Source organism: Glutamicibacter sp. NPDC087831, assembly GCF_044742845.1.
Lineage (GTDB): Bacteria > Actinomycetota > Actinomycetes > Actinomycetales > Micrococcaceae > Glutamicibacter.
On record NZ_JBIUVH010000002.1, the window covers coordinates 453,657 to 510,231 of the forward strand.

Sequence of the window (56,575 nt, forward strand, 5' to 3'; positions counted from 1 at the left end):
CTGCTTGGCGCGTTGGCTGGATTGCGTCAGCAGTCCCGGCACTTCCAAGCAGCGGAAGAAGCATTTGATGGTTCGAACGCTGCCAAACCAGGACCGAAAAGAAAAACACCATTGCAAAGCGTGGGGGACTGACCCACTGATCAATGGCGCATAGTCCGAGCGAGCTTTGAGGCTCTCGTTGCGGCGAAATATCTTCACGATACTTCGCTGCAACGGGAGTCTTTTTGCGCGCATGGCTACGCGCATCAGGCATAGCAAAAACGGTGTTCCGGCCTGAGCCATGTGTTGCTGCCACGCACTGAAAGCCCCCTGGGGAAGTATGCAATCCAAAGAGCTGGTTTGCGTTTCCTCAGGGGGCTTATGAACCCTCGTGCTGCAGTGCGCTGGCTGTTAGGCGGAGACGCGTCCGCGCATGAATTCTTCATCCGGTGAGTCGGTGACCGGAAGGCCGGAAGCTTCCAGGCTTGCGCGTAGCTGCTTCATGAAGCGGTCAGGAAGCTTGGCTGCAGGTGGACGCAGTGCACCGCCATTGAAGCCCGAAAGCCATTCCTGGTACTTCCACTGGGTGCGGTTGATCATATTGGTACCCGGGGTGGAGGTCGCGGAAACTGCGCCGTTTGCCGCGCGAGCTGGCTGGACCTTCCAGTACAGTTCCATGGCTTCTTCCCACTTGCCGGTCCGGGCCAGCTCGAACGCGTGTGGGTAGTAGTCACCCATCCAGTTGGTATTCGCAGTACCGGAGAACTGCATGTCCAAGACGGACATCAGCGGAATGATTTCGGCTTCGATGGGGCAGGAGATGACGACCTCGTCACGGAAGTGGTGGTACATCTCCATGACTCCAGGAATGCCTGGGTAACCCTGTTCTGCCTTGATCGCCACGATGCTTGGCATCGCGTCCAGTATGCGGCGTACAAACTCAACGCTCATGCCAGCCGGGTGGATGCGTTCAAATCCCCATGCTGGCAGTGGGAAGAGCATGGCTGCCATGTTCGTTTCATCGGTGAACTTCTTGGTGTAGTCGAACACCTGATCATAATTTGTTGGCCAGAAGGACGCTGGGTAGGCAAGCAGCGTGCGGTCTGCGCCCGCGGCTTCGGCCAGATTTGCGGCGTGAATGTTCTCTTCCAAGGTGCCGAAGATCGCGTGGAAGAACAACGCGAAGTCCGGACCGGCCGCTTCGCGGGCAATCGCGGTGATCCGTGCGTTTTCTTCTGGAGTCACATTCGCTTCGGCCACAATCAGCGAACCGGCGTAACCGCGTTCCTTGAGCAGCAGGATGTCATGGCGAATTGCGTTTTCATTGATTGCAGAAAAATCTGGCGTGAAAGAAGGATGGGTTACCGCGACGGTGCCGGTGAAATTCTCGCGGGCCCAGGAACGAGCTTCGGACTTGGTGTAATCCACCATGAGGTACTCCTTATTTGTGGGTTGGTGTGTTAAAAGTTAGTTATTTACGGCTTGTGACGATGCCGACGGGCATGACCGTTCCTACACCCTCTGCGCGTGCTCGGTTCAACAGCATCTCAGCGACAACAATGTCCTGCAGGCCAGAGCCCGTGGACTTGTAAATCCTGATCCCCGTCTCGGTGTCGATCTGGTTCTCAGCACTCAGCGCAGCTTGCAATGGCAGCACTACGGCGTCTACATCGATTCCGGCCGCGCGCGCGGCGATCATGTCGCCGCTGTCATGGACTACCTCTTCATAGGTGTCCACGACGATGGTGCTTGCCCGGCCAATCAGTTCGACTGGTAGTTCACGTTGGGCCGGGGTAGTAGAGCCTATGGAGACAACCGAAGCGTTGGCGCCAACCCAGTCGGCTTGCACGGTGGGCGATTCATCGCGCGAGCGTGCGGCGCAGAGGATCAGGTCCGCGCCTTCGACAGCCTCGCGAGCCGAGTTGACAGCGTGTGCCGGAGCGTCAAAAACACCGTCGAAATCCTTCGCGAAAGCTTCGCGGTTGGCCACAGTGGGGCTGAACACGCGGATATCTGCGAACTTCATCAGGTGGGAGAAGGCGGTGAGGTGGGAGCGGGCCTCGAATCCCGAGCCGATAATGCCTACGCGCAATGCGCACTGCGGCACGATAGTGGAAACTCCAACAGCGGTGGTTGAGGCGGTGCGCAAACCGGTTACCCGGTTGCCGTCTATCAGTGCCACCAAGTCTGCGGTGTTCTTATCGAACAAGGAGATCAGGTAGCTGACGGTGAGCCCATCGGTGAAAGATCCGGCGATGGACTTAGCTCCAAAAACCTTGCCGCTGGCAGGGGCCGAAGGCATGATGCGCAACCACTCTTGCGGGGACTGCGCAAAAATTCGTCCCGGGGTTCGCAGCTCGTCATTGTCGGTGCTGTAGGCCTCGCGAATTGCCTCAATAGCACTGGGCCAATCCGAGAGGTGAGCGACATCAGCGTCGGTCAAAAACAGCGGAAGGTCCTGCGGCAGATTTCCTTCTGCACTCACGGGCGTTCACTCCTTTGAAAGTCTGGAACACGACGAAGCATGCTCAATCGTGTGCACCACATCACATGGCGCTAGGGTAGATACTATCCGATACGAATCGTATCTCATATACTCGGAGCAACAGGTTTTCGAAAATGACGAAAACTTACCCCAGCAAAGGAATTGAAAACCATGGCAATCTCAACAGTGAATCCAACCACCGGCGTCACCGAACAAGTCTTTGAAGCCCACTCCACCGAAGAAGTGGAGCGCCGCATCGCCAATGTCGACGAAGCAGCCAAAATCCTGCGTGGAACCAGCTACGCGCAGCGGGCCGAATGGATGAAAGCAACCGCCCGGCTCCTGGAAGCTGAAGCCGAAGAGCTGGGAAGGCTGATCACTCTGGAGATGGGCAAGCCCATCGCGCAATCGCTCGCCGAAGTGCGCAAGTCCGCGGCGTCCATGCATTTTTATGCCGAGAATGCCGAAAAATTCTTGGCTGATGCTCCTTTGGAAGACCCGTCGGTTGTTGGCGCTTCAAAAGCGTGGACTACTTATCAGCCGTTAGGCGCCGTGCTTGCTGTGATGCCGTGGAACTACCCCATTTGGCAGGTCATACGCTTCGCGGCTCCTGCGCTGATGGCGGGCAATACTGGTCTGCTCAAGCATGCCTCGAATGTGCCACAGTCGGCAATCTACCTGGACACTCTCTTTGAACGAGGGGGCTTCCCTGCGGGGTCATTCCGCACACTGCTCATCGGTGGCGGCGCGGTCGCCCCGGTTATCGCGGATCCGCGGGTTAAGGCCGTGACCCTGACCGGTTCCGAACCTGCAGGGCGTTCGGTGGCTTCGATTGCTGCGGATCATGTGAAGAAGTCTTTGCTCGAACTGGGTGGCTCGGATCCGTTTGTTGTCATGGATTCGGCCAACGTTCCTGCTGCGGCGGCTACTGCAGTGAGGGCGCGGATTAGCAATAACGGCCAATCCTGCATCGCAGGGAAGCGTTTTATTGTGCATACCGATGTTTATGACGAATTTGCTGCCGAATTTGCCCGGCTGATGGGCCAGCTCGTGGTGGGCGACCCAATGGATCCGGCGACGCAAGTTGGGCCACTGGCCACCGCCGATGGACGCGATGAATTGGCAGGTCTCGTGGATGATGCGGTGGCCTTGGGTGCGCAGGTGCTGGTCGGGGGCTCTGCCCCGCAGGGTGAAGGATATTTCTACCTGCCTACGGTAATTGCCGGGCTGACTGACGACATGCGGCTGGTCCAGGAGGAAGCCTTTGGTCCGGTTGCCTCGCTATACCGGGTCCGGGATCGGGAAGAGGCACTGCAGGTTGCCAACCAGACCGCCTTTGGCCTCTCGAGTGCGCTGTGGACCAATGATGCCGCCGAAGAGCAGTGGTTCCTGGAGCGGCTCGAGGCAGGAGCGGTGTTCATCAACGGGATGACGGTCTCAAATCAAGAGCTGCCATTCGGTGGCATTAAGCGCTCGGGCTTTGGCCGCGAGCTCGCCGCCGAAGGAATTCGCGAATTCTGCAACCTCAAAACGGTATGGAAGGCCTAGATAGGAGCTTCGTGGCGTCCTGCCGGCCTAGCCACTTGTGTGCGGTCGTGACCGGTGTTACATTTATTCGAAACGATACGTACTGAACTTGAAGGAGCAGGATGGCAAAGATCGTTGAAGTTGACGTGGTGGTGGTTGGCGGTGGACCGGTGGGCGTTACTGCCCTGGCCTTGCTGGGCCGCGCCGGCCTTAGTGCCGTCGGAGTAGAGCGCGAGATTCAGGCGTGGCCGACGGCACGCGCCGTGCACTTTGATGGAGAGATCTTCCGTACTCTTCAATCCTTGGGAGTGGCAGAGCGCTTCGCCAAGGCCACATTGCCGATGGCCTCGATGCATATCGAGAACGAGGCGGGCGAAGTTCTGATTGCCGTGCCAACCGGCCAGCTCGGGGCGCAGGGATGGCACGACGATTTGACCTTCCACCAGCCTGAGATCGAATGCTTGTTGCATGAGGTCGTAGAGGAGCTGCCAAGCGTTGAGCTGCGCCGCGGCATGACGGTGCTTTCAGTGCGCAATGTTGGCGAAGGCGTCGAAGTTGCGGTGCAGAACGCGGACGGCGAAGAATCCTTGATCCGGGCCCGTTGGGCCATCGCAGCTGATGGGGCCCGCTCGCAGAGCCGCAAAGCGCTGAACATCGAAACCGAAAAAATCGGCGAAGATGCGCAGTGGCTGGTCGCCGATGGGATCCTTGAAGACAGCCCCGGATTGTCCTCGGACATGATCTTCTTGGGCCACCATAGCCGCCCTGCGCTGTGGATACGGCTCCCCGGCAAACGTGTGCGCATGGAGTTCATGCTCATGCCGGGGGATGACCCCGAGGAAATTACTACTCCGGCGGGCCTCGAGCGCCTCAGCCGCGGCGTGCTGCCGGCAGGTAAATTCACTGCAGACCGCCTGGCGACCTACACATTCCGCGGACGCATTTCCCAGCGGTGGCGTGCCGGCAACATTTTCCTGGCCGGCGACGCAGCCCACCAGGCTCCGCCGCTCTTCGGGCAGGGCCTGTGTGCCGGAATGCGCGACGTCGCCAATCTGGTCTGGAAGCTGGACGCAGTCAAGCGCGGCGCTGCCGATGACAGCCTGCTTGACACCTACGAGTCAGAACGCTTGCCGCACGCACGGTTCTGGGTGGAGCAGGCTGCCAATGCCGCGGGCTTCCTGCAGACCACCGATGCCGAAGTCGCCAAGCAGCGCGATGCCTTCATCCGCGCAAATCCCGCGGCCTCGGCACCCGTCGCACCCCCGCTGGGACCGGGCCTGCACGAGGGGGAAATCGACAGCCGCGCCGGACATCTGGCCACGCAGCCGATCCTCGCCGACGGGGTGCGCCTGGATGACATGGTCGGTTCCCGCTTCCTGGTGGCAACAACCCCAGAGATCTACTCCGCCGTGCCGGCTGTGCTGCGCAGCCAGCTCGAGGACAACGATTTTGTTGTCGTCTTGTTCGATTCTGCCAAGGTCGGCCGGATTCTTGAGGCCGCCAGCGCCGAGGTCGTGGTGGTCCGTCCGGACCGCTACATCCTGGGCCTCGGGGATACCCCCGAAGCACTCGAACGCATCGCTGCCAGCATCCCGAAGGTCGGCCACGACGTGCCGGCGAACCTCTAGCCCAAAAATTCTCAAGACACACCTCCGCCCAGGCGGAAAGAATTACAGGAGAACATCATGGCCTTCAGTCCAATCACACACCTGCGCCACTTCGATATCGCGGTGCCCGATTACAAAAAACAGGTTGACTTCTACAAGAACCACTGGGGATTGACCGAGATGCAGGACGACGGCGGAGTCACGTACTTTGCCGCCGAGGGGTCCCCGGAACAATACTCGGTCCGCGTGCGCGAGGCCGAAGAAAAGCGTCTTGACATGGTCGCGTTCGGCGCTGCGGACAATGCCGCGGTGGACCAGCTTGCCTCTGACCTCATTGCCAAAGGGGTCAAGCTCATCGGCGAACCCGATGACCTCAAAACGCTTGGCGGGGGATACGGCTTCCGCTTCTTCGACCTGGAAGGACGAACCATCGAGGTCTCCTCGGATGTCGAGGTGCGCAAGCACCGCAAGATCGAGGAACGCGAAGCCATCCCGGTGCGCCTATCCCACGTGGTGCTCAACTCGCCGGAACCGGAGAAGATGCTCGCTTGGTATGAGCAGCACTTGGGCTTCCGGCTCTCGGACACGCTGAACCACCCGCACATGGGGGATCTGTTCTACTTCTTGCGATGCAACTCGCAGCACCACTCCATTGCCATTGCCCGCGGCCCGCACGCCTCGCTGCAGCACGCGTCCTTCGAACTGCGCGGGATCGACGAGTACATGCGCGGTAGCGGCAAGCTGCTGCGTTCGGGATTCAAGAAGATCTGGGGTCCGGGACGGCACAGCGCCGGGGACAACACCTTCACCTACTTCCATGATCCCAACGGCAACACCATGGAATTCACCACCGAACTTGATTCGATCGATGAGGACACCTGGCACCCGAGCATTTACGACACTTCTGATCCGATGACCTCGGACCAGTGGGGCACCGGCGGGGACATGGATGAATTCATTGCCAAGGAAATGTTCAACGACAAGGACAAGGGTCTTTTCGTCCCGCCACCGGTATAGGCAAGAACATCATGGAACATGGGGGACTCATGAGGGAAACTCGCATCAGCGGATTTAAGCTGGGCACCTTCGAAGATGGCACGGAGCAATTTCCCGGGGCCGTCTTTGGGGACCGGGTCGTGGACCTGCGCAGCGTGCTGCCGGGCATCACCCGGATCGGGGATCTTTTCGCCCAGTGGGATTCCCACCTGGATGCGCTCGAGCAGCTTGACACGGCCGCCGCCGGCGGCCGTGCGCTCAAGGGCCTGAAGGTGCACCCACCGGTGCAGCCGGTGGGCACCATTATCGCCGCCGGGGCCAACTATCGTGAGCACGTCATTCAGATGAGCGTTGCCCACAAGCTGGGGAAAGAAGGTGCCGACGAGAATCAATTGGCGGCCGACGCCGCGGCCGAAATCGATGAACGCGGCCGTACAGGTGATCCATATGTCTGGACCGGGATACCCTCGGCTGTCTGCGGCGCCTATGACGACGTGCAATTGCCCGATGTCGGCGGCAACGTCGACTGGGAGCTGGAGCTAGGTGTGGTCATCGGCCGCAAGACGCACCGGGTTGCGGCAGCAGATGCCATGGATTACGTCGCCGGGTACACCATCGTCAACGATGTCACCTCGCGCGCTCTCGTGCCGCGCACCGACATCGCGATGATGGGTACCGACTGGTTCCGGTCGAAGAACCGGCCGACATTCTTCCCCACTGGTCCCTATGTGGTGCCGAAGCGGTATGTGCCGGACCCGGCAAAGCTGCGAATCCAGTTGAGCCTCAATGGCACGCTGATGCAAGATGCCCTGGCCGATGACCTGCTCTTCGACATCCCGAGCCTGATCGCCTACGCATCCTCGGTTGCAGTACTGCAGCCCGGGGATGTGCTGATCACCGGTTCGCCTGCGGGCAACGGATCGCACTGGGGCCGATTCCTGCGCGATGGAGATGTGATGGAAGCGGAGATCACCAGTCTCGGCACCCAGCGCTCGACGGTCCGCGGCCCTTCCGGGCAGCTGCCTCCCTGGTACGCAGACCGTCCGGCCGCGGTTGCCGCAGCCGGTGGGGCCGCCTGGTGATACTGCGCCAAAGCCACTTCGTACCGCCGGTACCCTATCTGCTGGCGGCCGAGCTGGGATTCCTGGAAAAGATTGAGGTGCAGTCCACCCGGACCATCTCCAGCGCGGAGCAGCTCGCCGGGCTGCTGGACGGCACCATCGATGTGGCCATCACCGCCATGGACAACTTGTTCGAATGGGACCGGGCCGGTGCCGACGTGCGTCTCATTGCTCAAGTCGAGGCGACCACCCCGCTGGGCATCTATGCGCGTGACGAGATGGCAACTATGGCGGATCTGGCTGGATGCAGGTTCGCCGTGGACGCCCCGGATAACGGTTTTGCCCTGCTTGCACGGCATCTGCTGGGCGGCGCAGGAATCGACGTGGATTATGTGGTGATCGGCGGGGTACGCGAACGATTTGAAGCACTGCTGGCTAAAGAAATCGACGCGAGTCTGCTCGGTCCGCCATTCGACAAGCTTGCTGAGCAAGCCGGTATGAGTTGTGTGTCGGAGGTGAACGAACTTCTGCCGCAGCTGCCGGGCCAAGGTCTGGTGGTGCGTACTGAGTTATTGGGATCCGAGGAGCTCACCGGATACTTGGGTGCGCTGGCACGCGGTGCCGCGGCCGGTGAATCGATGGACGCGCAAGCCGGCGTAGCGCTCCTTGAGCGTCATGGCTATCAGGCCGCCGCGGCAACTGCATGGGCTGCGCGGGCGAGGAGATTAACGGTGGATCCCATAGGCCGGGAGCTGCTTACGCAGATTCGCCGTGGACTGGGAATGCTCTCAGGCCGCAAGCCGCTGGCGGAATTGTGCGAAACCGGGCCGCTGCTGCGGGCCAGCTGATCCATGAGTTTTTGAAGCATTGCATTTCCCTAAGCACAATGCGATACTGTACGTATCGAATCTATTACTAATCAGGAGAAACCATGAAATTTGGACGCATTGCAGTAGACACCCCCGATGGCGAACAGATTCGCCTGGTTGCCGCCGAGCCGGACTCAGGCCGAGTTATCGACCTGGCAAGGGCCTATGCACTGACCTTGCAGCGCAAAGGTGCCGAACCAGAGCGCGCCCGAGCACTTGCTCTGGCGGTGCTTTCCGGAAGCCTGGCCGCGGGAATCGGGGGAGGTTCCATCTTCCTTGACGCAGCACACGACGCCTTGGCTGCAGCCGATGATGCTTCTTTTGCCATTGATGAAGTCTCTTGGCGCGCGGCCGTTGACTCCCCGGTCATCCGTGACGGGCTGACCTTTGAGAAGCACATCCAGAACTTCCACCGGATTGTTGCCAAGTCGCAGCCGGCACGCTCGATCTATGACCGCCCGGGCTTCTTCAAGGGCACCACTGCAATGTCCTACGGACATAACCAGGAACTGCCCTACCCGGATTTCACCGAACAGTTGGACTGGGAACTGGAGATTGGCTATGTCGTGGGAAAGTCCGGCAGCAACCTGACGCCGGATAACGCGATGGACCATCTCTTCGGCATCACCGTCTTCAACGACTTCAGCGCCCGCGACATCCAGGGCGCGGAAATGCCCATCGGCATGGGCCCGCAGAAGTGCAAGGACTTCGGCTACGGCATCGGTCCATGGGTCACCACAATGGACGAAATCAAATCCATTGAAGGCCTCAAAGGCCAGGTCCGGGTCAACGGCAAGGTACTTTCCGAGACCAAGGTGGAGGACTTCGTCTACACCCCAGCAGAACTTCTTGCTTATGTTTCAATCTCGGACCGCCTGCAGCCAGGGGACCTCATCGGTTCCGGCACCATGGGATTCGGCGCGGGCGTTGAAATCGGCACGTTCCTGCAGCCGGGCGACGTCATTGAGCTCGAGCTAGAGGGCGTTGGCACGCTGCGAACCCCAATCTCGGCCGAACGCGAAAAGGCCCCTTGGTGGCCAGAACCACGCCAGTACCCGCACGAAAACTGGGTCGCGTAATGTCCCGCCCACCAGTTCGCCGGGTAGTTACCGGACACAATGACCAAGGTCTCGCCGTCATCCTGTCGGACGCAGACGCACCGCACCATTTCTCCTCGGACACGATTCCAGGCTTTGGAGCCACTGTTCCGTGGATGACCAAGGCCGGTATCATCGACCACGTCAGCGACACTGACATGGCCGGTGCCGACACCGAGATTCCAAGTTTCCCGGCTCCGGGAGAGACGATTATGCGGATCGCAGATTTTCCGCCAGATTCTGTGTACCCCAAGGATGCCAACTCGGCGATTTTTGACGAGCTGGATGGTCACGAAGAAGCCGATGCGGGTGCCGAACGCAGCGGGGGAAAGCACTTCTGGTTCCACCGCACCGAATCCTTGGATTACGCGGTAGTTCTGGAAGGAGAAATCACTCTCCTGGTTGACGAGGGGGAGGCCACGATGCGGGCCGGAGACGTCGCAATCCAGCGCGCTACCAGCCACGCCTGGTCCAACCGCACGCAGCAAACGGCCCGGGTCCTTTTTGTCCTCATCGGAACCGAACCGCAATCCGCTGCGCAGATCGCCGAGCAGCGACAGGCTGCCGCCCGATCCATGGAGAGCGCATGATCACCGACGCCCGTGCCGCAGACGGCGAAGTGATCTGGCAACCGGCGCCTGAAGACGCTGTGCAGACCGCAGTGGGCCGCTTCGCGGCCTTCGTCGGCGAGCAAGGTATCAACACCGGTACCAGCTACGACGAACTGTGGGCGTGGTCGGTGGATGAGCCCGAACGGTTCTGGGAACTTTTCGCCCAGTTTGCCGGTGTCGAGTTCGGCGGAGTTGCAGGGCCTGTGCGCACTAGCGATCCGATGCCGCACACGCGCTGGTTCCCTGGACGCACGCTGAACTTCGCCCGGCACCTGCTGGAACGCCACGAGGGCCTCGCGCTGATTGGCATCAGCGAAGACGGAACCCGGCAGGAGGTCACCTTCGAGCAGTTGCGGCACGAGGTAGCCGCGCTGGCCGCGCACCTTCGCTCCCGCGGCGTGGGCCGCGGGGACCGGGTCGTGGCAATCCTGCCGAACGTCACGGAGGCCGTGACCGGACTGCTCGCTGCTGCCTCGCTCGGTGCCGTGTGGTCTGTCTGCGCACCGGAATTCGGGCCAGGCGCGATCGTTTCCCGGTTCGCCCAGCTTGATCCCAAGGTCCTCATCGCGGCGCCGGGCTACATGCTCGGCGGCAAGGATCGGGATCGCCGCGCGGAACTGGAGGAAATCCTTGCCCAGCTGCCCACCGTAGAGCACGTGATCTGGGTGGACCGCCATACCTCTGTGCCGACCGTTCCCACTCAGGCCCCCGCCGTGCACTGGGCGCAGGCGGTGTCAACGCCGGCGGAACTTGTTTTCGAAGACGTCGAGTTCAGCCACCCGCTGTGGGTCCTGTTCTCCTCCGGGACCACAGGCATCCCCAAGGGTATCCTGCACGGGCACGGAGGGGCGCTGCTTGAGGAAATGAAGATGCTCCTCATCCACTCGGACCTGCGTCCCGGGGACCGCTATTTGAACGTGGCCTCGACCAGCTGGGTGCTGTGGAATGCCATCGTCTCCGCTCTGGGTGTCGGGGCAACGGCGGTGCTGGTCGACGGAAACCCGACTTTCCCGTCGCTCGATCGGGTGTGGCAGATCACCGCCTCCGAACGGGTTGCCGTGCTCGGCGTAGGCGCAGGATTCGTCCACTCCTGCGCGAAGACCGAGCTGGTGCCGATGCGCGAGCACGACCTGCGCGCGCTGAAATCCCTGCAGGTTACCGGTTCACCGCTCTCGGCCGACGGGTATCGCTGGGTCTACTCTCATGTGGGTGATATCTGGCTGGCCTCCATGAGCGGAGGCACCGACATCGCCTCCATCTTTGTTGGAGGATCCCCGACACTTCCGGTGCACGTTGGCTACATCCAGGCTCCGGCTCTCGGGGTGCGTGTGGAGTCCTGGGACGAAGCGGGCAACCCGACCACAGGTAAGGGCGAGCTGGTAGTGACCGCGCCAATGCCTTCGATGCCGCTGAGCTTCTGGGGTGATGACGGCAGCCGCTACCATGAGAGCTACTTCGGGATTTATCCAGGAATGTGGCGCCATGGGGACTTCATCGAATTCACCAAACGCGGGATCCTGATCCACGGACGTTCGGACTCGACGTTGAACCGCAATGGGCTGCGTCTCGGTTCGGCGGACATCTACGCGGTGGTTGAAGCTCTGCCAGAAGTCGCCGAGGCCTTGGTGGTTGGAGCCGAGTTGGGCACCGATTACTACATGCCATTGTTCGTCCAGCTGGCCGAGGGGACCACACCGGAGGCCGGCCACGAGGCGATTACCAAATCTATCCGCGAGCATCTTTCAGTGCGCTACCTGCCCGACGAGATTGTCTTCATGCCGGGAATTCCGCATACGCGCACCGGGAAGAAGCTCGAGGTGCCGGTCAAGCGGCTTGTGCAAGGAGCACATCTGGAAATGGTTGCGGATCTCGGCGCAGTGGACGATCCTGAGTTGTTGCGGCAATACGCCCGCTTTGCTCAGGAGAGACAGGCGGCCATGTCCTAGCCTGTGCCAGAGCATGACGCCGACACCGCTGAGTACAACCAAGGCGCAAGTTGCTGGTGAACCACGTTTTGGTTCACCAGCAACTTGCGCCTTTTCGTGTCAACTTCAAGGGTTTCCTGATGGCAGGAGCATCCGAGGGCTGCGGACTCCGAAGTGATGCCACGCGAACGATTGCACCAATGGTCTCCACACATCGTGTCGGCTGCGGGGAGACCATTGCGCGCCCGGTACAGCCTGTGGATCGTGGAACTTTAAATGCGGGATACGGCGCTCGCCGCAGGCCTGGACCGAGTGACTTTTTCGGAAGTGCGTGCCAGCTCCGTTAGAAGGTATGTACACCAATGTTGAACTTCCTTGGGAAGCATGACCATGCCAAGACTTTGCATGATTCACTGGAGCAAACTATTAATGCGGGATCAGCACGACGATTGGAGCTGAATGAAATGCTCGTCATTGACTTAGCGATGCTCAAAACGCGGCAATACGAGGCCTGACCCAGAGAGAAATCTCGGCATTGCTGGAAGCCGGCCACCTGCATGACCTGTCTCGGACCATCAACCGGACTCTTCCGTCCCTAGCTGTGTTTGAACCGCTCCCTGCCTCGGCAATGCCGGCGATCCTGAGCATCCACAGCGACGCTGGTATGACGCTGACAGCCTTGGCAGCACAATTGGGTATGCGCCAAAGCAACACCAGCGCTGTGGTGGGTGGCCTGGTGGAACGTGGACTGGTTCGGGGGTGCCCCTATGTTCTGAGTCAAGCAATTTTCAGCTCCGGAATGTCATAGAGCGACCCGTCCCGGATCATGGCAAACAAGACCGTGAGGCGTCGGTGCGCCAACGTGATCAACGCTTGGTTGCGGCATTTTCCCTGGGCTCGTTTCCGGTCATAGTATTCTCGGCTTATCGGATCAAAGCGGATGGAGGCGAACGCCGAGAGGAAGAGCACTCGCTTGAGCCGCTTGTTACCTGAATGGCTGACGCGCTCGGACTTGATTGAAGTTCCCGACTGCCTCGTGGTTGGCGCTAGTCCAGCGTAGGAGGCCAGTGCCGCGGTGCTGGCGAAGTTTTTGCCGGAGGTCTCGGCGATGATAATCGCGGCGGTCCTGACAACGACCCCTGGCATAGATGTCAGGACAGGGTAAAGAGGGCGGGCCCACATCAAGCTGTTCTCCCCATGGCGTTTCAACATTGATGCCGCCGCCCGCCGGCTGCTGGAAACCCCAAGTGAAGGATACGCCGCAGCCGGTGAGCCTGGGATTACCCACCGGAATACTGCACGGCAACAGCGAAATGGCCGTCCACTAGGCCAGCTTGGCGATGGGGCGATAGTCCCGGAAAATTCTATGGAGCCTGGGGCAGCGCGGAATATGAACTGCTCCCCAAAAGTTGGACTGTAAAAGTCAACAACCTTTGTACCTGTCCGGCCCACTGCGGTAGCTTCATTAGAAGATTGTCCACCCTCGCGGGTGTGACCCCTCACAGTTCTGTTCCGTCGTGATTCCTACCCGGACTGGCACCGGCCAATGACGGCCACCAATCATGTCCATCACAAAAGGAAAAGCACGGTGACCGCTTTGTCTATCGTCTCTCATTGCCACCCATTTGTCGTAGGTGTCGACACCCACGCACGAAACCACGTCTACGCAATCCTTGATTCCAGCATCGGCGCATTGCTGGATACGCAATCGTTCCCCACCACCGCAACCGGCATCAACCGCGCCATCAAATGGGTTGCCCGTCGAACCAACGCCGATGCCGACACTCTCTGGGTTATCGAGGGCGCAGCGACCTACGGGGCGATCCTCACAGGCATCGTGGCTGCTCATGGATTCTCCATCGCAGAGGCACCGCGCATGGATGCGAAGAAGAATCGCGGCGTCGGAAGATCAGACGCCTTGGACTCCCACCGGATGGCCATGGCCGTGCTGCCGTTGACGGTGGAAAATTTGCGCCGTCCCCGCCTGAATGAAGGGATCCGCCAGGGTCTACGGATTCTAGTGACCGCTCGCGAATCCATGTCCAAGGGCCGCACCCGTTCGATCAACGCTTTGAATGCCTTGGCGCGAAGCAACGACCTCGGAATCGATGCACGCAGGAAGCTCACTGCGGTGCAGATCGAGGAGATCTCCCGGTGGCGTGAGCGCGAGGAAGAACTGGCGTTGAATATCGCCCGGTCCGAAGCGGCCCGTCTGGCCAAGCATATTCAGGATCTGGATGGGCAACTGAAGTCCAACAAACAGAAGCTTGACGAGTTGGTCAAGGTCAGCGAGACCGCACCCTTGCTCAAGGAAAAGGGATTCCGGGCAGTGGCTGCGGCGAAATGCCTCGTGGCATGGTCACACGGAGGACGGGTCCATAGCGACGCTGACTTCGCCTGCTTGGCCAGTGTAAACCCCATCCACGCATCATCAGGGAACACTGTGCGGCATCGGCTAAACCGAGGCGGCGATAGGAGGCTCAACAGCACCCTGCACATGGCTGCGATGACCAGAATGACCTATGACTCAGAGACCTGCGACTACGTCGAGAAACGTCGGCCCGAGGGCAAAACCGACAAGGAGATCCGACGGTGCGTCAAGCGTTATCTGGCCCGCAGAGTGTTCAGAATCCTGACGGTCTCGGCTTAGGAAAGAAGGGTTCAAGAAACGGCTTGACAAGATATAGAAGAGTCACGAATCGACGTCAGGAACGACTGAAGGGCATGGCGCCGATGGAATATCGATGCCATACCCTTGCAGCCTGAAGCAGGCCTATTATTTAGCTAGTCCAACTTTCGGAACTCAGTTCAATATCCCGCGTTGCCCCAGGCTCCATTTCTTCTCTTCAAGGCCGGGTTAGGCCCGCTTTCAGCTCACCGGCACCGGAGTGTTCCCGGCCGCCGAATCCTGCTGCGCTGCCGCGCCTCGGGTGCCGGTACGCTGCGGCGCCGGGATTCCGGCGAGCGCCACCGCGCACACGGAAGTGAGCACCAGCGCGGTGGCCGGGGCGATGGCAGTCCACGGAGCCCGCTCGACATAGCCGATGCCTTCGGCCAGCAGCAGGCCCCACTCCGGGGTGGGCGGCTGCGCGCCGAGCCCGAGGAAGCCGAGGGCGGCCAAGGCCAGTGCCACCCCGGGCAGCCGCAGCATCCCGTGCCTCAGCAGGGCCGGAAGCACCGCGGGCAGCAGATGCTGGACCCAGATCCGGCCGCGCGGCACCCCGGAGAGCGGAAGCCAGCGGATATGCGGCATGGCCCGGGCTTCGTCCAGCAGCGAGGCAGCATGCGTGGCCAGCGGAGGCCAGCTGACCCAGAGCACGGCCAGCGCCGCACCGCCCACCGACGGGCCCAGCAGGGCCGCGATGACCACCCCGGCCAGAATCGGCGGAGTCGCGTTGGCAATTACCGCCGGCCCGCGCGAGATCTCGCCTGCTGCCGCTAGCAGCAGGCCGATCAGGATTGCGCAGGCCACGATCACCAGCGCCGGGCCTACCGTGCCCAAGGTTCCGTGGGCCACGCGGGCCAGCAGATCCCGTCCGCTGGAATCGGCGCCGAATGGCAAACCGGCCCCCGGGGCTTGCAGCCTCTGGAAGGCAAGGGTGTAGGGGTCGCGCGGCAGTCCGAAAGCCAGGATGGCCAGCAGCGCGGTGCAGGTGATCGCCGCAGTCCAGCGCTGGATCCTGCCGTTGCCGCGCGCCTCGGGCGGGGCTGGCAGCGATCCTGCGGGCAGGGCGCCGCCGCGCAGCGCGCGCCGGGCCGCTGCGGTGAGCATTCCGATCAGCAGCGCCGATCCCGCCATCAGCAGCAGCCCGGCCTGCAAGGCGGGAATATCCTGCGCATTGGCCGCCCCGAGCAGATAGCGGCCAAGTCCGGGCACCGCGAAGACCTGCTCTACGGCCACGGCGCCGCCGAGCAAGCCGATGAACACCAGGCCGAGCTGGTCGATGACTGCCGCGGCGGCCCGGCGCAGCACCCCGGAGAGGATGGCCGGCGCCGGAGCTCCGGCCAGGTGCCAGATCCCGGCCCAGCGTTCGGCGGCCACCGAGGCGATGGCGTCGGCCAGCAGCCGGCCGAGTAATCCGCCGGCCGGGATGCCCAGGGCCAGCGCGGGCAGGATCGCGGTGTCCAGCCCGGTCCACCCGTAGGGCGGAAGCCATTGCAGCTGCACCGCCACCAGTACCAGCAGCAAGCTGGCCAGCAGGAATTCGGGCAAGGCGGTCAGCGCCACGCCCAGCGGCCCGGAACCTAAATGCTGCCGGTTGCGCAGCACGCGCAGCGCGGCGGGCAGCACCAGGGCGAAGGCCACGGCGAGCGCGATGATGGTGGCGAAGGCGGTGAGCGTGGCGGAGACCGACAGGGCCCGCCAGGCGCCGGGAGCGATTTCTGCCCCGCTGACCCAGGAGCTGCCCAGATCCCCGTGCAGCACCCCGGACCACCAGTGCAGGCTGGTGGCCAGCGGGCCCTGGTCCAGGCCCAGCTGCGCGCGCACGGAGGCCAACGCCTGCTCGGTGGGTTCCAGTTCGGCATAGCGTGCGCGCAGCACCGCGGCGGCCGGGTCCGTGCGCGAAAGCCAGGGCAGCGCGCCGGCTACCAGCAGCAGGGCCAGCGCGCTGAGCAGGCAGGATGCGAAGGACGGCCAGGAGAGGCGCCGCGCCTTCAGGGCGAACCAGTTCATCAGCGTTGCGGCTCCTGCTCGCTGTCCAGGCGGGTCTGCGCAGTGATCAGCTCGCGTTCGCGCGGATCCTGCGCGGCATCGCGCACGGCGGGGCCCTCGCCTTGGATCACGCGTTCGTGCAGCAGCGCGATGGCCGCGTCGGTGCCCAGGATCCGGGCTTCGGCCAGCATGATCTGCTGCTGGCGCTGTTCCCCGGCTTCGGTTTCCGAGGCCCGGGCGATGGCCTGGTCCACGTCCTTGTCGCAGAGCTGGGCGATGGCGAAGCCGCCTTCGCAGGTGAAGTCGGAGGCGAAGTACGCGACCGGGTCCCCGGAATCCAGCACGGTGGCGCGCGAGAGGATGAAGGCATCGAAGGCGCCGTCCAGTGCGTCGGCCTCGATGTACTGGTATTCGCGCACATCCTGCTTCACGATGAATCCGGCCGCTTCCAGCTGCTGCTCCAGGATCACCGCGACTTCTGGCAGTTCGGCGCGGTCGGTGAAGGTGCCCAGGGTGATTTCCACGTCCTTGACCTTGGCTGGTTCGGCACGCTGGGCCAGCAGCTGCCGGTATTCTCCAGAATCGCGCAGCCCGGCGGCGTAGGGCAGGGCCGGGCCGAGCAGGCCCTCGGCTATATCGGCGCGGTTCTCGTACACCGACTCCACGATGGCCGCCCGGTCGATGGCTTCGCGGGCCGCGGCGCGCACCGCCGGGTCGGCGAACGGGCCCTTCTCGGTGTTCAGGTACAGCGTGTTGGTGCGCGGCATCGGCACTTCGGTGAGCAGCTCCTGGTCCACCGTGGCGGCCTGCCCGGCGGGGATGGCCTCGATGACATCTGCTTCCGAGGTGCGCAGCGCGGCGGCGCGGGCGGTGCCATCGGGCACGAACTTCACGTCGATGCCCGAGGCTGCGGCCTTTTCGCCCCAGTAGCCCTCGTACCGGTCCAGGGTGGCCCCGGAAATCCCGTCTACGTCCACGATCTGGAAGGGGCCGGTGCCGTGGCCGGCCGGATCCACCCCGTTGGCGGTGTAGGCTTCGGCGGCGAAGATGGCCAGCTGCGGGCTGGAGAGCCGCTGGGGCAGCAGCGGGTCGGGGTCCGCGGTGGTGATCCGCAGTCCGTGCTCCCCGCGCACCGCGACCTTCAATGCGGTTCCGTTCAGGATGCGCGGCACCGGGGTCGAGTCGATGGCCCGCTGCAAGGAGTTCGCCACCGTTTGGGCGGTCAGCGGCTGGCCGTTGTGGAAGCTGACGCCTTCGCGGATCTCGAAGTCCCAGGCTAGCTCGCCGCTGCGTTCCCAGCTGGTAGCCAATGCCGGCTGGGCGTCCCCGGACGCGTCGAGATTGACCAGGGTTTCGGCGGTGGACCAGCGCGAGAGCTTGAACGCGTCGTCGCTGAGCGGGCTGAGCCCGGAGCGGGGCGGCTGCATGTGGGCTACGGAGATGCGGTCGGTGCTTCCGGCCTGCTCGGCGGCCGCGGAGAAGCAGCCGCTGAGGGCAAGTGCCCCGGCCAGCGGGATGGTGAGCAAAGCCAGGGTCTTGGGGCGGGGTCGATTCATGGGTGCGAGGTCCTTGGGGATGGGTGATCGGTGATGGGTGATCAGCTGGTGGGCGGGTTATCGGGACGGTGGGCGGATGGCGATGGAGCGCGAGCATTGCGCGGCCAGCTGCGGGTCATGGGTGATCAGCAGCAAGGCAATGCCCGAGTTGGCGGCGGTGGAGAGCAGCTGGCCGGCGACTGCCTGGGCGGTGTCCGGATCCAGGGCGCTGGTCGGCTCGTCCGCCACCAGCACCGAGGGGTTCACTGCCACGGCGCGGGCCAGCGCGGCCCGCTGCAACTGTCCTCCGGAGAGCTGGTGCGGGCGCCGATCCAGCAGTGCCGTGTCGAATTGCGCCAGCTCGGCAGCCCGGTCGATGCCCGTTCCGGGGCCGGCTGGGGGAGCCAGCCGGTGGATGGCCTGCTGCAGCGAGGTGCGGATGCTCCAGCGCGGCACGAAGGCGGCGGCAGGATCCTGGGGCACGCCCTGGACCAGCCGGCGGCGTGCTGGCGCGTGGCTGCGCTTCGGTGCGCTCCAGTGCTGGCCCAGCACGCGGATTTCTCCGGAGTCCGGCAGTTCCAGGCCCAGCACGATGTCGGCAAGGGTGGATTTTCCGGCGCCGGATGGCCCGGTGACGGCCACCGATTCGCCCGGGGCCAGCGTGAAGCCAAGGGGCTCCAGGACCAGGCGGCGGGCTGCGCCGTGCCCGCGCAGTGCGCTGAGCGCGGATACTTCCAAGGCGGGGATGCTCAAGCCGGTACCCGTTCCAGCCGGGGCGCGCTGGTGCTGGCGATCTTCCCGGAGTCCAGGACCAGGTGCCGGGTGGCCAGCGCCTGGGCAACTGCCGCGTCGTGGGTGACCAGCACCAGGGCCTGCTGCTGGCCCAGCAGGGTGCCCAGCAGTTCCAGGATGAGGTCCCGGGCGGTGTGGTCCAGGGCGCTGGTCGGTTCATCGGCAAGGATCACCGGGGCCTGGCTGAGCACGGCCAGGGCTATGGCGGCGCGCTGTGCTTGCCCTCCGGAGAGTTCTGCGGGACGTCGTGCGAGCAGCTGCGGATCGCCCAGCCCGGCGTCTTGCAGGATGCCGCGGACTTGCTGCGCGCTGGCGCCGGTGGCCTTGCGCAGTTGCCGTCCCAGCGGCAGCAGCGGATGCAGGGCGTCCTGGCCGCGCTGCGGGATGTAGCCGATGCGCGTTGATCCGGGAGTGCGGGTTCCGGTGAATTCCAGTCCGGGTGCCCAGTTCCCGGTGATCATCGACAGCAGCAGCGACTTGCCAGCACCCGAGGGGCCGGTGATGACCACGCGCTCGCCGGGAAGAAGCATGAACTCCTCGACGTCGAGCAGCGGGCTGGCGGCGCCGGGCAGTCCCAGGCGCGCGTTACGCAGGCACAAGGCCGGGCTGGGCGGCAGTGGGGCGCGGGGCTGGCGGGCGAGCCCGGGCTCTTCAAGAGTCATAATGAGAATCATTATCACTTAAGTTTCCTCGGCAGCGCAAATCAGCCTCCGGGATCGGCAAGGCGGCCGTGGCGGGCCGCGGCTGCTGGCCAAGCTGGGTGAATTCGCCTAATTTTTCGTGGCCGTACCGAACCTCGGCGCTTGTGCATACCGTGGAATCAGGGTGCGGCAGCAAACTGAGCAAGAGGAGAAAGCGATGATGGAGTCGTTATGGCAGGCGAAGCGTTCTTCCGGTGGCACCGGCCAATTCCAGCCGGGCGCAACCTATGACGCCATCGTCGTAGGCGCGGGGCTGACCGGGCTGGCCACCGCCGTGCTGCTGAGCCGGGCCGGATTGAGCGTCACGGTACTCGAAGCCAGGTTCGCCGGGGCCGGAACAACAGGAGCGAGCACCGCGAAGCTCAGCTTGCTGCAGGGCACGGTGCTCTCCGGGATCCGGGAGCATTGTTCCCAAGAGGTTGTGGACGCCTATGTCCAGGGGAATCTCGAAGGGCAGTCGTGGTTGTTGCGCTATCTGGAGGAGCGGGATGTCGCCGTGCAGCGGCGGGATGCCTACACGTACACCGAAGCCGAATCCGGACGTGCCAGTCTGGAGAAGGAAGCCGAGGCAGCCCGCAGCGCCGGGGTGGAGGCCAGCTGGTGCGGCCCGGACATCGGATTGCCGTTTCCCGTGGCCGCGGCGCTGGCCCTGCCTGGCCAGGCGCAATTCAACCCCATGGAAGTGCTCCAGGCCTTGGCCAGCGACCTGCGCTCGCGCGGGGGCAGAATCGTCGATGGCGTCAGGGTGCGTGATGCCAGCGCCGGCGCCCTGGCCACAGTGCATACCAGCCAAGGCGAGAACCGTGCCCAGCAGGTCATCCTGGCCACGGGTATCCCCATCCTGGATCGGGGACTGTATTTCGCCAAAGTCGAGCCATCGCGCTCCTACGTGGTCGCGTATCGAATTGATGCAGCCGCCGGTGCGCTGCCCCAGGGAATGTACCTGTCCATCGACCAGCCAGCACGTTCGCTGCGGACGGTTCCTCTCGACGGGCAGGAGCTGCTGCTGGTGGGCGGCAACGGCCATCCGGTGGGCCAGCAGCTCTCCGAGCTCGGCCAGCTCAAGGACCTGGATATCTGGACCAGAAGGCATTTCCCCGGGGCCGAACTCGCCGGCCAATGGTCGGCGCAGGACTACAGATCGGCCAATATGGTTCCGTTCGTTGGCCAATTGCCCCGCGGGGGAGGGAACATCCATGTGGCCACGGGCTACAACAAGTGGGGGATGGCCAATGCGATTGCCGCCGCCCTCCAGCTCAGCGCGAACATCCTCGGCGGAAATATCGCCTGGACGCAGGCGTTGTCGCAGCGCGCGACCACCCCGGCCGACCTGGTCGCCGGGGCGAAGATCAACTCCCGGGTTGCTGGAAAACTCGTAGAGGGATGGAAACGCTCGCTGCTTGGCGAAGCAGGCAAGGGCGCCGCGCAGGATGCAGGCGGCGTGTTTGGCGAGGAGCGGACTCCGCCCGCCGAGGGCCAAGGTCTGGTGCTGCGCGAGGGCCTGCGCCCGGTCGCCGTGTCCACAATGGTCGGGGCCACCTGCCGGGTGTCCGGGATCTGCACTCATCTAGGTGGCGTGCTGTCGTGGAATGACGCGGAGAAATCCTGGGATTGCCCGCTGCACGGGTCCAGGTTCAGTCCGGCCGGGGAAGTTTTGGAGGGGCCGGCGACGCAGGACCTCGCTGCTATCGACTCGGCAACTGGCACCGGCGGGGATTAGGAGACTGGGAAACACAGTTCAACGCCCGCGGGCCCGCCGAGTATTCATCGGCTGTGGCCAGGGAATGATTTCGGAAAGTGCAGGGATGATGATTCACTGGAATTTCAAGTACACCCGCCGTTCACATTGGACCCCAGGAGAAGTTTTGCGAACCACCGGACCTGCCCGGCCACCTCTGCCTCGAACCGCCGCTTTCACCGCGATTGCCAGCATGGGCCTGGTCCTGCTGCTTTCGGGCTGCGGGTCGGACTACCCGCTGGGAGAAGAGCAGCGCAAGGCCGCTGAATCGAATAGCTCTAGCCTCCAAGGCACGCTGACCGGCGGCGGATCAACCGCGCAGAATTCCGCCATGAACGCCTGGACCACCGAATTCTCCACCATGCACCCCCAGGTCCAGGTGCAGTACGCCTCGGTGGGCTCCGGCGCCGGACGCGCCGGGCTCCTGGCAGGCGGCACCGAATTCGCCGGATCCGACGCTTACCTGAAGGAAGAGGAAGTCCAGCGCTCCATCGAGACCTGCGGCCCGCAGGGCGCGATCAATATCCCGGCGTATATTTCCCCGATCAGCATTGCCTTCAACCTGCCGGGCATCAAGGAATTGAACATGGATGCCCCAACGATCGCCAGGATCTTCTCCGGTGAGATCCGCTCCTGGCAGGACCCGGCCATCGCCCAGCTGAACCCGCAGGTCCAGCTGCCCGACCTGCCGATCACCGGGGTGGCGCGCGCCGACGATTCGGGCACGACCGAGAACTTCACCGAGTACCTGCATGCGGTTGCTCCCGAAGCCTGGCCGCACGAGCCGGATGGCGGCTGGCCGGATGCCACCGGCCTGGAGAAGGCCCAGGGCAATGCCGGTGTGGTGACCACCGTGACCCGCGCCGTGGGCGCGGTCACCTATGCCGATGACTCCCTGGTGGATAAGTCGCTGGGCAAGGTGAAGCTGAAGGTCGGCGAGGAATTCGTGGCAGTCAGCGGGGAATCAGCGGCCAAGGCAGTGGCCGAATCGGAACGGGTCCACGGCCGCGGTGAGCACGATATCGCTCTGGAGCTGGACCGCAAGACCACCGCCGCCGGCGCGTACCCGATGGTGCTGGTCTCCTACCTGCTGTTCTGCAGCGGCTACGAGGATCCGCAGACCGTGGAACTGGCCAAGACCTTCGGCCAGTACGTCGTCAGCGACCAGGGGCAGAAGACCGCAGCCGACTCGGCCAAGAGCGCGCCGATGCCGCAGCAGCTGGCCGAAGATGCCCGCGAAGCCATCGATTCGATCACCGCGCGCTCCTGATTCGGGCGAACAGCCCTGCTGCATCCATCCGCAGGAAGGATGCAGCAGGGCTAGCTATGCAGCAGTCTTGGCCGCCGCGCGGTACGCGCGATTTCGCGACCCGAGCAGCGCCGCGCCGATGACCGCGGCCAGCAGCGAACCGCACAGCACCCCGACCTTCACGTACTGCGCTTCCTCGCCGCCCTGGCCGAAGGCCAGCTCGCCGACCAGCAGGGAGACGGTGAAGCCGATGCCTGCCACGAAGGACAGCCCCAGCACATCAGGCCATTTGATGCTGCCATCCAGCTTGATTCCCGGGAGCCTGGTGACCAGGAAGGTGGCGGCGGTGATGCCCATCGACTTGCCCAGCACCAGGCCGGCAATGATGCCCAGTGCCACCGGGCTGGCCAGCGCTTCGCCCAGTCCGGACAGGCCGCCGACCGGAACACCGGCAGCGAAGAAGGCGAACACCGGAATGGCGATGATGGATGAGGGAATGGACCACCGGTCCGCGAAGTGGGCGGCCAGGCCTTCGTGGATCACTTCGCCCTGCTCGGTGCTCCCGGTGCGCACATGCGCCCGCTGGGTGGCAATCACCGGAACCATGAAGCCCAGCAGCACGCCGGCCACCGTGGCGTGGATTCCCGAGGCATGCACCAATGCCCAGACGGTGGCGCCGAGCGGGATCAGGACCCACCAGGCGCGGACCCCGCGCTGCACTGCCAGCGCGAATGCCGCCAGTGGCAGCAGCGCGAGGAGCAGCGGCAGCCAGGCCAGGTCATCGGTGTAGAAAATGGCGATGATGGAAATGGCCAGCAGGTCATCGACCACCGCCAGCGTGAGCAGGAAGGTGCGCAGGGCAGGGGGCAGGAACTTGCCCACCACTGCGATCACGGCGATCGCGAAGGCGATATCAGTGGCTGCGGGGATTGCCCAGCCGTTGATGGCGGAGCTTCCCGATGCGGAGATGACAAGGACATAGAACAGTGCCGGCAGCGCCACGCCGCCTACGGCTGCGGCCACCGGAACGATCGCCGTGCGCGGATTGCGCAATTTGCCGACAACGAATTCTTCCTTGAGTTCCAAGCCGACAACGAAGAAGAAGATGGCGAGCAGGCCGTCAGCGGCCCAGGCTCCGACCGAGAGATTCAAGTGCAGGGACTCGGGGCCGAAACGGAAGTCGCGCAACCCCTCGTACCATGGGGCTGCAGGGGAATTGGCCAGGACCAAGGCGGCGAGGGTGGCGCAGAGCAGCAGCAGCCCGCCCATCGAGTCCTGCTTGAGGGTTTGGCGGATTCCACGCCACAGGGCGTGGGGTGCTTGGCGGGATACGCCAGTTGAGGGGTATGGCAAAGTAACGGGTCTTTCTGGGATCCGGGAAAAGGGCACGAGGGCGCGCGGAATCCACCGGAGAAAAACCAGGAATCGGGACCGCGCAACTAGTGGCGCGGTGGCGGGCAGCCGGCGATCTCGCCGTGGGCGTTGGTTCCCCAGGAACTCAACCACCCATTGGTGCCGCTGGCTAGCTTGGTCAGCAGTTTTCCCTTGGGGAAAACGGCAGCGAGAAGCCGCTGCGCATGCGTTGAGACAACCAGAGCCATGCTTCCAGTCTACAGACCAGCGATGCATTGGCCTAACTCGAGACGTCCCGGCTGCCGTGGGCCCGACGCTAATGCATCAGGCTGGCGAACATCTTCAAGCGCAGCGCCTTGGCGGTGGCCATGTGCGCCTGGATGAGTCCGCTGGCCTTGGCGCTGTCGCGCTCGCGGATGTTGTCCACGATGCACTGGTGCTCATCCAGGGATTCGGTCCACCGCGAGCCAACCGAGAGCGTGGATGTCGGGGCATGGATCTGGTGGGTGGCCAGGCGCTCCAGCAGATCCTCCAGCACCGGGTTGTGCGCGGCGCGCCAGAGCGCGCGGTGGAACTCGATGTTGGTGGCCAAGCGGGTGGCGTCATCTGGTTCGGCCAGTGCGCGGTCCCGGTCAACCAGGGCCTGCAGCCGCATCAGGTCCACTTCGGTGCGCACCGAGGCGGCTTCCTGGGCGGCCTGGCCTTCGAGCAGGATGCGCAGGTCGTAGACCTGCATGATCTGTTCGGGGTCGATTTCCTTGACGAAAAGACCGCGGGCGCGGCGCTCCAGCAGCCCTTCATGCAGCAGGCGGGTCAGGGCTTCGCGCACCGGGGTGCGGGAAACTCCAAAGCGTTCTGCCAGGGCGACCTCGCGCAGGGCATCCCCGGGCTGGAATGCGCCTTGCAGCAAGTCGTCCTTGAGCTGGGCATGGATTGAATCCGAATCGAGCTTGGCCATGATCCCCATTCTCGTCTAAGGCTGGATGGCGGGTAAAACCATTGTTCCGCCAGTACAGGCGTACTGGCGGAACAATGGGATTTAGTACTTAGGCAAGGTTACCGGCACGCCGGCCGAAGACCACACCGGCAGCCAGGCCGGAACCGCCCGGGTAGTTGGCCGAGAACAGGCCGCCGAGCATTTCGCCGCAGACGTACAGGCCTTGGATGATCTCGCCGTTCTCGTCCAGCACCTGGCCGTCGGTGTTGCCCTTCAGGCCACCGAAGGTGAAGGTGATGCCGCAGGTGACCGGGTAGGCGTAGAACGGGCCGGTCTCAAGCGGGTTGGCCCAGTTGCTCTTAGGCGGAGTTACCTTCGCGGCGCGCCCATCGAGCACGTTCGGGTCGTAGGCGATGGAGGTGTCGATGGAAGCATTGAATTCCGAGACGGTCTTGGATAGCGCCGCTGGATCCACGCCGATCTTCTGCGCCAATTCCTCAACGGTGTCGGCGATGACCTCGGAGATCTCCGGCATCTCGTACTCTTCGGCGCGCAGCATCGGACGCAGCGAAGCGTCGAAGACCTGGTAGGCGATGGAGTCCGGCTGCTGCAGGATCACCTTGCCGTACTTGGCGTAGGTCAGGTTGCGGAAGTCCGCGCCTTCATCCAGGAAGCGCTCGCCGCGGTTGTTCACGATGATCCCCAACGGGTAGGACTGGCGGGTCAGGCGGTTGGTCAGCTCGCGGTTGGATTCGTTCTTCGGGGTCAGCGCGTCCCATTGGACCGAGTGGCAGGTGCTCCAGTCCCCGCCCTTGGCAGCGCCGATTTCCAGGCCGGCGGCCAGCATCTCGCCATTGTTGAATGGGGTGCCGCGGACCTTGGCATTCTGCCAGCCTTCGCCCAGGTGCTCCTGGCGCCATTGCGGGCTGGATTCGAAGCCGCCAGCGCCGAGGATGACCGACTCGGCGCGCAGTTCCTGCTCTTCGCCGTTGGCGCGGACCTTGACGCCCACCACCTTGCCCTCTTCCACGATCAGGCCGTAGACGTCCTGCTCGAAACGGACTTCGGTGCCCAGCTTCTGGGCTACTTCCAGGTGGTCCTTCATCAGGCCTTCGCCGCCGTCGACGTTGCCCACGTGCAGGCCGCCCCAGAACAGGTAGCCGCCCTCGGGGGTCTTGTAGGTCTGGCGTTCGTACATCAGCCGGTACTTCAGGCCCAGGGATTTGAGCCAGCGCAGGCCGGGTGCTGCTTCCTTGACCAGGACTTCGGTCATTTCCTTGTCGTTGCGGCCTTCGGTTACCTTGGCGATGTCGCCGGCGTAGTCGGCCTCGGAGTAGGGCGGAACTTCGGAGAGCGGGTGGCGCTCATCGAATTCGACCAGGTCCTGCAGGTCTTCCAGGCCGTTGTGCGCGATGCGGGTTGCACCTGCGGTGTAGTAGCTGTTGCCGCCGAACTGGTCGCGCGGAGCCTTTTCCAGGAGCAGAACCTTGCGGCCGCGGGTCACTGCCGCGTGTGCTGCGGTGAAGGCCGCGTTGCCGCCGCCGACCACGATGACGTCTGCGACGTTGGCAGCGGTTTCCTGAGCATGGGTTGTCATGAGATGGCCTTTCGGAAATGAAGACGTGGGAAAACGTGGATCCGAAATTAGTGTATACACTAATGTGCATTAAAAGCCAGTGGAGTGCAGGAAATTTAGCCGACCCACGAATACCGGTGCTCGGGACGGCCTGCCGAACCGTAGCGCGGACGCAGCTGGGCCTTGCCCGCCGTGACCAGGAAGTCCAGGTAACGCCGGGCGCTGACCCGGGAGATCCCGCAAATTTCGGCAACCTCCAAGGAAGACAGGGTGCCATCCGGATGGCCCGGTGCGCTGCGCAAGGCTTCTCCGACCAGTGCCATGGTGGGCGCGGTGAAGCCCTTGGGCAATCGTTCGGTCTGGGCGCCGGTGACGGCCCCGGGGGCCAGTTCGAGGACTTCGGGGATCCTGGCATCCCCTCGTCCACTGGCGGCCTGGAGCAGCTGGTCGATCTCGGCCTGGCCCAGCTCGTCGATCTGCTCCTCTGGCTGCGCCACCGCTCCGGGCTGCTCCGAAACGCGCTGGGCATAGAGCGCCAGACGCTGCTTGAACTCGTCCACGGTGAAGGGCTTGACCAGGTAATCCTCGACGCCGTGGCCCACTGCTTGGCGCACCGCATCGCGTTCATTGTTGGCGGTAATCATGATGACGTGCGCGTCGGACCCAGCTGCGCGCAGCTGGGCCAAGACTTCCAGCCCGGTCAGATCCGGCAGGTGCACATCGAGCAAGACCAGATCCACCTGCCCGGATTGCACAAAGGGAACCACGCCGGAACCGCGCTCCAGCACGCCGACCACTTCAAAATGCTCCATGCCCTGCAGGTAGCGGCGATGCAGCCCGGCCACTGCGAAGTCGTCATCGACCACGAGTGTCTTAATCATTGAAGTAATCTCCTTGCGCGGGAACGGGAATGCTCTGCTTAACCATAGGTCGCTTCGACGGAGGCCAGGCGACGATGACCTCGGCTCCGCCCAGATCACTGGACCCGAACTTCAGCACGCCACCGCGCCGGGTCCGGATGCGGTCAACCAGGGCCAAGCCGATGCCCCGTCCGTGGACTGCTCCCGGCGCCCCGGTTTTGCTGCTGTAGCCAAGCTGCACCAGGCGGGCCGCGTCGCCTTCCTTGATGCCCGGGCCGGAATCGCTGACCGCGATGCGCATGCCGGTGGGCCCGGCGTTCAAGTGCAATGACACCACGCCGCCATCGCCGGCGGCCTCGATGGCGTTGGCCAGCAGGTTCGAGGCGACGGTGATGGCATCGTCGTCAATCGCGGTTCCGGGAACCACCGCGGAGAAAGGATTAAGCTCCAGCCGGACCCCGGCTTCGCTGGCCACGGCCTGCTTGGCAACGAATAGCGCTGACAGGGTGGGGTCGCCCAGATGCGTTTCCGGATGCTCGCCGCGAGCGCCGGAGAAACGCTGGATATGCTCCTTGGCTTCTTCGTATTCGCCGATGGACATCAGCCCCGAGAGCAGGTGCAAGCGGTTGGTGAATTCGTGGGCCTGGGCGCGCAGCGTATCGGCCAAGGACCTCTGGCCGCGCAACTCGCGCAAGGTCTCTTCCAGCTCGGTATGGTCGGTCAAGGTCAGGGTGCGTCCATAGTGCTTGGGACCCAGCATCGCCTCGCGGCGGGTGGCAATCAGCACCCGTTCTCCGGAAAGCACGTTCTGCACCGATTCGGCCTCGGGGGAGTCGCTGCGCAGCAGGTCCACCAGGCTCTGGTCCAGGACCTCTTCGGCTTGCTGGCCCACAGTGTCCTCGGGAAGGTCCAGCAGCCGGCGCGCTTCTCCGTTGACCAAGGTGAGCCGGCCATTGCCATCCACGCCCAGCACGCCGTCGCTGACTCCGTAGAGCACCGCCTGCTGCGCCTGCTTCAGCGAATCCACCTCTTCGGGATCAACCCGATAGATCCTGCGGATGGCCCGTTCGGCCAGCGCGGCCGCCAGGGAGCCGATGGCCACGGCCAGGATAATCCACGGCGCGAATGCCCAGACGATATCAACCAGGCTGGCGCGCACCTTGCTTTGCAGGATGCCCACGGAGATGGTGCCAACGATCTTCCCCTCATCGAAGACCGGTTGCTTCACCCGCAGGGTGACGCCCAGGGGGCCTTCCTCCACGCCCCTGAAGGTTTCGCCGTTGCGGATGGATTCATGATCCGAGGAAACCGGCTGGCCGATGGACCCGGGATCGGGGTGGGCCACGCGGATGCCGTTCAGATCGGCAATGGTCACATAGTCCACTCCGGATGCCGATTCGGCCAGGTGGGCCAGCGGTGCGACGACTTCGGCTGCGTTTCCGGGATCCTCGGCCAGCGCGTGGCCAATCGGGGCCAGCTGGGCCGTTTCCTCGGCCACCAGGGCGACGCGGCTGAAAGCGCTGTCCTCCACCCGGTTGATCTCGAAGCGCATCACGATCACCGAAACTGCCAGCAGCGTGATCAGCACGATGGCTAATTGCAGGAACAGGATGCGAACGCGGAAGCGCTGGCTGTTCTTTATCCATTGCATGGTGGACCCGCTTGCTCCCGTTGTTTTTATTTTCTTAATTGCCCGTTATGACCAGAACCGCATTCCCGGTGTGTTTCGGCTCACTTTGACTGCACACTGGGAAAGGCCGCACCGGGAATCGGTGAGGTGAATCACTAACAATGAGGTTACGGAAAATGGTGAGCAAACGCATCTTGAGCCGGTCCCTGTACGGCGTTGTCGTCGTGGCGGTAGCGGGACTCGCATTCACCAACGCGGCAGCGTCGGGCGGAGAGTCCTCGGCGCGGAACAAGTTGGTCATCATGGCACCTGCCTCGCCCGGCGGCGGCTGGGACGGCTTCGCCCGTGAAGCCCAGCAGGCACTGAAGTCCATCGGCGCAGTGAACAACGTGCAGGTCACGAACATCCCCGGAGCTGGCGGCACCATCGGCTTGAGCCAATTCGTGCAGATGACCGGGCGCCACGACATGCTCATGGCCACCGGAGGGGTGATGATCGGCGCAATCGAGCTGGCCAACTCCGAAGCCACCATGAAGGACGTGGAGCTGGTCGCGCGCATGTCTGATGACTACGCGGTGCTGGTAGTGCCGGCCAAGTCCGAGATCAAGACCCTGGACGAGTTCATCGCGGTCTGGAAGAAGGACCCGGGGAAAACCTCGATTGCCGGCGGTTCGCTGGGTTCGATTGACCACCTGCTCACCGGTGCGGTGGCCCAGGAAGTGGGCATCGACCCGTCCAAGGCCAACTACATCGCCTACTCCGGCGGCGGCGAGGCACTGACCTCGATGCTGGCAGGCACCACCGTTGGCGGCATGTCCGGCTATAACGAAGTAGCTGACCAGATCGAGGCCGGAAACCTGCGGGCGCTGGCCATCTCCTCGGAAGAACGGCTGCCGGGGGTCGACGTCCCGACCTTCAAGGAACAGGGAGTTGACGCGGTCATGGCCAACTGGCGCGGCTTCGTCGGTGCCCCGGGCATCACCGAAGAGGACAAGCAGGTCTTCGTGGACATGGTCCACGAAATCCATGAATCCGAGCAGTGGAAAGATGCGCTGGAGCGCAATAACTGGACCGACAGCTTCATGATCGGCAAGGAATTCGAAGACTACGTAGACAGCGAAATCGAAGTCACGGAACAAATCGTCAAGGGACTGGGACTATGAGCATTCAAGCACCCCAAGCAACAGAAGGCACCGGCAACGGCACCGGCACCCGCCGTAACGACGCCCCTGCCCAGAACTTCTTCAGCGGGCGCAGCGAACTGGTCGTCCCGGCTCTGGTACTGGCCCTGGCGGTCTTCCTGACTTGGCAGACCGCCACCATGGAGGTACTGGGCAAGTCGGTCCCCGGCCCGCAGTTCTTCCCGACCATTGTGTGCGTGCTGCTCTACGGTGTGGTCATCGCCCACACCATCCAGATTTTCCGCTCCCCGCGTGGCGGCGCAGCCGCGCCGGCCGCGGAAGAAAAGCAGTACAAGACCCAGTCGGACTGGAAGACCATGGGCATGGTGGTTGCCGGCGTCATCGGCTTCATCCTGATCCTGCCCTACGCCGGCTGGATCCTCAGCGCGGCAGCCCTGTTCTGGGTCGTTGCCCGCGCACTGGGCAGCAAGAAGGCGCTATTCGACGTGAGCATTGCACTGCTCTTCTCCTGCGTGATCCAGTTGGCTTTCAACGCCGGACTGGGATTGAACCTGCCTGCGGGATTCCTGGAAGGACTGCTCTAGATGGAACAGCTCAATCTGCTGCTTGAGGGATTCTCAAACGCACTGACCCCAATGAACTTGCTGTGGGTGCTGCTTGGTGCCCTGCTGGGCACCGCCGTAGGCGTGCTGCCCGGCCTGGGCTCGGCGATGGCCGTGGCGCTGCTGCTGCCTATTACCTTCTCGCTGGATCCCACCGCCGCGTTCATCATGTTCGCCGGCGTCTACTACGGCGGGCTGTTCGGCGACTCCACCTCCGGCATCCTGCTCAATACGCCAGGCAATTCCTCGGCGATCGCCTCGACCTTCGAAGGCCACCGGATGGCCCGCAGCGGCCTGGCCGCCAAGGCCCTGGCAACTGCGGCCATGGGCGCCTTCATAGGCGGCCTGCTGGCCACCACCGTCGTGGTGTTCTTCGCCCCGACCCTGGTCAAGCTGGCCACCGCTTTCGGTCCGGCTGAATACTTCGCGCTGGCGGTCTTCGCCTTCCTTGCAATCTCCTCGGTAGTCTCCGATTCGATCGTCAAGGGCCTGGTGGCCCTGGGCATCGGTTTGGTCTTGGCCATGGTCGGGGTGGATGGGCCTTCGGGAACCATCCGCTACACCCTGGGCCTGCCGCAGCTCTTCGACGGCATTTCCATTGTGGTGATCACCGTGGGCCTGCTGGCCCTGGGCGAAGTACTGCACATTGCCTCGCGCATCCACCGCGACCCGGAAGCCGTGAAGATCAAGCCAAGCGGCCGTCCGCGCCTGCACCGCCACGACATCAAGAAGGCCCTGCCTGCATGGCTGCGCGGTACCGCTTTCGGCCTGCCTTTCGGCATCATCCCTGCTGGCGGTTCCGAGGTGCCGACCTTCCTGGCCTACGGCACCGAAAAGCGCCTGGCCAAGCGCCGCGGCGATATCGAATTCGGCCAGATCGGTTCCATCCGAGGCGTGGCTGCTCCGGAAGCCGCTGGCAATGCCACCGCGGGCACCGCCATGGGCGCCTTGCTGGCCCTGGGCCTGCCCACCAGCGCTACCGCGGCCATCATGATCGCCGCCTTCCAGCAGTACGGCATGCAGCCAGGCCCGCTGCTGTTCGAACGCAGCGGCCCCATGGTGTGGACCCTGTTGGCCTCGCTGTTCATCGGACTGGTGATCCTGCTGGTCATGAACATGCAGTTCGCGGTGCTGTGGGCCAAGCTGCTGCTGGTTCCGCGCCACTACCTGTACGCAGGCATTACCGTGCTCTCGGTCCTCGGCGTCTACGCCATCAGCGCCGCGCTGCTGGATCTGTGGATCCTGCTGGGTGTAGGACTGGTTGGATTCGTGATGCGCCGCTACGAGATCCCCTTGGCTCCGGTTCTGATTGCAGTGATCCTCGGCCCGCTGGCCGAAACCGAGCTGCGCCGTGCACTGACCGTCTCGGAAGGCGATGCGAGCATCCTGGTTTCCAGCGGAATCACGATCACCCTGTACTCGATCCTCGCATTGACGCTGGCTTTCACCGCCTACAAGCACGTGCGTGCTAGCAAGAAGGCCAAGGAAGATGCCGAGCTGATCAACGCCTGATCATCTTCTTCCCAGCACAGCAGGCCTTGCCGCTTCTACCGCGGCAAGGCCTGCTGTGCGCGTTCAAGGCGCATGGCAGCACTGCGAAGGCCCGATCCGAAGCCGGCAGCTGGATGCTTCCTGACTGCTGCTTGCCTGCGGTAGCTGCCCAGAGCACAGTGGGCTGTGGACGATGAAAGGAGCATGAATATGCCAGACCTAGCAGGCAAGAAAGTTCTTGCGGCAGTTTCCAACCGCGGAGTCGAGCAGGATGAGCTGAAGAAGCCAGTGGAGCACTTGCGCCAAGCCGGTGCGGAAGTGGTGATCGCGGCCCCGGAGGCCGGCCAGGTCAAGTCGCTGGTCGGCGATTGGGATCTGGGGGAGGTCTTCCAAGCCGGTGAAGCGCTGGCGGCAGTGAACGAACAGGATTTCGACCTGCTGCTGATCCCCGGCGGGACGCTGAATGCCGACAATCTCCGCTTGGATGCCGATGCCCAGCGCATTGCCAAGTCCTTTGCCGGTTCGGGCCGGCCGATCGCTTCCATCTGCCATGGGCCATGGCTGCTGGTGGAAACCGGATTGGCCAAGGGCAAGACCTTGACCTCGTACACCTCGATCAAGACCGATGTCGTCAATGCCGGCGGCACCTGGAAGGACGAACAGGTTTTCCGCTGCCCGGCAAACGGCTTCGTGCTGATTACCTCGCGCAATCCAGGCGACCTTGATGCGTTCAACAGCGCCATTGCCGCGGAGCTCAGCTCCTAGCAATTGGCCGCCAGCCGGCCAAGCCGCCGTCGAAGCCAGCCTTCCGGACGGCGGCTTCGCTGCGCTGGACCGGAGCCCGTCATCCAGGGCTTTGGCGATCGAAGGGCACGCCACCACGCTGTGGTTGTCGCGTATTCTCCCACCTGTGGACGCAGGAACATGGCTGCAGATTATGACGAGGTTCGTCCGGATTTCGCCGCGGCGTCCGAGAAGACGCTCAAGGACGTGCAACAAGCCGATGCCCCCGACGCGAAGAGCGTTGTGGCCGAGCTTGAAGAAACCGACCTTTCCGATGGCGTGGAGCTCCCTGGCGCCATCGTAGAGGAAGACCTGAGCGTTGAAGTCCTCCCGCAAGCAGCGGATGAGTTCCTCTGCGCCAGTTGCTTCACTATCCGCCACCGCAGCCAAGCCGTGCAGAAGACTGGCCTAGGCGTCATCTGCCGCGACTGCGCCAGCGAACTCGCCTAGATTCCTGGGATTCCCAGAATCCCGGCGTCCGGCGATCTAGGCGTTCCAAGGCGTTGGGTATGGTGATGACGCGGAGGACTTTGCCATGGCTGCATGGACAGAGCGGGCACCCCGGCATGCCGGGGTGCCCGCTTCAGCAATTGAGCATCTGGTCAAGCCGCGTGCGGGTCTCGATGCTGTCCGGTCGCCTTGCGGGAGAGGAGCAATCCCAAGATGATCATGAGCGCACCGAGCCCCAGATGCAGCCAGTTATCGGCATCGTTCAGCGGGATGAAGTTGGCGGCGCTATCGAAATCAATGACCAGCCCGTAGACCCACAGGGCCAGGTAGATGATTCCGCCGCCAATGAGGTAGCTGCGGGCAGCAGGCACGGTTCGCGCCATCAGGTAGCCGGCAACACCGAAGAGCAGATGCACGGCATTGTGCAGGTACGAGACCTGGAAGATTCCCAGCAGCTTGGCTTCAGAGTGGTGGCCGGCACCAGAGAGCGATTCGTAGTTGGTGGTGATTCCCGGAATGAATCCGAGGACGCCGACCAGGAAGAACACGATGCCGACCGCCAGGGCGGCCTTCTGCACCAGCGGACGTGTTGCTATGACAGGATCTTTTGGATGTTCCATGATCTTGCTCCTTCATTCTGGCTGTTGCGATCGGAAGGAAACGTTGGCCAGGCATGCCGGCCGCCGTCATGCTAGCCACGCTAGGGGATTGCCGGCTGGATGGCACGGGAATCTTCCAGTACCTAGGGAACGTCCAGAATCGGTGGTGCGCGGATCGGGGCGGAACCCGGCATCCGCCGGATTCCGCCCCGATCACCGCTGCGTGCAGGTTCAGCTCCTGCGCAAAGCCAGCGCGCCAGCGCTAGCGGGTTTGCCGGCCGCCTTCCCAGCCCTCGGCCTGCACCTGTTCCTTGCGCAACTGCGCTTCGAGGCGTTCCTCCTCGATGACTGTTTCCTTTTCCAGGCTGACCCGCTCAACTGGCTCAACAGTCTTCTCCACGACGGGACGCTCCTCATGCAAGGTCACCTCCTGCTCGTCTTCAACCAGTTCTCCGCTGGTGCCAGTGGCTTCGGCATCCGTGAGGGGCTCGCGCTCAAGCCGCACTTCCTCATGGCTCACCGGCACGGTGGTGGCCACATTCTCGGTGACCACGTGCTTGCGCAGGCGCACCCTGCCGGTTTCCACGCTTTCGGTTCCCACATGCAGCCGCTCCTCGGAACGGATGGCAGAGGCCTGGGAAGTGCCGTCCACCGGATCACGCACGTCTTCCCGCGAATACTCGGCGCGGGCATCGGTCTCCGGGACGCCGAGCTGCACGGCGGCCTGGTCCGCTTCCTGGTAGGACAGGCTGTAGTAGTGGTAGAGCTCCTGTTCCTGCTCTGGGGTGAGCTGGCCCTCCGGATCGATGTTCGGGGCGTCCTTGACGGTCTGCTTGCCATAGGGCACCGAGAGCGTATCGCCGGCGACGGTTGCCTGGCTGAGCGGAACGAAGCTCTCGGAGAGGCCGAAGAGGCCCGTGCGGACGGTCGCCCATTCCGGCTGCCCGCTGCGGTCGTCAAGGAAAATCTGGCCGAATTTGCCGATCTTCTGGCCGTCGGGTCCAATGACGGTGCCGCCAATTGCGCTGAGTTCCTGAAGTTGTTCTGTGCTGATCATGGGTCTGTCCTCCTGCTGCGTTCGACTTCGGATCAATCCAGTAATTCCAGTCCGGCTGGCCAGCGGCCGGCCGGCTGAAGCTGCGCCTCCAAGTGGGCGTGACGGCCCGCAGCTTGGCTTCTTGCGGTGCTTTGCCGAGCCGCGGTGATTAGAGCGTGGCACACTTTGCAAGCCCTTGCGCTGGGGCTTGTGCTTGCATGGCCGCAAGCTCAGTAGCAGCTGTGAAAAGCGGTCAGCAAGTGCCCGGGGCAGCTATCGGGCGTAGGGCGAGGCGGGTGAACGGGTGGCTGCGGACAGCCGCGTCCGCAGCTGCTGCGAAGCTGGAAAATCGCTGGGTTTCCTGCTGGGAACGGCCGTCCTTGGCCAGCTGCCGTCTAATGTTCAGTTCGTATTGCTGCCCAGGGAAGGCGAACCAGCATCCATGACCAGGACCTTTGGGATCGAAGAGGAATTCTTCCTCGTTGATCCGGAAACTGCCACCCCGGTGCCGATGGCCGATGAGCTCAGCGCCCAGTTGCTTGGCCTCGAACTGCCGGGCACCACGGTCCACCGCGAACTTCTGGCCAGCCAGCTGGAAATCGTCACCGGAATCTGCACCTCCGCGCAAGAAGCCGTGGAAGCGCTGGTGCGGCGGCGCGCCGCCATTGAGCGGATATGCCGCGAACATCAGGTGCTTCCCTTTGCTTCGGGAACGGCGCTGGGGCTTCCGAGCACTACGGAGTTCACCAAGGGCCAGCGCTACGCAACCATCCACGAGTTCGTCCCGGGGATCGCCCGCGAGCATTTCATCAACGGACTGCACATCCATGTGCATGTCCCGGATGCCGCCGCCGGAGTCCGGGCGCTGAATGCCTTGCGCGGCTGGCTGTCGCTGATTGCGGGATTGGGCGCGAACTCTCCCATCTGGAACGGGGAGCCGACCGGCTTCGCCTCGTGGCGGACGGTGCACTACCGCAGATGGTCTGCGGCAGGCATCCCGCCGGCTTTTGCGACAGCGCAGGAATACCAGCAGCGCGTGGAGGACATGATCACCTCCGGGGCGTTGCTTGATCCGGGGCATATCGGCTGGTTTGCCCGCTTGTCGGTGAACCATCCGACCATTGAAGTGCGGGCGGCGGACACGCAGATGGCAGCCGGCGAATCCGTGGCCCTGGCTTTGCTTATCCGGGCCATCGTGGATACTGCCTCGGCAACACAGAACCCCGCCAGCACGGCAGCGTCCGAGGTTCTTGACCTGGGCCTGTGGCAGGCGGCGAAGTCGGGAGTGGAAGGCACCTATTTCGATAGCGAATCCAGGACTCTCGTGCCTGCCAAGGCCATGATCCAGCGGGTGCTCGATTACGCGGGCCGTCAATTGCAGCGCAATGGCGATGAACAATTCGTGGCCGATTACCTGGACTCGCTCGTGAATCTCGGCAATGGTGCCACGCGCCAACTCGAGAGCTGGAACCAGGGCGGAGCGAAGCAGGTTGTGGCTGATGCTGCCAAGCTATTCGCGCAAGCCTGACAGGTTTTCGCAGAAGCAACGCGAACAACCAGGGGAGCGGCGCGCAAGGAGAAATACCGCTTGTAGCGGGTTCGGCAGAAGCCTACTATCAAGGCAGGGAGTCGATCCTGCATGAACGGCCAGCACGGGGGTGCTGGGGCGGAGGAAAGTGATTCCTGCATACTCGCAACAACGAGGGGGAATCATGAGCACTCCAGCTGCAGTACCCGGGCACATGTCCAAGGAGCAGAAACGCGTCGCGGGAGCGACCATGGTGGGCACCACCGTGGAGTGGTACGACTACTTCATCTACGCCAATGCGGCGGCCCTGGTCCTGGCCCCGCAATTCTTCACTCCCGCCGAAGCGTCGCTGGGCTCCATCATCGCTTTCGCCACCGTCGGCATCAGCTTCCTCTTCCGCCCGTTGGGCGCGATCGTGATGGGCCGGGTGGGCGACAAGTACGGCCGCCGAGCGGTGCTGATCATTACCCTGGTCCTGATGGGCGTCGGCACCACATTGGTGGGCTTGCTGCCCACCTATGCGAGCATCGGCATCTGGGCTCCGATTCTCCTGATCTTCCTGCGCATCGTCCAGGGCTTCTCCGCCGGCGGCGAGTGGGGCGGTGCGGCATTGATGGCAGTGGAGCACGCGCCGGATCATGCGCGCGGCAAATTCGGCGCCTTCCCGCAGCTCGGCGTCCCGGCCGGCATGCTGCTGGCTTCCGCGGTCAGTGCCATTATCGCCGCCGTTCTCTCCGCGGAGCAGTTCATGGCCTGGGGCTGGCGCATCCCGTTCCTGCTCAGCTTCGTGCTGATCCTCATCGGCTACTACATCCGCCAGCGCGTGGAGGAATCCCCGGTCTTCGAGGAAATGGCCCGGACCAAGCAGACCGAGTCGGCCCCGCTGTCCACGCTGTTCAGCAAGCACCCCAAGAAGGTCATCCAGGCGACGCTGGTCTTCATGGGCAACAACACGGCCGGGTACATGCTCACCGGCGGCTTCATCCTGGGCTATGCAACGAACAAGCTGTTACTGCAGGCTGGCGACATCCTGAACATCATCACCATCGGCTCGCTGGCCTGGCTGATCTCCACCTGGATCGGCGGAGTGGTCTCGGACCGCATTGGCCGCAAGAAGATGTTCATCATCGGCTGGGTGCTGTTGCTGGCCTGGCTCTTCCCCCTGTTCCTGCTCATCGAAACCCGGAACCTGGCCTGGGTCACCGTGTCCCTGGTGGTCTTCGGCGCTTTCATGGGCTTCTCCTACGGTCCGTTGCCGGCGCTGTATGCCGAGTTGTTCCCGGCCCGCATCCGCCTGAGCGGTTCCTCGATCAGCTACGCCCTGGGCTCGGTGATCGGTGGCGCGTTCGCCCCGACCATTGCCGCGGCGCTGGTGGGCCAGTTCAATACCACTGTGGCGGTCTCGACTTACCTGTTCATCTGGGTGGGCGCTTCGCTGATCGCAACCCTGACCTTGAAGGATCGCACCGGAGCGGACTTGTATCCGCAGGAGGGCATCGCCGGAGAATCGGGAGGCCACACAGAAGAAGCCGGGCCCGAGCATTTATGAGGTCTGATGGCGATAGGGCAACTAGCTGCCCGTAACATCTGCGATACAAACTGCTGATATCTTGTCGCTCATGACGTTGTCCATTGAACCCGCAGACTTCGAGGATCCCTCCCTGAGAGCCTTCCTCGAAGCCCACCTTGCTGACATGGCGCCGCAGTCGCCGCTGGAGTCCCAGCATGCCTTGGACTTGGCTGCGCTACGCCAGCCAACCGTCCGGCTCTGGACAGCGCAGAAGGACCAGCGCATCGTGGGCACTTGCGCGTTGGCGGTATTAGAGCCGGGCCACGAGGAGCTCAAGAGCATGCGGACGGACCCGGACTTCCGCGGGCAAGGCGTCGCTTCCCGGTTGCTGTTCCATGCTCTGGAGGATGCCGCGCAGCGCAAGCTATCGCGCATATCCCTTGAAACGGGAGCGATGGAGTTCTTCGCACCTGCACGCTCGCTGTACCGAAAGCACGGCTTCCAGCAATGCCAGCCCTTCGGTTCCTATCTGGAGGACCCTAACAGCATCTACATGACCCGGATCCTCGAACTGGACTAACTCTTGGGCATGGCGATGCCAGGAATTCTTGCGCCCATCGCGGCAAAGGCCATGAAGGACACCAAATTCGGTCGTTTTCGGGCAGGGCTGGAGTGCCGAGGAGGTCTGGATGCAGCAAGCTTGCTTGCCGACCCGCCAAGAGCCCGCCACTGGCCGATAGCTCTTGGCCATGGCGGGCTGATTGGCTGATTGATAATTCGCACCGGAGCGGAGTTGTATCCGCATGACCGGGCAGGCATCGGCGAGTCGGGCGAGGAAGCAGAGCCGAAGCACCTGTGACTTTTCTGGTGGTACAAGTCAAACCCGAGTGGCACAACTGAATCGTTGAGGAGAGGCCCGGCTGCCGGGCTCAGGACCAGATGCGGAATAGGATGGGCTGATGAATCCATCCCCGTATCTGCAAACCCGCCGCCGCCTCGTTGCCGCCGCGCCTTCAGAGATCTTCGAACTGCTCAGGGATCCGGCCATGCACCCGGTCATCGACGGCTCAGGAACGGTGCGGGCCTCGAATGCGCAGGGCAGCAAGCTCAGCCTGGGCAGCGAGTTCGGCATGCAGATGCGTCTGGGTGTCCCGTACCGGATCAGCAATACCGTGGTGGAATTCGAGCAGGACCGGCAGATCGCTTGGCGGCACTTCAGCGGGCATCGGTGGCGCTACGAGCTGGAAGCTATAGGGTCCGGGACCATGGTCAGCGAAACCTGGGATGCGAGCCGGTTACGGCACAAGTGGGTGTTACGGATCCTAGGATTCACTCGGAGTACCGGGCCCAATATGGAACGCACCCTGGAACGGCTGGCCGCGCAGTTCCCCGAGGCCTCCGAGTAAGAGTCCCTTTGCCTTGAGTGGCGCGTCGATGACGAGGCAAAACAGCGTGCTCAGCCGCAGCGACGCGTTTTTGCGCAAGTTCACCGTGCTTATCGGCGGTCCGCTGGGGTAATACAGCAATCCGGGGCGGAACAACCCGTGCTTCTGCACCATCGAGCGAGTGCTAGTGCTCCTCAACGTGGTGGTCGCACTGGTGGCCGTCGCTTTCAAGAACGCCTACACCTGAACCTTGCTGTTCGGACTGGACCGCGCTCTTCGACGCTTGCAGGTTCGCCGAGAACGCGTCCGCCACCACGGGAACCGAATTCGACTGGGCGCTGGCATTCTTCGATCTGAACTTCTTGTAGGTGGCGGTCCGGATCGCTGGGTGCAGGCTCTGAGATGCGGCGATGGTGGTGCTAACCCCCGGGATCAACCTGGCGGCGACGAATAACTGGTACATGAGCGCGGTGGCGTTCCTGGCCGGGGTGCTTGTCGGCCGGGCGCCACAAGAAAGGTCTTCACGGGCTCTTAAAAGTTAAGCGTGGTGCAGAGTGCTCGGCAGGGCCGCAACCCTGCCGTGTATAACAATATCCGAAGCCGATAATGCCCATGATTCCTATAACCCCGACCAATCCGTTTCAGGTTCTTCGCTGTCAGATTCGCTTCCTCTTTCCTGGCGTTCGTCAGCCTCGTTCGGCTGAACACCAAAAACTCACTCCTCCACGCAGCGAATGTGCGGTACATCGACTTCACCTCAACCATTTTGTTGTTATCAGGGATTTCTGCTGCACCGCCCATCTGGATTGGAATTCATGGGTATCCGCGGCTTTCAACAGTTGCCGCACGCGCTCCTTGTTCGCATGAATCACCCCGAATTCCGCGTCAGTTCCATGATCACCTTCAATCGTTCAACCTGCTCGATCGACAGGTTCTCCTAGTTGCAGCTCAGCAGCTGCCGGTACTTGTAAGGCCGGATCAGCCGCCCGGCCGCGACGCTCGTGCACTTCGTGGGAGCTGCGCCGGCGGACCTGCATGATCATCAGAGTCGCCCGCTGAATCACGTGGAAATGATCCACGCTGACCCTAGCCTTCGGCAGATTATCTCGCACCGCCTTGCAGAATTCCGATGACTTGTAGATTGCGACGTACTGCACACTTTGATACCAATACCGTGGCCGGGATTTCTACCATCGTTTCACTGCGGTGCCACGGCGACCGTCCACGGTATCCAAGTTCTTTCCGTTATCCAGATCAGTAACCACGATCGACCAGGGCTCAATCCGCACGACTTTCCTAGTCCTGTCCCAAGCGTGGCGGACTTCGTGGAATCGGTGCTTGTCGATGTCGAATAGGCGGAGGGACATCCGGTCCACATCTAGGTATGGGACTGCCGTTTCGCGCTCAAAATGCGAAGCGTCCTAGAAGGTCTTGCCCGAGTAGCCCAACTTGCGCGAAATTTGCGTGGCGGTAGATCCCATCACGGACTTGAGCGCTTTCATCCGCTCGTCAGGCATGTAGGGATTAGTCGCAGACATGCTGATGGCTGCGATGATCTGGCCACTGCCGTCGCGGATCGGTGCGGCGACGCATCGGATGCCAGGCTCATTGTCTTCCAGATCCAAGGCGATGCCTTCTTTTGCGTAGGCTTTCATCCTGGACAGGAACGCCTCCTTGGTTTGATGCGAGGCCTGTTCTACAGGCGACTCGGAATCAAAGATGGATTCCCAGCGCAGGGGAGTATCAAGCAGGAGCGCTTTGCCGATGCCGGTGCGGCTTAGAGGCATGCGTTGTCCGACTCGTGAGCGCATTTGTGCGCCGCGAGTTCCAGGGACTTTGTCGACATAAAGCACCTGCGCTTCGTCTTCCACCGCTAGATGCACCGTGTCCTGGTACTTGCGGGCGAGCTCTTCCAAAATGGGTTTCGCAATAACAGGGACCGGGCTTTGATAGAGGGCATGGAAACCCAGCTCGATCAGTGCCGGGCCCAGGCTGAAATCGGTGCCATGGGTGCTGCGCAGGAATCCGCGCTGCACCAGGAGCTTCACCATGCGTTGCGCAGCGCTCTTTCCGATATTGGCTGCGGCTGCCACTTCATTCAGATTCGTCGCACCGCGGCCAACAGCGCGCAGAATCTCCAGTCCGCGAGCAAGTGTGAGCGTGCCCGGAGGAGGAGCGTCAATTGAATCGTCTGTGGTGGGTTCGGGATTCATGGTCATGACGTGTTCCTTGGTATGAAAAGATCAAAGTATTTCATCCCACTATATACAACACCTTTTGAACTATTGGGATACCTCCGACACTATTCAGATGTGAAGGGGAGCACAGCTGAACGATCTTGTGCAGTCCATGAAATGAAAACAGGAGTTATGACAAATATCGCCGAAGCCCAGTTGATCGCCTTGGACTGGGGAACTACGTCCGCACGCGCCTACCTCATGGGCGCCGATGGCCACACCGTGGCGGAACGCAGTGCAGCTCTTGGCATCATGCAAGTGGCCTCGAAGGCGCAAGCCGAGACCCAGTCCCTCGATGAGGCCTTCAAGGCGACGCTGACCGAACTGTGCGGCGATTGGCTGGATAACTTCGAGAATGTCCCCGTGATCGCCTGCGGAATGGTTGGCAGTCAGCAGGGCTGGACCGAAGCGGCCTACCGACCAGTTCCAGCCAATTTGGCTGATCCAGAATTCGGGTTGGCATCAGTGGAGATCGCTCCGGGCCGAACGATGCAGATCATCCCCGGCGTCTTGGACCTCAAAGAACTTCCAGACGTCATGCGCGGTGAAGAAACTCAAATCCTCGGTGCCATTGATCTTGCCGCCGTGAACGCAGATGACTCCGAAGAGCAACTGTTCCTGCTCCCGGGGACGCACTCCAAATGGGTCAAGGTCTCCGGACGCACGATTACCGAATTCTGCACTTCCATGACAGGTGAAACGTTTGCACTGCTCAGCACCCGGTCCATCCTCTCCAAGCTCATCGAGCCAGCACCATCGGCGAATTGGTCGGCCTTTGATCGAGGCGTGAAGGTATCGCAATCGGGCGAGGGCGCTGCGGATCTGATGCTCACGGCCTTCTCCGCGAGAACCTTGGTTCTGACCGAGCGTTTGGAAAAAAACGAAGTCAGTAACTATCTCTCTGGGCTGATGATCGGTGCTGAAATCCGTTCCGTTCTTGGCAAGCAAGCCACCAACGACGCCCTGTCGCTGACCATCTGCGGCAATAAGGAACTCAGCTCCAGGTACACCAGGGCGCTGAATATTTTCGGAATTGATCAGGTGCGCGAACTGCAAGGCACAGCCCCTCGGGGAATCTGGGCCGTTGCAAGCGCACAAGGCCTCCTGCAGACCCCCACGGTCTGAGCCACCAACTTGCCACACGATTTATCAAGAAAGGTTTTGCCGTGAATGAACTGACGACAACTTTGAAGGCTGCCGGACTCGTAGCCATTTTGCGAGGTCTTCATCCTTCGGAAGCTCAAGGCGTTGGCGAAGCGCTCTATGCCAGCGGTTTTCGGTCTTTGGAGGTACCGCTGAATTCCCCGGAGCCATTGAATAGCATCGAAATTTTACGCGGTGCGCTACCTGAAGACGCAGTAGTTGGTGCAGGTACTGTGCTCACCGTAGACCAAGTTCGCTCGTGCCACGAGGCGGGCTCGCAAATCATTGTTTCCCCAAACACCAACGTGCGGGTTATCCAAGAAACGGTGGCGCTGGGCATGGATTCGTTCCCAGGTGCTGCTACTCCGAGCAACGCCTTTGATGCCATTGAAGCCGGAGCGAAGAACGTCAAGATTTTCCCTGCCGAGCAAGTAGGCCTGGCGGGATTCAAGGCGTGGACCGCTGTGATTCCCTCCGGCATTGGCCTGATCCCTGTCGGGGGCATCAACGAGGAGAACATGGCGCAATGGCTGGAAGCCGGAGCCACAGGTTTTGGCATCGGCTCCTTCCTTTACAAGTCCGGACGAAGCCTTGAAGACCTGAAAACGAGGGCAGGCAATCTTGTCTCTGCCTACCAAACGATCCATGAGATGAGGAAGTCTGCATGAAAATTACAAAACTGACCACGTACATGGTGCCACCTCGCTGGTTGTTCCTGAAGATCGAAACCGACGAGGGAATTGTCGGTTGGGGCGAGCCAGTACTCGAAGGCCGCGCATCCACTGTTGCCGCAGCAGTTGAGGAACTTTCGGATTACCTCATCGGCCAGGATCCGCGAAACATCGAGGACCTTTGGACGGTAATGTACCGCGGCGGCTTCTACCGCGGTGGCGGCATCATGATGAGCGCCCTGGCCGGCATCGACCAGGCGCTGTGGGACATCAAGGGCAAAGCGCTTGGGGTTCCTGCCTACGAGCTACTCGGTGGCAAGGTGCGCGACAAGATCCGCGTGTACTCATGGATTGGCGGCGACCGCCCGTCGGATACCGCCGCCGCCGCGAAGGCCGCCGTTGAACGTGGCTTCACTGCAGTGAAAATGAACGGCACCGAAGAACTCCAGTACATCGACACCTGGGACAAGGTTCAGGGGTGCTTGGAGAACGTTCAGGCTGTCCGCGACGCAGTAGGCGAGAACGTAGGCATCGGCGTTGACTTCCATGGTCGAGTGCACAAGCCAATGGCCAAAGTCCTGCTCAAGGAACTAGAGCCCTTCAAGCTGATGTTCATTGAAGAACCGGTACTCAGTGAAAACGTGAACTCCATGCTGGAGCCATTGCGCAATTCCAGTACTCCGATTGCCTTGGGCGAGCGGCTGTTCTCCCGTTGGGACTTCAAGGATGTCTTGGCCAGCGGAGCGGTGGACATCATTCAGCCGGATCCCTCGCACTGTGGCGGCATCACCGAAGCCCGCAAGATTGCGGCGATGGCTGAAGCCTATGACGTTGCAGTCGCCTTGCACTGCCCACTTGGCCCAATCGCTCTAGCCGCGAACCTGCAGATCGATGCCGGTGCATACAACGCCTTTATCCAGGAGCAATCCCTGGGGATCCACTACAACAAATCCAACGATCTCCTTGACTACGTCAATGATCCGTCGGTCTTCGCCTACGAGGATGGCATGGTTGCCATCCCTGAAGGTCCGGGTCTGGGCATTGATGTAAATGAAGAGTACGTCATTGAACGCGCAGCTGAAGGTCATCGCTGGCGCAACCCAATTTGGCGTCACAAGGACGGATCCTTCGCAGAATGGTAAATCGTATGTCTCAGTCGACACTGTCGTCAGCTGCAACACTCAAGAGCGCTGGCAAAGCTACAAAGACGCGCTACGCCGTAGCCTTCATGTTGTTCCTCACCGTAGTAATCAACTACATGGATCGTTCAAACCTCTCGGTTGCAGCGCCGTTGATCTCCGAGGAATTCGGCCTGGACACAGCACAGCAAGGCCTGTTACTCTCTGCCTTTGGCTGGACCTATGCGGCCATGCAGCTACCGGGCGGTTGGCTTGTAGACCGAGTTCAGCCTCGTCTGCTGTACCCAATTTGCCTGGTGCTGTGGTCGGTGGCCACAATCTTCATGGGCATGGCCGGAAGCTTCATGGCTTTGATCGTGTTGCGAATGGCTGTCGGTGGCTTCGAAGCCCCTGCGTACCCAATCAACAACAAGGTGGTCACTGCCTGGTTCCCTGAACGTGAGCGCGCCACCGCTATTGGCTTCTACACCTCTGGCCAGTTCATAGGTCTCGCGCTGCTAACCCCCGTCCTGCTGTGGCTTCAGCATGCATTGACCTGGCACTGGGTCTTCGTGGTTACCGGTGCGGTAGGCGTCGTATGGGGCCTGATCTGGTTCGTCATGTACCGGAATCCGGTGGATTCCAAGAGAGCCAATGCCGCTGAAATCGAGTACATCCGCGAGGGCGGCGGACTTGTTGACCTTGGCAGCAAGAAGGCCAAGACGGTTGCACCGAAGCTGAGCAAGGCTGACTTTGCCTTGGTTTTGGGACGCAAGAAGCTGTGGGGAATCTATATTGGCCAGTTCTGCCTGACCTCCACGTTGTGGTTCTTCTTGACCTGGTTCCCAACCTACTTGGTGACCTACCGTCAGATGGATTACATCAAGACGGGATTCCTGACGTCGCTTCCATTCATCGCGGCGTTGGCCGGTGTACTGATCAGTGGTGTTCTCTCTGACCTCATGCTCAAGCGTGGGGTGAGCCTGGGTACTTCCCGCAAGCTGCCAATCATCACCGGGCTGTTGCTCTCCATGAGCATGATTGGTGCAATCTTCACGGACAGCACCGCACTGGTCATCACCTTCATGTCTATTGCCTTCTTCGGCAATGGCCTGGCTTCGATTACCTGGTCCTTGGTATCTGCACTGGCACCGTCTCGCCTGATTGGTTTGACCGGTGGCATGTTCAACTTCATCGGCAACCTGTCCTCTATTGCCACCCCAATCGTGATTGGTCTGCTGGTCTCGGCCACGGACTTCGGTCCGGCGTTCATTTACATGACGGTCATCGCGGCGGTCGGAATACTCTCCTACGTCTTCTTGGTGGGCAAGGTGCAGCGCGTCGAGGGCTAGGCGTTACCTAGAGGAAGCATCCGGGGCCCTCGGCTCCGAAACGAACGGTCGGAGGTGAACCTGAAATTTCAGGTTCACCTCCGACCGTTCGATGCTCTAGGCCGTTTATAGGGGAGTGACGTAAGCGCCGGCGATTCCGCCATCAACGAGGAACTGGCTCGCGGTGATGAACGAGGAATCATCAGATGCCAAGAAGGCAACTGACGCTGCCAGCTCATCCGGTTCTGCGAAGCGACCTAGCGGCACATGGATCAAGCGACGTGCTGCTCGCTCCGGGTCCTTGGCGAAGAGCTCCTTTAGCAGCGGGGTATTTACCGGGCCGGGGCAAAGCGCATTGACCCGGATGCCCTGCCGGGCGAACTCGACACCGAGTTCGCGGCTCATGGACAGCACCCCGCCCTTGGAAGCCGAGTAGCTGATCTGGCTGGTCGCCGCACCCATGACAGCGACGAAGGACGCGGTGTTGATGATTGAGCCCCGGCCCTGTTCCTGCATGTACGGCAGCACGTGCTTGCAGCAGTAGTACACGCTGGTCAGGTTGACCTCCTGGACCTTGCGCCAGGCGTCGATGCCGGTATCCAGGATGGAAGCGTCGTCTGCCGGGGAAATCCCCGCGTTGTTGAATGCGATATCCACCGAACCGTAGGTCGACTTGGCTGTGGCGAACAGGTTCTTGACGTCTTCCTCATTGGTGACATCGGTGCGGACGAAAAGCCCGCCGACTTCCGCGGCGGCTTTCTGGCCGATTTCCTCGGCGCAGATATCGCCAATGACCACCTTGGCGCCTTCATGGGCCAAGCGCTTGGCCGTGGCCAGCCCGATGCCGGAGGCTCCGCCGGTAATAGTGGCGACTCGTCCGGCAAGCCGATTGGTGACCAAGCCGTTGTACGGGGCAGTTTCGCTCATTTGATGGTTCTCCTTGCTAGTGATTTGTTTTAGTTGGATGATGCTTTGCGGTAAATCAGCTTTCGGTGTCAATGAAGACGTTCTTGACTTCGCTGAAGGCTTCGAGAGCATCTGGTCCCAGCTCGCGGCCGAGTCCGGATTTCTTGTAGCCGCCGAAAGGAGTGGAATAGCGCACCGAGGAATGGGAGTTCACCGACAGGTTCCCGGCCTCGACCGCGCGGGCCACGCGCAGGGCGCGGCCCACATCCCGGGTCCAGATGGATCCGGAGAGCCCGTACTCCGAGTCATTGGCAATGCGGATAGCATCGGCCTCATCCTCGAATGGGATCACCGCAACGATCGGTCCGAAGATCTCTTCGCGCAGGATCCGGTCCTGCGGATCTTCGGGAACCACGACCGTAGGCGGGAACCAGAAGCCCCCGCCCTGCGGGATCTTTCCCTGATAGGCGATATCATTGCGGGGATTTCCCTGCTCATCGAGCAGGAAGGACGACACCGTCTGCAGCTGCTTGGCGGAGACCAAAGGGCCCATCACCGTAGCTTCGTCGCTCGGATCCCCGACAGTAACCGCCGCGACGGCCTGGGTGAATAGCTCCATGAACGCATCCAGAACGCTGCGCTGCACCAGGATCCGGGAGCGGGCGCAGCAGTCCTGTCCGGCGTTGTCGAAGACACCACCCGGTGCCCGGGCGGCCGCCTTTTCGAGGTCGGCATCGGCGAAGATGATATTGGCGCTCTTGCCGCCCAGCTCCAAGGTGACACGCTTCAGCTGGTCCGCGCATCCGCGCATGATGCCCTGGCCCACTTGGGTGGAACCGGTGAAAACCACCTTGCGGACGTCAGGATGGGTGACAAAGCGCTCGCCGACTACCGAGCCCTTGCCCGCGATGACGGTGAAGACACCCTCGGGGATACCGGCCTCGCGGGCCAACTCGCCCAGGCGGATGGCGGTCAACGGTGTCAGCTCCGCTGGCTTGAGCACGACAGTATTGCCCGCAGCCAGTGCCGGGGCGAATCCCCACCCCGCGATCGGCATGGGGAAATTCCATGGAACGATGATCCCGACGACACCCAGCGGTTCGTGGAAGGTCACGTTCACTCCGCCTGCGACGGGAATCTGCTTGCCGAAGTTCCGTTCCGGGGCTGCTGCGTAGTAGTTCAGCACATCCCTGACGTTTCCGGCCTCCCAGCGGGCGTTGCCGATGGTGTGCCCGGCATTGAGCATTTCCAGCTGGGCCAGATTCTCCAGATCGCGGTCTACTGCGGCCGCGAATCTGCGCAGCAGCGCGGCGCGCTCAGCAGGAGCGACCTGGCTCCAGGCGGGAAAAGCCTCGGAGGCCCGGGCAATTGCGGCATCCGCCTGCGCGGTATCAGCCAGCGCGACGTCCTGGACTGCTTGCCCAGTCGCCGGGTTGATCACGGTAAAGGTGTCTTTCACTGCGGTATCAGTGCTCATAGCGCTTCCTGTGGTGTCGAAATAGATTTGCTGGTGGCGTAGTCATGCGCAGCCTGGATGAAAGCCTGCATGAGCCGGATATCTTCCAAGTTCTCTTCCGGGTGGAATTGCGTGCCCAGAACCCAGCCTCGGGCCTGCGGCATTTCAACGATTTCCACCGTCCCGTCGCTGGCGCGGGCGGTGACCTCCAGACCTTTGGCTACCTCCTGCAGGGACTGGTGGTGGTAGCACGGAGCACTGGCCTGGTTGCCCAGGATCTGCTCCGCCAGAGAACCATGCGCGGTGGTGAAATCCACTGTGCCGAAGACCCCGGGAGCTGGCTGGTACTTTTCGGCAGCATCCGGAAGGACATCGGGCAGGTGCTGGTTCAGGGTTCCGCCCTGCTGCACGTTGAGCACCTGGGCGCCACGGCAGATGGCGAACAGCGGAACGGCCCGCTCCAGCGCGGCGGCGGCCAAAGCCATGTCGTGCAGGTCCCGCTCGGGTTGCGCCGCCGTGCGCGGATGAGGTTGCTGCCCGTAGCTAGCAGGATCCACATCCACGCCGCCGATGACTATCAGCCCATCCAGGACGTCCAAGACGGAGGCGTCGGTGGCAACCGGTGGCAGGAGCATTGGCGTGCCACCGGCTGCAACCACCGACTTGATGTACTTGCCCGGGACAATGGCCGCGGTACTTTCCCAGACACCCCATTTGGCTTCCTGCCAGTAGGTGGTCAGCCCGATGCGCGGCCTGCGCTGCGTTGCCGGGTCCGATGGATAGTTCACTTGTCGTTGTCCTTCGTGATCAGTGGCGTTCGAAACCACGGGAAACTTCCCAGTCGGTGACCGCGGCGTTGAACTGCTCGATTTCCACGTCCGCGTAGCGGGTGTAGTGCTCCACTACTTCCTTGCCGAAGATTTCCAAAGCGATTTCCGAGTTCGCGAAGAGCTCTCGGGCCTCGGCCATGGTTTGGGGCACATGCTGGGATCCGGAGTCGTAGGCGCTTCCGGTCACCATCTCGGGCAGTTCAAGCTTCTTCTCCATGCCGTAGAGACCGGCCGCCAGCATGGCGGCCATGGCCAGGTACGGGTTGGCGTCCGCTCCGGGCAAGCGGTTCTCCATGCGTGCGCCGTATCCCTTGCCCACCAGCCGGACCGCGCAGCTGCGGTTGTCCAGACCCCAGGCGACGGCGGTAGGTGCGAAGGATCCCTTGGCGAATCGCTTGTAGGAGTTGATATTCGGGGCATAGAACAGGGTGAACTCCCGCATCGTGGCCAAGACTCCGGCGATGAAGTGGTTGTACATCTCCGTGCGTTCTCCGCGGGCTTCGTCCCAGAAGGCCAGCGAGCCATCAAGCTTGCGCAGCGACATGTGGATATGGCAGCTGGAACCTTCGCGCTGGTTGGGCTTGGCCATGAAGGTGATGGATTGCCCGCGCTGCGAGGCCATGTGCTTGGCCGAGAGCTTGTAGAAGGTGTGGTTATCGCCAGTGGTGACCACGTCGTCGTATTTGAAAGCAATCTCGTGCTGCCCGAAGTTGCACTCGCCCTTGGCCGATTCGACGATCATGCCCGATTCGTACATGGCGTTGCGGATATCGCGCAGCAACGGCTCGACGCGCATCGAACCCAGAATCGAGTAGTCGACGTTGTGCTGGTTGGCAGGGGTGAGGTTCCGGTAGCCGCGCTGCTGCGCATCTTCGTAGGAGTCGTTGAAGATCAAGAATTCCAGTTCCGTACCTGCCATGGCGCGCAAACCCAGCGCAGCGGCTTTCTCCTGCTGCGCCTTGAGCAGGGACCGCGGGGCCACTGGAACCGGACGTCCATCCGTGGTGGCCAAGTCGGTCTGGATCAGTGCCGTGCGTTCCAAGTACGGAACTGGGCGGATGGTGTCGTAATCCAGCACGAACTCCATGTCGCCGTAGCCGGTGTCCCAGCTGGTCAGCGAGTAGCCTTCCACGGTGTTCATCTCGGTATCCACTGCCAACAGGTAGTTGCAGGCTTCGGTGCCGTGGTTCAGCACGGTGTCCAGGAAGAACTGGGCGTGGACGATTTTTCCCTGGAGCCGGCCCTGCATGTCGGTGAAGGCCAGGATGACCGAATCATAGACTCCGGTGCGGATGCCCTCGGTCAGCTGTTCAACGCTTAGCATGCGTTCGTTCTTGGCGGCCTTGACGAGTTCTTGGATGTCTTGCATGGAGAATGTTCCTTCGATTGTCGGGGTGTGGTTCTGTGGCCTGGGACCGGTTTACTTCAGGGCATTTTCTTCGGACTCCAGGATGGCGAATTCTTCTTCGGGCGCGCTGGCAACCAGGCGATGCCGGCTATAGAACCAGAAGTACGCGAGTGCCAGGACGAAGACTCCTGCGGTGATTCCTGCGGCGAGGATGTCCACGACGAATGTTGCGATGAGGGCAATGACAGCAAGCACCAGGGCAATGGAAGTGGTGATGATGCCGCCCGGGGTGCGATACCCGCGGGGCAGGTCGGGTTCCTTGATCCGCAGGACAATGTGGCTCAAGTTCAGCAGCACGTAGGAGACGGTGGCTCCGAAAACCGCGATATTGATCAGCTGGTCGCCATTGCGGATGACTGCTGCCAGGATGAATCCGATGGTGCCTGGAACCAGCAGGGCCACCCACGGAGTGTGGCGGGATCCGGTAAGCGAGAGCACCCGGGGCAAGTAGCCGGCACGGGACAAGGCGAACAGCTGCCGGGAGTAGGCATAGACGATAGAGAAGAAGCTGGCCACCAATCCTGCCAGGCCCGCATAGTTCACGAAGTTCGCCAGCGCCGAATTCTGCCCGTAGGCTTCGCGCAGCGCTTCGGGAAGAGGGGAACCGGAGACGCTCATGGCTTCGGCTCCCGCGACTCCGGGCACCAGGATGAGCATGGCAGCACCGGAGAAGACCAGGAAGATGACTGCGGTAATGATGCCCTTGGGCATATCGCGTTTCGGGTCTTGCGATTCCTCGGCGGCCAGTGGGACACCCTCTACTGCGAGGAAGAACCAGATGCCGAAGACCAGCGCGGCGAGGGTTCCGGAAATGCCGAACGGCATGAAGGCTGAGGAACCGGCCGAACCGTCTGGCACGATGTCGAAGAGATTGCTTGGCTCAAAGTGCGGTATCAGGCCAAAGACGGTGACAATCAGCGCCACAATGGCGATAGCGGTGATGCCGAACATCAGCTTGAGCGCTTCGCCAACGCCCCACATGTGGATGCCGATGAAAACAATGTAGGTGACCAGGTAGACGGGCCACGAATTGGTCATCCCGAACAGGCCGAGGGCCTCGATGTAGCCGCCGATGAAGGTGGCGATCGCGGCAGGGGCCACGGCGTACTCGATGAGCACTGCCATGCCGGTGGCGAAACCGCCCAGAGGTCCCATGGCCCTGCGGGCAAATCCGTAGCCCGCGCCGGCCGTCGGCAGTGTCGATGACATTTCTGCCAGGCCGAATACCATGCAGGTGTACATGATGCCCATCAGCACGAAGGCAATGAGCAGTCCGCCCCAGCCGCCAGCGGCCAAGCCGAGATTCCAGCCTGAAAAATCACCGGAAATGACGTAGGCAATACCCAAGCCGGCAAGCAGGATCCAACCTGCGGCGCCTTTCTTGAGCTGCCTATGTCGTAGATAGTCTTTGTCGACCGATGCGTAGTCGATGTGTGAATTCTTGGTCATGTGAGCTTCCTCGGTCCATGAGTCCTGAATCTAATGGACTGAAATCAGTCCTTTGCATGCGCTCAACTGTGGCAGGGGTCACGAAGGAAAGTCAATAGGTTAGTTTGAAAATAGAGCTGGTAAGAGAAAATGAAAGGTGTTTTCTTGAACCAAATAGTGTGCCATTCTTAGATCATGGCCGAAACTAAACCATTGGATTCCCGGGATGGGATGAGGTTCCTTGGGCAAGTGCGCCGGGGAAACGTCTTCGAGGAGACTCTCGGGCAACTGTTGCGCGCCATGAGGCTAGGCGTCTTCCCGCCAGGCGAAAAATTGCCTGCGGAGAGGGAACTTGCCGAAGCCCTGGGTGTTTCACGAGCAACATTGCGCGACTCGTTGGCGGAATTGCAGAGCGCAGGCTACTTGCAGGTCCAGCGAGGCCGATACGGCGGAACGGTTGTTGCGGCTCATCCGAATTCGCATGAGAATCCATTGGATGATTCGGACCGTGCACGCATTGAGGATGTGCTGGCATTCAGATCGGTTGTTGAACCTGCCGCAGCGGAATTGGCCGCAGGGGCATCGCTCACTGCAACCCAGCGAAATAATTTGATGCTGGCGCACGAAGCCGTCAATTCAGCCGACGCGACGAACTACCGCCCGCTGGATGCCCGACTCCATGTAATGATTGCCGATTTATCGGCTTCGAGCATGCTGGCAAAAGCTGTCGCTGAAGCGCGCGACGCAACCAGCGAGCTGTTGGATCGGATTCCGTTCCTGAAACCGAATATCGCGCACTCCAGCCGCCAGCACGAGGACATCTTGAACGCCATACTCCGCGGCGATGGAGTCAGCGCGAAGAAGCTGATGCAAGAACATCTTGATGGCACTGCGACGCTGCTGCGCGGATTCCTGGATTAGCCGTTGTACAAGAACGGCAATTGGCTTCGTCGTTGGGCAGGGTCTTGTTCCAGATTTTGGTGCCGTCTTTGGTGACGGCGCAGGCCCAGTGGTCAGTTTTCCCGACGTCCAGTCCGAGGAATATCTCGATGTTTGTGGTGATCATGACTAGTGCTCCCTTGAACTAGTTCCTGTTCAAAGTCGACCAACCGCAGGTAGCAAAGTCTTACATCCACGTTATGACAGGCGTCCAGTTTTGGCGCCGCGCCCCGAATCAGCAATCACCGCGCTGCCATCCCAATCTCGGTGGCAGCACCCCCGGACTATTGGATAAGCAGGGGCAAGACACCATGCCGAGATTGGTCGGCCGACAGTCCCTATGATCCTCTTTTAGGGGCTGTCAACAACATAACGGGCTGCTGAGGAAGCAACTGAGTGCCATATGCCAGTATTTAACAGCCGCGGTTGATGGTTGTGTCCCGGAGCTGCGGGGCCGCAGTTTTGCCGTTGCGGTGTTGTTCTCCTTTTTCAGGACGAGCTGGCGGTGGTCGTTTGCGATGAACTGGCTCATGCTATATCCCTTAGTCTAGTTAATTTGTCACGTTCGATCGTTTTCGTGGGAGCTGGGCCAATCCAAATGCAGATAGACGTCGGGGGCCTATGTAGACGGGAATTGATTTGGTAACTGGAGGTCATGAATGGTGCCGTTTCGTGGAAGTCCAATGATCAGTGCCAAAATCAGGTTATGAATGAATCCTCGATGCCCTCCGAAATCTGGCACTACACCGATGCAAACGGGCTGCTTGGCATGGTTAGGGATCGAGGCCTTTGGGCCGGTTGCACTGATTTCATGAACGATGAAAAAGAAGCGATCAGAGGAATCGAGATGCTCCGATCTCGCTGGGGAAACGATGGATCAGAGACTTCAAAGCCAGAAGATGGTGAGGAAATTGAACTCGCGATAGCAAACATGGAGAGCTCGAAGGAACGTCAGTACATCGTCTCGTCTTCAGAGCAGTCGGACAGCTTGACCATGTGGCGAAATTACGGGCGCGAAGCAGTTAGCTATGCAGTTCAATTGGATCCGTCAATAAATCTGGTCCTACTCCCGATCCCGAAATACTCTGAGACGGAAGAATGGCCTGACGCTCCAGACGACTATTTGCAGCCATACTTGGAGGTGATGCAAGAAGAAGACGGTTCGACTCATAGCGTGCTAACGGGGCACCCGGATTCGGTCCATAGTCGTCAGCGCGGCGGGTGGAAGAGGGTTGAATATACTGAAGCGAAACAAATCAAGATCGTAGACGACGTAGCTGAAGCCATCATCAAGTACAGAAGCGGGCTGAAAGGCAAGCCAGGGAACGACCTTTGGCAGTTCCTTCATCAAATGCGTTGGGAAGAGCAACTGACATTGATTAAAGACCGAGGGTTTCACCATGAAGAGGAGGTCAGGTTGCATTTTTTCGGAGTAACCCCAGAATGGCGATTTGTCCATTACCGGTCGACCTCTTTGGGCGTGACACCATACATCGTACTGACAGAAGCCTCAGATCAAACTCAAGAAACTGATGGATGGGGCAGTGGCACCTTTGAATCCGCCCCCAGGAGACTTCCCATCGTTGCCGTACGCATCGGCCCCACTCGCTATCCAGACCTCGCGGAAAGAGGACTACGGAGCCTTCTCAATGAGAACGGCTACACGAACGTGGAGATACTAAAGAGTGCGGTCCCGTTTAGATAGCACCTGCGACGATCGATCACCCAAAGTGCTCTTGCTTCAACGCATTCCAACGCGCCTATGCTCTAGATACTGTCCGGACTGACTGTGGCACGGATCGTATGAGTCGCAGTAAATGAGATCACTGCGAACGTTGGTGCATCTTGAATTGAAGTTTCGCGTCGTGCTTTTTAACCGTCGAAGGAAAGTGAGGAAATCTTGGACGAGCGTCCAAAGCCTCTTGTCTGGAACCCGCAACAAAATGGCCTAATACCACCTCCGGATCGTATAGAACCACCGGCTGAAGCAGCTGAGGTCAAACGGCTGAAACGGCAGCACTACCGAAATTTTGACGAGGAGAAATTCGACCAGAGAATAGCGGATTTTGAGAAACTTGATTTCGATGACCCGGAGTTTGATCTGCTTAATGCAGTAGAAAACGTTCTTCGACAGACTCCAAACGGTGGCTACCTGCTGCCGATGAGCTGGGACGAAATTCCGCCAGGGAATATTCTATGGCGAGCTCGTTCAATAAGCAGGGAAGATCTGAACAATGGAGACATCACACCTTCGGACCTCTGGGAAGCGCCTCAGCAATATATAGGCCCGGGTCGCCTCAACGCAGCCAATGAACCCGTGCTCTACACCTGTTGGGGTCGACCACTCGGAACTCTTCTGGAAGCTAGAATCAATCAACCGCGGGACACTTTTATCCTAGTGGGGTATAAAGTCTGGAAATCGATTCCTGTCCGACGTATCGGGGTCACAAACCCAGATGCAGACCTATGCAAAGACCACCAGCGGGTTGAAGAAAAAGTATCGAGATTCCTTGCTGAATCATTGTCAATCCTTGCTTTTGATGATGACTCCCGGATCTACTCTTTTACTCGGCAACTTCTACATACTATTTACGGTCTTGAGCCCGGGTGGGAAGTGGGCTGGGCTTATGCCTCGACATTGGTGGGCCCCGATGTTCTCAATGTGGCCATAGAGCCGGAAGCAGCCCATGCAAGGTTAGAGATTGCGCATGTGATCAAAGGAGAATTCGTGGAGTTACGCGGTGATGTGATCAGTTGTGCTTTTGAAGGCTATTCAGATGGACGAGCGGCACGAAAGGGTAGGCTTGTATTTAAGGAGTTTCCGACTGATCAATTTTCCTCGCTTCAAGACTACTTTGATTTTCTCCTGTAGCTGCGAACGGCCTGTGGAAAAGAATTAAGAGCTAGGATCGGGGGTGCCCCTATGTTCTATGTCAAGCAACTTCCACCACCAGAGCATCGTAAAGCGATCCGTCGCGGATCATCGCGCACAGTACGGTCAGCCGCCGGTGGGCCAACGCGATGAGTGCTTTGTTATGCCGTTTGCCTTGGGCCCATTACCGGTCATAGTATTCCCGACTGGTCAGATCAAAGCGAATGGACGCGAACGCCGAAAGGAACAGCGCTCGTTTCTAGCGGTTGTTCCCTGAATGGCTGACCCGTTCGGACTTGATCGAAGTCCCCGACTGACGCTTGGTCGGTACCAGCCCTGTGTAGGAAGAGAATGCAGCGGCGCTGGTGAACGTCTTGCCTGAGGTCTCGGCGATGATGATCGCAGCGGTCCTGACGGCAACCCCTGGCATGGATGTCAGGACCGGGTAAAGAGGGTGGGCCTCCACCATTGCCACCACATGCGTGGCCACGTCCACACGCTGGGCGTGCAAGGAAATCAGCTGGCGCG

51 protein-coding genes and 3 pseudogenes (2 of these 54 only partly in view) are annotated in these 56,575 nt (G+C 61.6%); 29 read left to right on the forward strand and 25 right to left on the reverse strand.

Annotated features, from left to right (window positions below; all coding sequences use genetic code 11):
- Positions 1-132, forward strand: partial view of an MFS transporter gene (locus tag ACIOJF_RS08585; RefSeq protein WP_402741484.1) — the 3' end only. 1,230 nt of this gene lie to the left of the window's left edge; the window shows 132 of its 1,362 coding nt (coding positions 1,231-1,362); its start codon lies beyond the left edge, outside the window; the stop codon is at positions 130-132.
- Positions 133-390: 258 nt separating this feature from the next.
- Here ACIOJF_RS08585 and ACIOJF_RS08590 read toward each other — a convergent pair whose 3' ends face one another.
- Both ACIOJF_RS08590 and ACIOJF_RS08595 read right to left on the reverse strand, forming a co-directional pair.
- Positions 391-1,410 (reverse strand): dihydrodipicolinate synthase family protein, encoded by a 1,020-nt coding sequence (locus ACIOJF_RS08590; protein ID WP_402741485.1) that lies wholly within the window; start codon positions 1,408-1,410, stop codon positions 391-393.
- A gap of 40 nt (positions 1,411-1,450) precedes the next feature.
- Complete coding sequence (locus ACIOJF_RS08595) at positions 1,451-2,464, reverse strand: ornithine cyclodeaminase family protein (protein ID WP_402741486.1); 1,014 nt, start codon at positions 2,462-2,464, stop codon at positions 1,451-1,453.
- Positions 2,465-2,635: 171 nt separating this feature from the next.
- Here ACIOJF_RS08595 and ACIOJF_RS08600 point away from each other — a divergent pair, with 171 nt between their 5' ends.
- From ACIOJF_RS08600 to ACIOJF_RS08640, 9 genes are all read left to right on the forward strand, one after another.
- Complete coding sequence (locus ACIOJF_RS08600; RefSeq protein WP_402741487.1) at positions 2,636-4,012, forward strand: aldehyde dehydrogenase family protein; 1,377 nt, start codon at positions 2,636-2,638, stop codon at positions 4,010-4,012.
- 101 nt (positions 4,013-4,113) lie between these two features.
- On the forward strand, positions 4,114-5,619 hold the full coding sequence (locus ACIOJF_RS08605) for a bifunctional 3-(3-hydroxy-phenyl)propionate/3-hydroxycinnamic acid hydroxylase (RefSeq protein ID WP_105658734.1): 1,506 nt from the start codon (positions 4,114-4,116) through the stop codon (positions 5,617-5,619).
- Between the two features lie 57 nt (positions 5,620-5,676).
- Entirely contained in the window at positions 5,677-6,615 is a 939-nt protein-coding gene (locus ACIOJF_RS08610) for a VOC family protein (protein WP_105658735.1), read from the forward strand.
- A 29-nt stretch (positions 6,616-6,644) separates the two neighbouring features.
- Entirely contained in the window at positions 6,645-7,676 is a 1,032-nt protein-coding gene (locus ACIOJF_RS08615) for a fumarylacetoacetate hydrolase family protein (RefSeq protein WP_402741488.1), read from the forward strand.
- On the forward strand, positions 7,673-8,503 hold the full coding sequence (locus tag ACIOJF_RS08620) for an ABC transporter substrate-binding protein (RefSeq protein ID WP_402741489.1): 831 nt from the start codon (positions 7,673-7,675) through the stop codon (positions 8,501-8,503). The genes ACIOJF_RS08615 and ACIOJF_RS08620 overlap by 4 nt, the downstream gene beginning before the upstream one ends.
- A gap of 83 nt (positions 8,504-8,586) precedes the next feature.
- Complete coding sequence (locus ACIOJF_RS08625; RefSeq protein WP_402741490.1) at positions 8,587-9,603, forward strand: fumarylacetoacetate hydrolase family protein; 1,017 nt, start codon at positions 8,587-8,589, stop codon at positions 9,601-9,603.
- Positions 9,603-10,211, forward strand: a complete 609-nt coding sequence (locus ACIOJF_RS08630; protein ID WP_105658739.1) for a cupin domain-containing protein — start codon at positions 9,603-9,605, stop codon at positions 10,209-10,211. Before ACIOJF_RS08625 ends, ACIOJF_RS08630 begins: the two co-directional genes overlap by 1 nt.
- Positions 10,208-12,178: an acetoacetate--CoA ligase gene (locus tag ACIOJF_RS08635; protein WP_105658740.1), complete on the forward strand. Its 1,971-nt coding sequence runs from the start codon at positions 10,208-10,210 to the stop codon at positions 12,176-12,178. Before ACIOJF_RS08630 ends, ACIOJF_RS08635 begins: the two co-directional genes overlap by 4 nt.
- Before the next feature lie 607 nt (positions 12,179-12,785).
- Positions 12,786-12,965 (forward strand): MarR family transcriptional regulator, encoded by a 180-nt coding sequence (locus ACIOJF_RS08640; RefSeq protein WP_402741642.1) that lies wholly within the window; start codon positions 12,786-12,788, stop codon positions 12,963-12,965.
- On the opposite strand, the pseudogene ACIOJF_RS08645 reads toward ACIOJF_RS08640, so the two are convergent.
- Positions 12,935-13,333, reverse strand: a pseudogene (locus tag ACIOJF_RS08645) (transposase); the annotation flags it as partial. The gene ACIOJF_RS08640 and the pseudogene ACIOJF_RS08645 sit on opposite strands and share 31 nt — an antisense overlap.
- Positions 13,334-13,745: 412 nt before the next feature.
- On the opposite strand from ACIOJF_RS08645, the gene ACIOJF_RS08650 reads away from it, so the two are divergent.
- Entirely contained in the window at positions 13,746-14,807 is a 1,062-nt protein-coding gene (locus ACIOJF_RS08650; protein ID WP_402741491.1) for an IS110 family transposase, read from the forward strand.
- 219 nt (positions 14,808-15,026) lie between these two features.
- Here ACIOJF_RS08650 and ACIOJF_RS08655 read toward each other — a convergent pair whose 3' ends face one another.
- From ACIOJF_RS08655 to ACIOJF_RS08670, 4 genes are read right to left on the reverse strand one after another with little or no spacing between them, the layout of a single operon-like run.
- Positions 15,027-16,832, reverse strand: coding sequence for an ABC transporter permease subunit (locus ACIOJF_RS08655; RefSeq protein ID WP_402741492.1), 1,806 nt, complete (start codon positions 16,830-16,832; stop codon positions 15,027-15,029).
- Complete coding sequence (locus tag ACIOJF_RS08660) at positions 16,832-18,367, reverse strand: ABC transporter substrate-binding protein (RefSeq protein ID WP_402741493.1); 1,536 nt, start codon at positions 18,365-18,367, stop codon at positions 16,832-16,834. Before ACIOJF_RS08660 ends, ACIOJF_RS08655 begins: the two co-directional genes overlap by 1 nt.
- A gap of 57 nt (positions 18,368-18,424) precedes the next feature.
- Positions 18,425-19,099, reverse strand: a complete 675-nt coding sequence (locus tag ACIOJF_RS08665) for an ATP-binding cassette domain-containing protein (RefSeq protein WP_402741494.1) — start codon at positions 19,097-19,099, stop codon at positions 18,425-18,427.
- Positions 19,096-19,800 carry an ATP-binding cassette domain-containing protein gene (locus tag ACIOJF_RS08670; RefSeq protein ID WP_105658745.1) on the reverse strand — a complete coding sequence of 235 codons (705 nt, stop codon included), beginning with the start codon at positions 19,798-19,800 and terminating at the stop codon, positions 19,096-19,098. Before ACIOJF_RS08670 ends, ACIOJF_RS08665 begins: the two co-directional genes overlap by 4 nt.
- Before the next feature lie 196 nt (positions 19,801-19,996).
- On the opposite strand from ACIOJF_RS08670, the gene ACIOJF_RS08675 reads away from it, so the two are divergent.
- Positions 19,997-21,559, forward strand: coding sequence for an FAD-dependent oxidoreductase (locus tag ACIOJF_RS08675; RefSeq protein WP_402741495.1), 1,563 nt, complete (start codon positions 19,997-19,999; stop codon positions 21,557-21,559).
- 211 nt (positions 21,560-21,770) lie between these two features.
- Positions 21,771-22,847 carry a phosphate ABC transporter substrate-binding protein PstS gene (gene pstS / locus ACIOJF_RS08680; RefSeq protein ID WP_365945430.1) on the forward strand — a complete coding sequence of 359 codons (1,077 nt, stop codon included), beginning with the start codon at positions 21,771-21,773 and terminating at the stop codon, positions 22,845-22,847.
- Between the two features lie 54 nt (positions 22,848-22,901).
- Here the strand turns inward: pstS and nhaA are convergent, their stop codons facing one another.
- From nhaA to ACIOJF_RS08710, 6 genes are all read right to left on the reverse strand, one after another.
- Positions 22,902-24,179 carry a Na+/H+ antiporter NhaA gene (gene nhaA, locus ACIOJF_RS08685; RefSeq protein ID WP_332731193.1) on the reverse strand — a complete coding sequence of 426 codons (1,278 nt, stop codon included), beginning with the start codon at positions 24,177-24,179 and terminating at the stop codon, positions 22,902-22,904.
- An 86-nt stretch (positions 24,180-24,265) separates the two neighbouring features.
- Positions 24,266-24,427: a hypothetical protein gene (locus tag ACIOJF_RS08690; RefSeq protein WP_166650850.1), complete on the reverse strand. Its 162-nt coding sequence runs from the start codon at positions 24,425-24,427 to the stop codon at positions 24,266-24,268.
- Between the two features lie 68 nt (positions 24,428-24,495).
- Positions 24,496-25,137, reverse strand: coding sequence for a GntR family transcriptional regulator (locus tag ACIOJF_RS08695; RefSeq protein WP_402471546.1), 642 nt, complete (start codon positions 25,135-25,137; stop codon positions 24,496-24,498).
- Between the two features lie 88 nt (positions 25,138-25,225).
- Complete coding sequence (tcuA, locus tag ACIOJF_RS08700) at positions 25,226-26,713, reverse strand: FAD-dependent tricarballylate dehydrogenase TcuA (protein ID WP_332595331.1); 1,488 nt, start codon at positions 26,711-26,713, stop codon at positions 25,226-25,228.
- Between the two features lie 95 nt (positions 26,714-26,808).
- Positions 26,809-27,573 (reverse strand): response regulator, encoded by a 765-nt coding sequence (locus tag ACIOJF_RS08705; RefSeq protein ID WP_402741496.1) that lies wholly within the window; start codon positions 27,571-27,573, stop codon positions 26,809-26,811.
- Positions 27,566-29,203 carry an ATP-binding protein gene (locus tag ACIOJF_RS08710; RefSeq protein WP_402741497.1) on the reverse strand — a complete coding sequence of 546 codons (1,638 nt, stop codon included), beginning with the start codon at positions 29,201-29,203 and terminating at the stop codon, positions 27,566-27,568. Before ACIOJF_RS08710 ends, ACIOJF_RS08705 begins: the two co-directional genes overlap by 8 nt.
- Positions 29,204-29,358: 155 nt before the next feature.
- Between ACIOJF_RS08710 and ACIOJF_RS08715 the strand changes: the two genes are divergently transcribed.
- From ACIOJF_RS08715 to ACIOJF_RS08735, 5 genes are all read left to right on the forward strand, one after another.
- Positions 29,359-30,345, forward strand: a complete 987-nt coding sequence (locus tag ACIOJF_RS08715; protein WP_402471535.1) for a Bug family tripartite tricarboxylate transporter substrate binding protein — start codon at positions 29,359-29,361, stop codon at positions 30,343-30,345.
- Positions 30,342-30,908 (forward strand): tripartite tricarboxylate transporter TctB family protein, encoded by a 567-nt coding sequence (locus tag ACIOJF_RS08720; protein WP_402471533.1) that lies wholly within the window; start codon positions 30,342-30,344, stop codon positions 30,906-30,908. Before ACIOJF_RS08715 ends, ACIOJF_RS08720 begins: the two co-directional genes overlap by 4 nt.
- A complete protein-coding gene (locus tag ACIOJF_RS08725) occupies positions 30,909-32,438 on the forward strand; it encodes a tripartite tricarboxylate transporter permease (RefSeq protein ID WP_332499253.1) in 1,530 nt (509 codons plus the stop codon).
- 189 nt (positions 32,439-32,627) lie between these two features.
- The gene (locus tag ACIOJF_RS08730) at positions 32,628-33,182 is read left to right on the forward strand and encodes a type 1 glutamine amidotransferase domain-containing protein (protein WP_402741498.1); all 555 of its coding nucleotides are present in this window, start codon (positions 32,628-32,630) and stop codon (positions 33,180-33,182) included.
- A gap of 159 nt (positions 33,183-33,341) precedes the next feature.
- On the forward strand, positions 33,342-33,650 hold the full coding sequence (locus ACIOJF_RS08735) for a DUF4193 family protein (RefSeq protein ID WP_402741499.1): 309 nt from the start codon (positions 33,342-33,344) through the stop codon (positions 33,648-33,650).
- Between the two features lie 152 nt (positions 33,651-33,802).
- Here ACIOJF_RS08735 and ACIOJF_RS08740 read toward each other — a convergent pair whose 3' ends face one another.
- Both ACIOJF_RS08740 and ACIOJF_RS08745 read right to left on the reverse strand, forming a co-directional pair.
- Positions 33,803-34,270 (reverse strand): DUF4383 domain-containing protein, encoded by a 468-nt coding sequence (locus ACIOJF_RS08740; RefSeq protein WP_105658756.1) that lies wholly within the window; start codon positions 34,268-34,270, stop codon positions 33,803-33,805.
- Positions 34,271-34,511: 241 nt separating this feature from the next.
- Positions 34,512-35,306, reverse strand: coding sequence for a YsnF/AvaK domain-containing protein (locus tag ACIOJF_RS08745; RefSeq protein WP_402741500.1), 795 nt, complete (start codon positions 35,304-35,306; stop codon positions 34,512-34,514).
- Between the two features lie 421 nt (positions 35,307-35,727).
- Between ACIOJF_RS08745 and ACIOJF_RS08750 the strand changes: the two genes are divergently transcribed.
- From ACIOJF_RS08750 to ACIOJF_RS08765, 4 genes are all read left to right on the forward strand, one after another.
- The gene (locus tag ACIOJF_RS08750) at positions 35,728-36,813 is read left to right on the forward strand and encodes a YbdK family carboxylate-amine ligase (protein WP_402741501.1); all 1,086 of its coding nucleotides are present in this window, start codon (positions 35,728-35,730) and stop codon (positions 36,811-36,813) included.
- Positions 36,814-36,997: 184 nt separating this feature from the next.
- Positions 36,998-38,362 (forward strand): MFS transporter, encoded by a 1,365-nt coding sequence (locus tag ACIOJF_RS08755; RefSeq protein WP_402741502.1) that lies wholly within the window; start codon positions 36,998-37,000, stop codon positions 38,360-38,362.
- A gap of 70 nt (positions 38,363-38,432) precedes the next feature.
- Entirely contained in the window at positions 38,433-38,903 is a 471-nt protein-coding gene (locus ACIOJF_RS08760; RefSeq protein ID WP_332499288.1) for a GNAT family N-acetyltransferase, read from the forward strand.
- Between the two features lie 379 nt (positions 38,904-39,282).
- Positions 39,283-39,729 (forward strand): SRPBCC family protein, encoded by a 447-nt coding sequence (locus ACIOJF_RS08765; protein WP_402741503.1) that lies wholly within the window; start codon positions 39,283-39,285, stop codon positions 39,727-39,729.
- A gap of 163 nt (positions 39,730-39,892) precedes the next feature.
- Here the strand turns inward: ACIOJF_RS08765 and ACIOJF_RS08770 are convergent, their stop codons facing one another.
- The 3 genes and pseudogenes from ACIOJF_RS08770 to ACIOJF_RS08780 all read right to left on the reverse strand — a co-directional run bounded on the left by ACIOJF_RS08770 (position 39,893) and on the right by ACIOJF_RS08780 (position 41,927).
- On the reverse strand, positions 39,893-40,171 hold the full coding sequence (locus tag ACIOJF_RS08770; protein ID WP_105662125.1) for a hypothetical protein: 279 nt from the start codon (positions 40,169-40,171) through the stop codon (positions 39,893-39,895).
- A 68-nt stretch (positions 40,172-40,239) separates the two neighbouring features.
- Positions 40,240-41,087: pseudogene (locus ACIOJF_RS08775) on the reverse strand (transposase); the annotation flags it as partial.
- 42 nt (positions 41,088-41,129) lie between these two features.
- A complete protein-coding gene (locus tag ACIOJF_RS08780; protein ID WP_402741504.1) occupies positions 41,130-41,927 on the reverse strand; it encodes an IclR family transcriptional regulator in 798 nt (265 codons plus the stop codon).
- 150 nt (positions 41,928-42,077) lie between these two features.
- Here ACIOJF_RS08780 and ACIOJF_RS08785 point away from each other — a divergent pair, with 150 nt between their 5' ends.
- The 4 genes from ACIOJF_RS08785 to ACIOJF_RS08800 are packed head-to-tail and all read left to right on the forward strand — an operon-like array spanning position 42,078 to position 46,229.
- The gene (locus ACIOJF_RS08785; RefSeq protein WP_402741505.1) at positions 42,078-43,070 is read left to right on the forward strand and encodes a 2-dehydro-3-deoxygalactonokinase; all 993 of its coding nucleotides are present in this window, start codon (positions 42,078-42,080) and stop codon (positions 43,068-43,070) included.
- 41 nt (positions 43,071-43,111) lie between these two features.
- Positions 43,112-43,756 (forward strand): 2-dehydro-3-deoxy-6-phosphogalactonate aldolase, encoded by a 645-nt coding sequence (locus ACIOJF_RS08790; RefSeq protein ID WP_402741506.1) that lies wholly within the window; start codon positions 43,112-43,114, stop codon positions 43,754-43,756.
- Positions 43,753-44,901 (forward strand): galactonate dehydratase, encoded by a 1,149-nt coding sequence (dgoD, locus tag ACIOJF_RS08795; RefSeq protein ID WP_013350471.1) that lies wholly within the window; start codon positions 43,753-43,755, stop codon positions 44,899-44,901. The genes ACIOJF_RS08790 and dgoD overlap by 4 nt, the downstream gene beginning before the upstream one ends.
- A gap of 5 nt (positions 44,902-44,906) precedes the next feature.
- Entirely contained in the window at positions 44,907-46,229 is a 1,323-nt protein-coding gene (locus ACIOJF_RS08800; protein ID WP_402741507.1) for an MFS transporter, read from the forward strand.
- 105 nt (positions 46,230-46,334) lie between these two features.
- Here ACIOJF_RS08800 and ACIOJF_RS08805 read toward each other — a convergent pair whose 3' ends face one another.
- From ACIOJF_RS08805 to eat, 5 genes are read right to left on the reverse strand one after another with little or no spacing between them, the layout of a single operon-like run.
- The gene (locus tag ACIOJF_RS08805) at positions 46,335-47,135 is read right to left on the reverse strand and encodes a 3-oxoacyl-ACP reductase (protein WP_402741508.1); all 801 of its coding nucleotides are present in this window, start codon (positions 47,133-47,135) and stop codon (positions 46,335-46,337) included.
- Positions 47,136-47,190: 55 nt separating this feature from the next.
- Positions 47,191-48,591, reverse strand: a complete 1,401-nt coding sequence (locus tag ACIOJF_RS08810; protein WP_402741509.1) for an aldehyde dehydrogenase family protein — start codon at positions 48,589-48,591, stop codon at positions 47,191-47,193.
- Positions 48,588-49,358: a gamma-glutamyl-gamma-aminobutyrate hydrolase family protein gene (locus tag ACIOJF_RS08815; protein WP_402741510.1), complete on the reverse strand. Its 771-nt coding sequence runs from the start codon at positions 49,356-49,358 to the stop codon at positions 48,588-48,590. Before ACIOJF_RS08815 ends, ACIOJF_RS08810 begins: the two co-directional genes overlap by 4 nt.
- A gap of 19 nt (positions 49,359-49,377) precedes the next feature.
- On the reverse strand, positions 49,378-50,769 hold the full coding sequence (locus tag ACIOJF_RS08820; protein WP_402741511.1) for a glutamine synthetase family protein: 1,392 nt from the start codon (positions 50,767-50,769) through the stop codon (positions 49,378-49,380).
- Between the two features lie 51 nt (positions 50,770-50,820).
- Positions 50,821-52,257 (reverse strand): ethanolamine permease, encoded by a 1,437-nt coding sequence (eat, locus tag ACIOJF_RS08825; protein WP_402741512.1) that lies wholly within the window; start codon positions 52,255-52,257, stop codon positions 50,821-50,823.
- 174 nt (positions 52,258-52,431) lie between these two features.
- Here eat and ACIOJF_RS08830 point away from each other — a divergent pair, with 174 nt between their 5' ends.
- A complete protein-coding gene (locus ACIOJF_RS08830; protein WP_402741513.1) occupies positions 52,432-53,157 on the forward strand; it encodes a FadR/GntR family transcriptional regulator in 726 nt (241 codons plus the stop codon).
- Here ACIOJF_RS08830 and ACIOJF_RS08835 read toward each other — a convergent pair.
- Entirely contained in the window at positions 53,087-53,302 is a 216-nt protein-coding gene (locus ACIOJF_RS08835) for a transposase (protein ID WP_402741514.1), read from the reverse strand. The two genes, ACIOJF_RS08830 and ACIOJF_RS08835, sit on opposite strands and share 71 nt — an antisense overlap.
- A gap of 579 nt (positions 53,303-53,881) precedes the next feature.
- On the opposite strand from ACIOJF_RS08835, the gene ACIOJF_RS08840 reads away from it, so the two are divergent.
- Together ACIOJF_RS08840 and ACIOJF_RS08845 are read left to right on the forward strand one after the other, a co-directional pair.
- Positions 53,882-54,880, forward strand: coding sequence for a hypothetical protein (locus ACIOJF_RS08840; protein WP_402741515.1), 999 nt, complete (start codon positions 53,882-53,884; stop codon positions 54,878-54,880).
- A 195-nt stretch (positions 54,881-55,075) separates the two neighbouring features.
- Entirely contained in the window at positions 55,076-56,047 is a 972-nt protein-coding gene (locus ACIOJF_RS08845; protein ID WP_402741516.1) for a hypothetical protein, read from the forward strand.
- Between the two features lie 61 nt (positions 56,048-56,108).
- On the opposite strand, the pseudogene ACIOJF_RS08850 reads toward ACIOJF_RS08845, so the two are convergent.
- A pseudogene (locus ACIOJF_RS08850) lies at positions 56,109-56,575 on the reverse strand (transposase); its annotated part runs 286 nt beyond the window's last position; the annotation flags it as partial.

Bases quoted from the DNA above. Each gene is read 5' to 3' on its own strand.
- dgoD (WP_013350471.1), top strand. From the start codon at position 43,753: ATGAAAATTACAAAACTGACCACGTACATGGTGCCACCTCGCTGGTTG.
- ACIOJF_RS08725 (WP_332499253.1), top strand. From the start codon at position 30,909: ATGGAACAGCTCAATCTGCTGCTTGAGGGATTCTCAAACGCACTGACC.
- ACIOJF_RS08695 (WP_402471546.1), bottom strand. From the start codon at position 25,137: ATGGCCAAGCTCGATTCGGATTCAATCCATGCCCAGCTCAAGGACGAC.
- ACIOJF_RS08840 (WP_402741515.1), top strand. From the start codon at position 53,882: ATGAATGAATCCTCGATGCCCTCCGAAATCTGGCACTACACCGATGCA.
- ACIOJF_RS08765 (WP_402741503.1), top strand. From the start codon at position 39,283: ATGAATCCATCCCCGTATCTGCAAACCCGCCGCCGCCTCGTTGCCGCC.
- ACIOJF_RS08730 (WP_402741498.1), top strand. From the start codon at position 32,628: ATGCCAGACCTAGCAGGCAAGAAAGTTCTTGCGGCAGTTTCCAACCGC.
- ACIOJF_RS08780 (WP_402741504.1), bottom strand. From the start codon at position 41,927: ATGACCATGAATCCCGAACCCACCACAGACGATTCAATTGACGCTCCT.
- ACIOJF_RS08610 (WP_105658735.1), top strand. From the start codon at position 5,677: ATGGCCTTCAGTCCAATCACACACCTGCGCCACTTCGATATCGCGGTG.
- ACIOJF_RS08705 (WP_402741496.1), bottom strand. From the start codon at position 27,573: ATGATTAAGACACTCGTGGTCGATGACGACTTCGCAGTGGCCGGGCTG.
- ACIOJF_RS08655 (WP_402741492.1), bottom strand. From the start codon at position 16,832: ATGAACTGGTTCGCCCTGAAGGCGCGGCGCCTCTCCTGGCCGTCCTTC.
- ACIOJF_RS08690 (WP_166650850.1), bottom strand. From the start codon at position 24,427: ATGGCTCTGGTTGTCTCAACGCATGCGCAGCGGCTTCTCGCTGCCGTT.
- ACIOJF_RS08755 (WP_402741502.1), top strand. From the start codon at position 36,998: ATGAGCACTCCAGCTGCAGTACCCGGGCACATGTCCAAGGAGCAGAAA.
- ACIOJF_RS08720 (WP_402471533.1), top strand. From the start codon at position 30,342: ATGAGCATTCAAGCACCCCAAGCAACAGAAGGCACCGGCAACGGCACC.
- ACIOJF_RS08805 (WP_402741508.1), bottom strand. From the start codon at position 47,135: ATGAGCGAAACTGCCCCGTACAACGGCTTGGTCACCAATCGGCTTGCC.
- ACIOJF_RS08600 (WP_402741487.1), top strand. From the start codon at position 2,636: ATGGCAATCTCAACAGTGAATCCAACCACCGGCGTCACCGAACAAGTC.
- ACIOJF_RS08740 (WP_105658756.1), bottom strand. From the start codon at position 34,270: ATGGAACATCCAAAAGATCCTGTCATAGCAACACGTCCGCTGGTGCAG.
- ACIOJF_RS08670 (WP_105658745.1), bottom strand. From the start codon at position 19,800: ATGACTCTTGAAGAGCCCGGGCTCGCCCGCCAGCCCCGCGCCCCACTG.
- ACIOJF_RS08785 (WP_402741505.1), top strand. From the start codon at position 42,078: ATGACAAATATCGCCGAAGCCCAGTTGATCGCCTTGGACTGGGGAACT.
- tcuA (WP_332595331.1), bottom strand. From the start codon at position 26,713: ATGACAACCCATGCTCAGGAAACCGCTGCCAACGTCGCAGACGTCATC.
- ACIOJF_RS08800 (WP_402741507.1), top strand. From the start codon at position 44,907: ATGTCTCAGTCGACACTGTCGTCAGCTGCAACACTCAAGAGCGCTGGC.
- ACIOJF_RS08635 (WP_105658740.1), top strand. From the start codon at position 10,208: ATGATCACCGACGCCCGTGCCGCAGACGGCGAAGTGATCTGGCAACCG.
- ACIOJF_RS08735 (WP_402741499.1), top strand. From the start codon at position 33,342: ATGGCTGCAGATTATGACGAGGTTCGTCCGGATTTCGCCGCGGCGTCC.
- ACIOJF_RS08660 (WP_402741493.1), bottom strand. From the start codon at position 18,367: ATGAATCGACCCCGCCCCAAGACCCTGGCTTTGCTCACCATCCCGCTG.
- ACIOJF_RS08760 (WP_332499288.1), top strand. From the start codon at position 38,433: ATGACGTTGTCCATTGAACCCGCAGACTTCGAGGATCCCTCCCTGAGA.
- ACIOJF_RS08810 (WP_402741509.1), bottom strand. From the start codon at position 48,591: ATGAGCACTGATACCGCAGTGAAAGACACCTTTACCGTGATCAACCCG.
- ACIOJF_RS08715 (WP_402471535.1), top strand. From the start codon at position 29,359: ATGGTGAGCAAACGCATCTTGAGCCGGTCCCTGTACGGCGTTGTCGTC.
- pstS (WP_365945430.1), top strand. From the start codon at position 21,771: ATGGGCCTGGTCCTGCTGCTTTCGGGCTGCGGGTCGGACTACCCGCTG.
- ACIOJF_RS08710 (WP_402741497.1), bottom strand. From the start codon at position 29,203: ATGCAATGGATAAAGAACAGCCAGCGCTTCCGCGTTCGCATCCTGTTC.
- ACIOJF_RS08630 (WP_105658739.1), top strand. From the start codon at position 9,603: ATGTCCCGCCCACCAGTTCGCCGGGTAGTTACCGGACACAATGACCAA.
- ACIOJF_RS08675 (WP_402741495.1), top strand. From the start codon at position 19,997: ATGATGGAGTCGTTATGGCAGGCGAAGCGTTCTTCCGGTGGCACCGGC.
- ACIOJF_RS08590 (WP_402741485.1), bottom strand. From the start codon at position 1,410: ATGGTGGATTACACCAAGTCCGAAGCTCGTTCCTGGGCCCGCGAGAAT.
- ACIOJF_RS08625 (WP_402741490.1), top strand. From the start codon at position 8,587: ATGAAATTTGGACGCATTGCAGTAGACACCCCCGATGGCGAACAGATT.
- ACIOJF_RS08745 (WP_402741500.1), bottom strand. From the start codon at position 35,306: ATGATCAGCACAGAACAACTTCAGGAACTCAGCGCAATTGGCGGCACC.
- ACIOJF_RS08830 (WP_402741513.1), top strand. From the start codon at position 52,432: ATGGCCGAAACTAAACCATTGGATTCCCGGGATGGGATGAGGTTCCTT.
- ACIOJF_RS08770 (WP_105662125.1), bottom strand. From the start codon at position 40,171: ATGTACCAGTTATTCGTCGCCGCCAGGTTGATCCCGGGGGTTAGCACC.
- ACIOJF_RS08835 (WP_402741514.1), bottom strand. From the start codon at position 53,302: ATGATCACCACAAACATCGAGATATTCCTCGGACTGGACGTCGGGAAA.
- ACIOJF_RS08750 (WP_402741501.1), top strand. From the start codon at position 35,728: ATGACCAGGACCTTTGGGATCGAAGAGGAATTCTTCCTCGTTGATCCG.
- ACIOJF_RS08820 (WP_402741511.1), bottom strand. From the start codon at position 50,769: ATGCAAGACATCCAAGAACTCGTCAAGGCCGCCAAGAACGAACGCATG.
- ACIOJF_RS08615 (WP_402741488.1), top strand. From the start codon at position 6,645: ATGAGGGAAACTCGCATCAGCGGATTTAAGCTGGGCACCTTCGAAGAT.
- ACIOJF_RS08640 (WP_402741642.1), top strand. From the start codon at position 12,786: ATGCCGGCGATCCTGAGCATCCACAGCGACGCTGGTATGACGCTGACA.
- ACIOJF_RS08605 (WP_105658734.1), top strand. From the start codon at position 4,114: ATGGCAAAGATCGTTGAAGTTGACGTGGTGGTGGTTGGCGGTGGACCG.
- eat (WP_402741512.1), bottom strand. From the start codon at position 52,257: ATGACCAAGAATTCACACATCGACTACGCATCGGTCGACAAAGACTAT.